General features: G+C 74.4%; 38 protein-coding genes, 5 tRNA genes and 1 pseudogene. 25 read left to right on the top strand and 19 right to left on the bottom strand.

The window, feature by feature from the left end; translation table 11 throughout:
• Both DLJ47_RS09295 and DLJ47_RS09290 read left to right on the top strand, forming a co-directional pair.
• Positions 1-567, top strand: a pseudogene (locus DLJ47_RS09295) (two-component sensor histidine kinase); the annotation flags it as partial.
• On the top strand, positions 564-1,247 hold the full coding sequence (locus tag DLJ47_RS09290) for a response regulator (RefSeq protein WP_274703360.1): 684 nt from the start codon (positions 564-566) through the stop codon (positions 1,245-1,247). The pseudogene DLJ47_RS09295 and the gene DLJ47_RS09290, both read left to right, overlap by 4 nt.
• A 19-nt stretch (positions 1,248-1,266) precedes the next feature.
• On the opposite strand, the gene DLJ47_RS09285 is transcribed toward DLJ47_RS09290, so the two are convergent.
• From DLJ47_RS09285 to DLJ47_RS09275, 3 genes are all read right to left on the bottom strand, one after another.
• The gene (locus tag DLJ47_RS09285) at positions 1,267-2,019 is read right to left on the bottom strand and encodes an ABC transporter permease subunit (protein ID WP_109899647.1); all 753 of its coding nucleotides are present in this window, start codon (positions 2,017-2,019) and stop codon (positions 1,267-1,269) included.
• Positions 2,016-2,948 (bottom strand): ABC transporter ATP-binding protein, encoded by a 933-nt coding sequence (locus DLJ47_RS09280; protein ID WP_109899646.1) that lies wholly within the window; start codon positions 2,946-2,948, stop codon positions 2,016-2,018. Before DLJ47_RS09280 ends, DLJ47_RS09285 begins: the two co-directional genes overlap by 4 nt.
• An 83-nt stretch (positions 2,949-3,031) precedes the next feature.
• Positions 3,032-4,267, bottom strand: a complete 1,236-nt coding sequence (locus tag DLJ47_RS09275) for an MFS transporter (RefSeq protein ID WP_109899645.1) — start codon at positions 4,265-4,267, stop codon at positions 3,032-3,034.
• A 72-nt stretch (positions 4,268-4,339) separates the two neighbouring features.
• Between DLJ47_RS09275 and DLJ47_RS09270 the strand changes: the two genes are divergently transcribed.
• The gene (locus tag DLJ47_RS09270) at positions 4,340-5,206 is read left to right on the top strand and encodes a LysR family transcriptional regulator (RefSeq protein WP_109899644.1); all 867 of its coding nucleotides are present in this window, start codon (positions 4,340-4,342) and stop codon (positions 5,204-5,206) included.
• A 180-nt stretch (positions 5,207-5,386) separates the two neighbouring features.
• On the opposite strand, the gene DLJ47_RS09265 is transcribed toward DLJ47_RS09270, so the two are convergent.
• Positions 5,387-6,550, bottom strand: a complete 1,164-nt coding sequence (locus DLJ47_RS09265; RefSeq protein ID WP_109899643.1) for a cytochrome P450 — start codon at positions 6,548-6,550, stop codon at positions 5,387-5,389.
• Between the two features lie 9 nt (positions 6,551-6,559).
• On the bottom strand, positions 6,560-7,228 hold the full coding sequence (locus DLJ47_RS09260; RefSeq protein WP_109899642.1) for a class I SAM-dependent methyltransferase: 669 nt from the start codon (positions 7,226-7,228) through the stop codon (positions 6,560-6,562).
• A 185-nt stretch (positions 7,229-7,413) separates the two neighbouring features.
• Here DLJ47_RS09260 and DLJ47_RS09255 point away from each other — a divergent pair, with 185 nt between their 5' ends.
• Entirely contained in the window at positions 7,414-8,220 is an 807-nt protein-coding gene (locus tag DLJ47_RS09255) for an SPOR domain-containing protein (protein WP_233257740.1), read from the top strand.
• Between the two features lie 169 nt (positions 8,221-8,389).
• Here the strand turns inward: DLJ47_RS09255 and DLJ47_RS09250 are convergent, their stop codons facing one another.
• A complete protein-coding gene (locus tag DLJ47_RS09250) occupies positions 8,390-11,320 on the bottom strand; it encodes a M36 family metallopeptidase (protein WP_109899640.1) in 2,931 nt (976 codons plus the stop codon).
• A gap of 211 nt (positions 11,321-11,531) precedes the next feature.
• Here DLJ47_RS09250 and DLJ47_RS09245 point away from each other — a divergent pair, with 211 nt between their 5' ends.
• Positions 11,532-12,719: an alkane 1-monooxygenase gene (locus tag DLJ47_RS09245; protein ID WP_109899639.1), complete on the top strand. Its 1,188-nt coding sequence runs from the start codon at positions 11,532-11,534 to the stop codon at positions 12,717-12,719.
• A gap of 193 nt (positions 12,720-12,912) precedes the next feature.
• On the opposite strand, the gene DLJ47_RS09240 is transcribed toward DLJ47_RS09245, so the two are convergent.
• A complete protein-coding gene (locus DLJ47_RS09240) occupies positions 12,913-13,515 on the bottom strand; it encodes a TetR/AcrR family transcriptional regulator (protein ID WP_109899638.1) in 603 nt (200 codons plus the stop codon).
• Between the two features lie 295 nt (positions 13,516-13,810).
• Between DLJ47_RS09240 and DLJ47_RS09235 the strand changes: the two genes are divergently transcribed.
• From DLJ47_RS09235 to DLJ47_RS09200, 8 genes are all read left to right on the top strand, one after another.
• Positions 13,811-13,883: transfer RNA gene (locus DLJ47_RS09235), tRNA-Gly, on the top strand.
• Positions 13,884-13,917: 34 nt separating this feature from the next.
• Positions 13,918-13,988 (top strand) — tRNA-Cys (locus tag DLJ47_RS09230).
• Positions 13,989-14,000: 12 nt separating this feature from the next.
• Positions 14,001-14,075: transfer RNA gene (locus DLJ47_RS09225), tRNA-Val, on the top strand.
• Between the two features lie 334 nt (positions 14,076-14,409).
• Complete coding sequence (locus tag DLJ47_RS09220) at positions 14,410-14,949, top strand: PadR family transcriptional regulator (protein ID WP_109899637.1); 540 nt, start codon at positions 14,410-14,412, stop codon at positions 14,947-14,949.
• A complete protein-coding gene (locus DLJ47_RS09215) occupies positions 14,946-15,662 on the top strand; it encodes an ABC transporter ATP-binding protein (protein ID WP_233257738.1) in 717 nt (238 codons plus the stop codon). Before DLJ47_RS09220 ends, DLJ47_RS09215 begins: the two co-directional genes overlap by 4 nt.
• A 1-nt stretch (position 15,663) precedes the next feature.
• Positions 15,664-17,427 carry an FtsX-like permease family protein gene (locus DLJ47_RS09210; RefSeq protein ID WP_109899635.1) on the top strand — a complete coding sequence of 588 codons (1,764 nt, stop codon included), beginning with the start codon at positions 15,664-15,666 and terminating at the stop codon, positions 17,425-17,427.
• A 323-nt stretch (positions 17,428-17,750) separates the two neighbouring features.
• Positions 17,751-18,206, top strand: coding sequence for a hypothetical protein (locus DLJ47_RS09205; RefSeq protein WP_199235762.1), 456 nt, complete (start codon positions 17,751-17,753; stop codon positions 18,204-18,206).
• A gap of 85 nt (positions 18,207-18,291) precedes the next feature.
• Entirely contained in the window at positions 18,292-20,094 is a 1,803-nt protein-coding gene (locus tag DLJ47_RS09200) for a glycoside hydrolase family 15 protein (protein ID WP_109899633.1), read from the top strand.
• On the opposite strand, the gene DLJ47_RS09195 is transcribed toward DLJ47_RS09200, so the two are convergent.
• From DLJ47_RS09195 to DLJ47_RS09180, 4 genes are all read right to left on the bottom strand, one after another.
• On the bottom strand, positions 20,091-20,606 hold the full coding sequence (locus DLJ47_RS09195; protein WP_109899632.1) for a GNAT family N-acetyltransferase: 516 nt from the start codon (positions 20,604-20,606) through the stop codon (positions 20,091-20,093). The genes DLJ47_RS09200 and DLJ47_RS09195 overlap by 4 nt on opposite strands.
• A 106-nt stretch (positions 20,607-20,712) precedes the next feature.
• Entirely contained in the window at positions 20,713-21,117 is a 405-nt protein-coding gene (locus DLJ47_RS09190) for a VOC family protein (protein ID WP_109899631.1), read from the bottom strand.
• Positions 21,114-21,899 carry an arsenate reductase/protein-tyrosine-phosphatase family protein gene (locus tag DLJ47_RS37620; protein WP_109899630.1) on the bottom strand — a complete coding sequence of 262 codons (786 nt, stop codon included), beginning with the start codon at positions 21,897-21,899 and terminating at the stop codon, positions 21,114-21,116. The genes DLJ47_RS09190 and DLJ47_RS37620 overlap by 4 nt, the downstream gene beginning before the upstream one ends.
• Positions 21,900-22,062: 163 nt before the next feature.
• Positions 22,063-23,040 carry an ArsR/SmtB family transcription factor gene (locus DLJ47_RS09180; RefSeq protein WP_109899629.1) on the bottom strand — a complete coding sequence of 326 codons (978 nt, stop codon included), beginning with the start codon at positions 23,038-23,040 and terminating at the stop codon, positions 22,063-22,065.
• 70 nt (positions 23,041-23,110) lie between these two features.
• Here DLJ47_RS09180 and DLJ47_RS09175 point away from each other — a divergent pair, with 70 nt between their 5' ends.
• Positions 23,111-23,926 carry an isocitrate lyase/PEP mutase family protein gene (locus DLJ47_RS09175; protein ID WP_109899628.1) on the top strand — a complete coding sequence of 272 codons (816 nt, stop codon included), beginning with the start codon at positions 23,111-23,113 and terminating at the stop codon, positions 23,924-23,926.
• Positions 23,927-24,014: 88 nt separating this feature from the next.
• Here the strand turns inward: DLJ47_RS09175 and DLJ47_RS09170 are convergent, their stop codons facing one another.
• Positions 24,015-24,263, bottom strand: a complete 249-nt coding sequence (locus DLJ47_RS09170; protein WP_088995234.1) for a DUF6458 family protein — start codon at positions 24,261-24,263, stop codon at positions 24,015-24,017.
• A gap of 163 nt (positions 24,264-24,426) precedes the next feature.
• On the opposite strand from DLJ47_RS09170, the gene DLJ47_RS09165 reads away from it, so the two are divergent.
• From DLJ47_RS09165 to DLJ47_RS09130, 8 genes are all read left to right on the top strand, one after another.
• A tRNA-Gly gene (locus DLJ47_RS09165) sits at positions 24,427-24,499 on the top strand.
• 37 nt (positions 24,500-24,536) lie between these two features.
• A tRNA-Val gene (locus DLJ47_RS09160) sits at positions 24,537-24,611 on the top strand.
• 521 nt (positions 24,612-25,132) lie between these two features.
• Complete coding sequence (locus DLJ47_RS09155) at positions 25,133-26,989, top strand: helix-turn-helix domain-containing protein (protein ID WP_109899627.1); 1,857 nt, start codon at positions 25,133-25,135, stop codon at positions 26,987-26,989.
• An 84-nt stretch (positions 26,990-27,073) separates the two neighbouring features.
• Positions 27,074-28,735, top strand: coding sequence for a class I adenylate-forming enzyme family protein (locus tag DLJ47_RS09150; RefSeq protein WP_109899626.1), 1,662 nt, complete (start codon positions 27,074-27,076; stop codon positions 28,733-28,735).
• Positions 28,732-29,916 carry a substrate-binding domain-containing protein gene (locus DLJ47_RS09145; RefSeq protein ID WP_109899625.1) on the top strand — a complete coding sequence of 395 codons (1,185 nt, stop codon included), beginning with the start codon at positions 28,732-28,734 and terminating at the stop codon, positions 29,914-29,916. Before DLJ47_RS09150 ends, DLJ47_RS09145 begins: the two co-directional genes overlap by 4 nt.
• A 12-nt stretch (positions 29,917-29,928) precedes the next feature.
• Positions 29,929-30,807: an alpha/beta hydrolase gene (locus DLJ47_RS09140; protein WP_109899624.1), complete on the top strand. Its 879-nt coding sequence runs from the start codon at positions 29,929-29,931 to the stop codon at positions 30,805-30,807.
• Positions 30,804-31,988, top strand: coding sequence for a lipid-transfer protein (locus DLJ47_RS09135; protein ID WP_109899623.1), 1,185 nt, complete (start codon positions 30,804-30,806; stop codon positions 31,986-31,988). Before DLJ47_RS09140 ends, DLJ47_RS09135 begins: the two co-directional genes overlap by 4 nt.
• Positions 31,985-32,803 carry an SDR family NAD(P)-dependent oxidoreductase gene (locus tag DLJ47_RS09130; RefSeq protein ID WP_109899622.1) on the top strand — a complete coding sequence of 273 codons (819 nt, stop codon included), beginning with the start codon at positions 31,985-31,987 and terminating at the stop codon, positions 32,801-32,803. The genes DLJ47_RS09135 and DLJ47_RS09130 overlap by 4 nt, the downstream gene beginning before the upstream one ends.
• Positions 32,804-32,873: 70 nt before the next feature.
• Here DLJ47_RS09130 and DLJ47_RS09125 read toward each other — a convergent pair whose 3' ends face one another.
• Positions 32,874-33,443, bottom strand: coding sequence for a TetR/AcrR family transcriptional regulator (locus DLJ47_RS09125; RefSeq protein WP_109899621.1), 570 nt, complete (start codon positions 33,441-33,443; stop codon positions 32,874-32,876).
• A gap of 185 nt (positions 33,444-33,628) precedes the next feature.
• Between DLJ47_RS09125 and DLJ47_RS09120 the strand changes: the two genes are divergently transcribed.
• Positions 33,629-34,309: an NADPH-dependent F420 reductase gene (locus DLJ47_RS09120; RefSeq protein ID WP_109899620.1), complete on the top strand. Its 681-nt coding sequence runs from the start codon at positions 33,629-33,631 to the stop codon at positions 34,307-34,309.
• A 30-nt stretch (positions 34,310-34,339) separates the two neighbouring features.
• Here DLJ47_RS09120 and DLJ47_RS09115 read toward each other — a convergent pair whose 3' ends face one another.
• The 3 genes from DLJ47_RS09115 to DLJ47_RS09105 are packed head-to-tail and all read right to left on the bottom strand — an operon-like array spanning position 34,340 to position 37,080.
• Positions 34,340-34,984, bottom strand: coding sequence for a response regulator (locus DLJ47_RS09115; protein WP_109899619.1), 645 nt, complete (start codon positions 34,982-34,984; stop codon positions 34,340-34,342).
• Entirely contained in the window at positions 34,981-36,120 is a 1,140-nt protein-coding gene (locus DLJ47_RS09110; protein WP_109899618.1) for a sensor histidine kinase, read from the bottom strand. The genes DLJ47_RS09115 and DLJ47_RS09110 overlap by 4 nt, the downstream gene beginning before the upstream one ends.
• A 9-nt stretch (positions 36,121-36,129) precedes the next feature.
• A complete protein-coding gene (locus tag DLJ47_RS09105) occupies positions 36,130-37,080 on the bottom strand; it encodes a hypothetical protein (protein ID WP_109899617.1) in 951 nt (316 codons plus the stop codon).
• A gap of 188 nt (positions 37,081-37,268) precedes the next feature.
• On the opposite strand from DLJ47_RS09105, the gene DLJ47_RS09100 reads away from it, so the two are divergent.
• Positions 37,269-38,273 carry an NAD-dependent epimerase/dehydratase family protein gene (locus DLJ47_RS09100; protein ID WP_109899616.1) on the top strand — a complete coding sequence of 335 codons (1,005 nt, stop codon included), beginning with the start codon at positions 37,269-37,271 and terminating at the stop codon, positions 38,271-38,273.
• Between the two features lie 84 nt (positions 38,274-38,357).
• Here DLJ47_RS09100 and DLJ47_RS09095 read toward each other — a convergent pair whose 3' ends face one another.
• Positions 38,358-39,329: an Acg family FMN-binding oxidoreductase gene (locus DLJ47_RS09095; protein WP_109899648.1), complete on the bottom strand. Its 972-nt coding sequence runs from the start codon at positions 39,327-39,329 to the stop codon at positions 38,358-38,360.
• Positions 39,330-39,639: 310 nt separating this feature from the next.
• Here DLJ47_RS09095 and DLJ47_RS09090 point away from each other — a divergent pair, with 310 nt between their 5' ends.
• Entirely contained in the window at positions 39,640-40,281 is a 642-nt protein-coding gene (locus DLJ47_RS09090) for a response regulator (protein WP_088995228.1), read from the top strand.
• Positions 40,282-40,399: 118 nt separating this feature from the next.
• Here the strand turns inward: DLJ47_RS09090 and DLJ47_RS09085 are convergent, their stop codons facing one another.
• Together DLJ47_RS09085 and DLJ47_RS09080 are read right to left on the bottom strand one after the other, a co-directional pair.
• Entirely contained in the window at positions 40,400-42,136 is a 1,737-nt protein-coding gene (locus tag DLJ47_RS09085; protein ID WP_109899615.1) for a sensor histidine kinase, read from the bottom strand.
• A 41-nt stretch (positions 42,137-42,177) separates the two neighbouring features.
• A complete protein-coding gene (locus DLJ47_RS09080; RefSeq protein WP_109899614.1) occupies positions 42,178-43,188 on the bottom strand; it encodes an Acg family FMN-binding oxidoreductase in 1,011 nt (336 codons plus the stop codon).
• Positions 43,189-43,342: the final 154 nt, after the last annotated feature.

Below are 43,342 nucleotides of genomic sequence, written 5' to 3'. Positions count from 1 at the left end.
CGCGCGCTCCCCGGGCGGGTACGCCTCGCCGGCGGGTCCCTCGACGCCGGCCCGCGGCCCGACGGCGGCTTCGCCGTACGCGCCGGGCTGCCGGTCACCGGCCCGATCGCGGTCGACTCGACCGGGCCGGCGGACGAGCCGGCCCGGGTGGACCCGGGCCGGGCGGCGGGTCCGGCCGCCGGCGGTGACCGGACCGGCCGGGCGGAGCCGCCGGAGCCGCCGGCCGAGGCGGAGCGGCGGCTGCGCGACGCCCGGCGACGGGTCCGGCGCAGCCTGCTGGCCGCGCTCGGGGCGCCGGCCGGCCTCGCCCTGGTGCTCTCCCTCGTCTACTACCCGGTGGCGACCGCCGGGACGGTGCTGGACCAGGCCACCTTCGACGCGATGCGGGTCGGCACCGTCCGGGCGGAGCTGACCGGGCTGCCCCGCCGCCAGCTCGACCGGCCGGCCGGCACCGGCCCGGCCGGCTGCGAGTACTACACCGACGGAAACTTCCCATTGGCCCAGCCGACCTGGCGACTCTGCTTCGCCGACGGCCGGCTGGTCAGCAAGGAGCGGATCAACCAGTGAGCACCGACAGGACTCCGAGCGGCCCGGTGCGGGTCGTCCTCGCCGACGACGAGGCGATGATCCGGGCGGGCGTCCGGGCCATCCTCGCCGCGGACCCGGAGATCGAGGTGGTCGCCGAGGCCGGCGACGGCCGGGCGGCGGTGGAACTGGTCCGGGCGCACCGGCCGAGGGTGGCCCTGCTGGACATCCGGATGCCGAAGCTGGACGGGCTCAGCGCCGCCGCTGAGATCCGCCGGCTGGTGCCGCAGACCGCCACGGTGATGTTGACCACCTTCGGCGAGGACGACCACGTCGCCCGGGCGCTCGGCCACGGGGCGAGCGGTTTCCTGCTCAAGGCCGGCGACCCGCGCGAGCTGATCGCCGGGGTACGGGCGGTCGCCGACGGCGGCGCGTACCTGTCGCCGCGGGTGGCCCGCCGGGTGATCGAGCTGGGCGGGGGACGGCTGGCCCGGCGCCCCGCCGCCCGGGACCGGCTGGCCGGGCTCACCGACCGGGAGCGGGAGGTGCTGGCGCTGGTCGGGGCGGGGCTGTCCAACGCCGAGATCGCCCGCCGCCTGCACCTGGTGGAAGGGACCGTGAAGAGCTACCTGACCAGCATCTTCACCCGGCTGGAGGTGCGTAACCGGGTGCAGGCGGCGATCCTCGCGTACGAGGCGGGGCTGGTCGAGCCGGCCGGCTGACCCGCCCCGCCCGCGCACGTCAGGCGTCCCGGCGGCGTAGCGCGAACCGGCCCAGGGCCAGCGCGGCGGCGGCCCACCCGGCGAGCAGCAGCAGCCCGACGGCCGCCGGGTAGGGGTCGGTGTCGCCGGCCAGGAAGTGCGCCCCGGCCACCCCGGGGAAGGCGTCGGCGATCCGGTTCAGCACCGCGATGTCCGGCTCCTGCAACGACAGCGGCACGATCATCAGGGTGGCCACCAGCACGGTCAGCGTGAGCACGGCGCTGCGCAGCGCCGTGGCCAGGCCCAGCGCGAGCACCCCGACCAGCGCCAGGTAGACCGCCACCGCCGCGATGTCGGCGAGCGTCTCGGCGGCCGGCGCGGTGCCCCAGCGGCCCAGCACCGGCCGGGCCACCGCCGCGCCGACCGCGCCGAGCAGCAGGCCGAGCGCGAAGGTCACCGCCCCGGTCACCGCGGCCTTCGCCAGCAGTACGCGGCCGCGCGACGGGGTGCACTGCAGGGTCGTGCGGATGGTGCCGCTGGTGAACTCGCTGGTGATCACGAGCAGGCCGAGCGCCAGCACGGCGTACTGGGTCAGCTCGACCGAGCCGATCACGACGCTGCCGACGGTGACGACGCCGGCGTCGTCGGCCGGGTCGTCGTTGGTGTTCGCGTTGGCGGCGTAGATGGCGAGCTGGCCGGCGGTCGCGGCGGTGACCAGCAGCCCGGCCAGCACCGTCCACCAGGTGGAGCGGACCGACCACACCTTGGTCCATTCGGCGGCGATCGTGTTCATCGGTCGGTCCCTCCGGTCAGGGTGCCGGCGTACTCGACGCTGCCGGCGGTCAACTCCATGAAGGCCTGCTCCAGCGAGGCACCGTGCGGGCTCAGCTCGTGCAGCCGCACCCCCAGCTCGTACGCCAGGTCGCCGATCCGGTCGGCGGTGGCGCCGGTGACGGTCAGCTCGTCCGGTCCGGCCGGGTCGACGGCGGCCCCGGTCGCGGCGAGTCGCTCGGCGAGCGCGGCCAGGCCGGCGGGGTGCGGGCTGCGCACCCGTACCGCCACCGGACTGCCCGCGATCACCTCGTCGATCGGCGCGTCGGCGAGCAGCCGGCCCCGGCCGATCACCACCAGCCGGTCGGCGGTGAGCTGCATCTCGCTCATCAGGTGGCTGGAGACGAAGACCGTCCGGCCCTCGCCGGCCAACGACCGCATCAGCTGCCGGACCCAGCGCACCCCGTCCGGGTCGAGGCCGTTGACCGGCTCGTCGAACATCAGCACCGGCGGGTCGCCGAGCAGCGCGCCGGCGATGCCCAGCCGCTGCGCCATGCCGAGCGAGAGGGTCCGGCCGGGCTTGGCCGCGGCGCGGGCGTCCAGCCCGACGGTGTCGAGCACCTCGGCCACCCGGCGCGCTGGCAGGCCGTTGCTGCGGGCCATCGCCAGCAGGTGGGCCCGGCCGGAGCGGGCCGGGTGGATGGCCCGGGCGTCCAGCAGCGCGCCGACCTCGCGCAGTGGTCGGCGCAGCTCCCGGTAGGCCCGGCCGTCGATCAGCGCCCGGCCGGCGGTGGGCCGGTCCAGCCCGAGGATCATGCGCATGGTGGTGGACTTGCCCGCGCCGTTGGGGCCGAGGAAGCCGGTGACCCGGCCGGGTGCGATGTCGACGGTCAGGCCGTCGACGGCCGTCGTCCGCCCGAACCGCTTGGTCAACCCACGTAATGTGATCATGCGTCGACGCTAGGTGGGCGGCCCGGGCCGGCGCCGCGCCCGAACGGCACCCCCCGCCCCCCACTTTCGTCAGGTCGCCCGGCTCACGCCGCCACGCGGTCCCGCTCGACCCGGGCCGGCGGCGCGGGTGGCCGGTGAGCGGGCAGCGGGACCAGCCACGGCCCGGCGAGGAGCGCGACGGCGATCTGGGCGGCGCCGGCGACGACCAGGGTCGGGCCCGCGCCGGCCAGGCCGATCACCGCCCCGCCGGCGAGCAGGCCGATCGACACCGCTCCGTCGTGCACCAGGCTCTCCGCGGCGAACGCGGCCCGCCGCTCCGGGCCGGCGGTGCGGGTGCTGATCAACCGGTTCACCGCGCCGATGCCGAGCGGCATGGCGAAACCGCCGGCGGCGGCCAGGGCACCGATCAGGACGAGCGACGAGGTGACGGCGGGCAGGGCGACGAAGGTCGCGCCGAGCACGACCCAGCCGGTGGCCATGGTGCCCAGTGCCGGCAGGCGCGGCACCAGCACCGGTGCGAGGAGCGCGCCGGTGAGCGAGCCCAGTCCGTAACCGGTCATGCCGGCCGAGACGAGCAGCCCGGGCCGGCCGGTCTCGGCGCCCAGGATGGCGAGCCCGAGGGTGAAGGCGAACCAGGCGAGGCCGCCGACGCCGCTCATGGTCACCGCGCGGCGGATCTCCGGGTGCCGGGCGAGCACGTGCCGGAGGGCCGGCGCGCCGGTGGTCCGGCCGGCGGTGCCGGCGGCGGCCGGGCCGCGTACGGTCAGCAGCGCGACCGCGCCGAAACCGACCCCCGCCGCCTCCGCCCAGAGCAGCGGGTACGGGCCGCCGGCGGTGATCGCCCAACCGGCCAGCGGCGGCGCCACGATCATCGTGGCGCGGTGCGCGAAGTCCTGCCAGGCGAGCATCCGGGCGGCGACGCCGGGGCCGGACCGGTCGCAGATGTCGGCGAGCAGCGCCCGTTGGCCCGGCCCGCCGAGCGCCGTGGCGCCACCGGTGACCAGCCCGGCGGCGGCCAGGTGGATCGGGCCGACCGTGCCGAGCGCGGCGCCGACCGGGACGACCAGCAGCCCGAGCACCCCGACGGCGAGCACCCCGGCGAGCGCCCGGCCGGTGGTCAGCCGCTGCCGCAGGCCCCGGGCCCACCAGGCCGAGGTGAGCATGGGCAGCCCGACCGCCCCGCCGACCAGGCCGGTGGTCCAGGCGGATCCGGTCTCGGCGAGCGCGACCAGGGGGAGCGCGACGGCGGTGGTGCGCTGCCCCAGCCAGGTGAGGAACGTCGCGGTCAGCATGGCGACGATGTCGCGTCGGAAGGTCACGGACAGATCCTCGGATCCGGCGGCGATGGCAGCTAGCTGGCACTTCGTCCCGGCCCCTCATAATCTGTGGCTATGACCTCGGTGCCCTCGGTTGAGGATCTGCGGCTGGTCGAGGCGCTCGTCCGGCACGGCTCGCTCGGGGCGGCCGGGCGGGAACTGCTGATCAGCCAACCGGCCGCGAGCAACCGGCTGGCGGCGTTGGAGCGGCGGGTCGGCGAACGGCTCTTCGACCGGGACACCACCGGGGCGCGGCCGACGCCGGCCGGCCGGGCGCTGGCCGCCGACGCGGCGCACGTCCTCGGGCACCTTGAGGCGATCTTCGAGCGGACCAGGGCGGCGGCGCGGGCGGGCGCCCTCACCGTCGGCACCTTCGGCAGTCTCGCCCCCTGGCTGTTCCCGCCGTTGCAGGAGCTGCTCGGCGACGCCACGGTGCACCAGGTCACCGACCACGGCGACCGGTTGGTGGAGTGGGTCGGTGAGGGTTCGCTCGACGCGGCCGTCGTGGCGATCGCCAACCAGATGCGGCTGCCCGGCACGGCGGCCGCGGTGCCCCTGGGGCACGACCGGCTGGCCGTCCTCACCCCGCCGGGCGTGGAGCTCGGCTCCGGCCGCCGGCCGTTCGCCGGCGCCGACGTGGTCGCCTTCACCTACGACATGGCGTCCGACGTGCTGCACCGCCGGCTCGCCGAACTGGGCGCCCGCCCGCGCCCGGCGGCCACCGCCGAGACGGCGGTACGGATGGGCCGGCTGCTGCGCGCGCCGGTGGTCCTGCCCCGCGCGCTGGGCGTCGCCTACGCCGAGCCGGCGGAACGGGTGCTGCCGGTGGCGGTGCCGGGCCGGCTCACGCTCTTCCTGGTGACCCGCCGGCCCACGCCGCCCGGGCTGGCGGCGGCGATGGCCGGCCTGCCCACCCGCCTCGGTCTCCAGCCGGCGCGGTGAGACCTCGGCGCGGCCCGGATGCCGTGCCGGCCGCCGGGCATGGATCCGGAAGCCGCCACTCGGGCCACCGCAGCCACCGACCCGGCGCCCCCCGGACCGTCGGGCGCGGACCTGGAAGCCGCCGTTCGGACCGCCGGAACCGCCGATTCGGCGCCGCGCCGGCGACCCGGGTCGGGAAGGTCAGCCCCGGCGGATCACGAAGGCGTCGGGCATCCGGAAGGTGAGGTTGTCCGGGCACCAGGGCGGGCGGACCACCGTCGCCCCGGTCAGCAGCGGGGCCGCCTCGGTGACCACCACCGCCGCCTCCATCCGGGCCAGCAGGTCGCCGACGCAGCGATGCGCGCCCGCCCCGAAGGCCAGGTGCCGGCGCGACCCGCGCTGACCGGGCCGGAACTCGTCGGGGGCGTCCACGGTGGCCGGGTCCCGGCCGGCGCGGGCCAGCCAGAGCACGATGCTGGTGCCCGCCGGCACCGCCGTCCCACCCAGCGTGGTGTCGGTCGCGGCCACCCGCCGCCAGGTGACGATCGGCGGCTCCAGCCGCAGCCCCTCCTCGACCACGTCGGCGACCCGCACCGAGCCGGCGCGCAGGCCGGCCAGCACGGCCGGCTCGCCGGCCAGCCGGTGCAGCAGCAGGGTGAGGAACTGCGAGGTGGTCTCCTGGCCGGCGACCAGCAGGAAGAACAGCGCGCCGACCACCGTGTCGGGCGGGTGGCCGGCGGCCCGCAGGTCGGCGGCGAGCCCGCCGCCGGTGGCCGCGAACTCGCGCAGCACCCGGTGGAACCGGCCCACCTCGGCGGCGAGGGCGAGCTGCCGGTCGGCGTCCAGCGGCGCCCAGAACAGCTCCAGCGCGGCCCGGGCGAACTCCTTCACCGCGCCGACCGGCGCGTCCGGCAGTTCCACCAGCCGGGCCAGCACCAGCAGCGGCAGGTCGGCGGCGAGCCGGGCGTAGAGGTCCACCGGTTCGCCGGCGTCCAGCTCGGCGGCGAGCGCCGCGACCCGGCCGCGGACCAGGTCGGTCAGCCAGGGCCGCTGGGCGGCGACCCGGGTCGGGTGCAGCGCGTCGGCGACGATCCCCCGGATCGCCGGATGGCTGGCGCCGGAGTTGTTGGCCAGCGTCGGCGGTAGCCGGAACCGGTGCCCGGCGAGCACCCGCAGCGCGGCCACCGGCATCGGCGTCACCGCGTCCAGCGCGTTGTCCGGCCGGTACGTCATGGGGTCGGTGAGCACCTGGCGGACCAGCGCGTGCCGGGTGACCACCAGGTGCTCGACGCCGGTGTGGTCGGCGACCCGGGCCACGTCGGGCCAGGACGCGTCGGCGGCCTGCGCCCAGCTGCGGAACAGCACGCCGACACGCTAGCCGGCGGCCCCCGGCCGGCCGGGTCGCAGCTGCCACACCGTGGTGCGCTTCACCCGGACGCTCTCCAGCGCCTCCGGCACCGGCACGTCGTAGCCGGCCAGCTCGTCGAAGCGGTCCCGGGGTAGGAACGCCCGGCCCGGGTCGCCGACCAGCACCCGCGCCCCCGACCGGGTGGCCCGCAGCAGGAAGCGCAGCATCCGGTTGGCCATCGCCTCGCTGTAGAAGACGTCCCCGGCCAGCACCACCTCGGCGTCCCCGGCGTCGCCGTCCAGGACGTCGGCGAGTTCGGCGTCGACGCGTACCCCGTTGGCCTCGGCGTTGAGCGCGACCGCCGCGACGGCCAGCTCGTCGACCTCGACGGCGCGGACCGCTGCGGCGCCGGCCCGGGCGGCGGCGATGGCCACCAGCCCGGAGCCGGCGGCCAGGTCGAGCACCCGGCGGCCGGCGACCAGCTCCGGGTGGTCGGTGACGTAGCGGGCCAGCCCCTGCCCGCCGGCCCAGGCGAAGGCCCAGAACGGCGGCGGCTGGGCGCTGCGGAACTCGCCCTCGGTCAGCTCCCAGAGCCCGATCGGCTCGTCCGCCTGGTGCAGCCGCACCTCGGGGACGAAGGCGACCGGCGCGAGGCGGGCGTGCAGCCGGACGAAGGCGGCGGAGAGCTCGGACACCCGGTGATTCTCGCCCGGCCCGCCGACCCGGCGTGTCGCGGGGGATCGGTGACCGGTTCACCACGCTCGGTGATAACCACCCTCGCGCTTGGCGATCGGTGCGAACACACCCGTCTGGCCGCCGGCCCGGCACGCTCCTAGCGTTGCCGGGGAGAAGGCCGACCGGGGAGGGCGGAGCGGTGACGATGCGGCGGTACGCGCTGCGGGCCGGGGTGGTGCTGGCCTGCCTGAGCGGGATGGCGCTCGGCCCGGCCGCGCCCGCGCGGGCGGCCTTCGCCACCGAACTGAGCGGCCTGCCCGACGAGTTCACCGCCGGGGACCGGGTGGCCACCGTCTCGGCGGTGGTCTCCCGCACCGACCCCGGCCGGTGCGTCAAGGTGCGCTGGTCGATGGTGCTCACCGTGCGCGGGATCCGGCTGGACCAGGTGAAGGTGGACCGGGTCGAGGAGACCGGCTCGTTCCCGCTGGAGATCCGGACCGACGGGGACGTGGCCCGGCTGACCGACCGGCAGTTGGACCCGGGCACGCTCTGCCCGAACCGGACGGTCACTGCCCGCTACCGGCTGGCCTTCGCCGAGGACGTCACGCGGGGGCGGGTCACCCTGGCGGCCGAGGCGTACGACGCGAACCTGCGCCTGCTGGCCCGGCAGACGGCGACCCGGTCGGTGGTGGGGCCGGACGCCCCGGCCACCCCGACCGAGCCGACGCCGGAGAGCACCCCACCGGCGCCGACCGAGCCGCCCGGGGAGACCGGAGAGGCCGAGCCGACCGAGGAGCCGGCGGCCGAGGTGCCCCCGGCCGCCGGCCGGCCGGTCGCGCAGTCCGGCGGGTTCGGCGTGGTGCAGGCCGCGTTCCTGCTCGGCGGGCTGCTGCTCTTCCTCGGTGTGGGGTTGCTGCTGCGGCTGCGCCACCTGACCCGGACTGCCGGCGGGGACGGCGACCCGGAGCCGCTGGACCGGTGGGAGCGGCCCACCGGTCCACGGCGGTGGTGACCCGGTGGGCCGTGACCCGCGGCTCCGTGATCGGCGGGTCGTGATGGGCGGCCGGTGACCGGCGGGCCGTGGCCTGCGGGTCGTGACGGGCGGCGGGTGACCGGCGGGCCGTGACCGGCGGCCGGTGTCCCGGGGCCGGCCGGCGTGCGCCGACCGGCCCCGGGTGGCGTCACTTCGAGAACGCCTGGAACTCGGCGATCCGCACCTGGTCGCGCGCCGGGCTGGCGGTCGCGCAGTCGGTGGTCGTGGCCGGATCGTCGTCCTGCTCACCGGCGTAGGCCGGACCGCCGGTGCACTGGCTGGCCAGCACCTCCAGCCGCAGGTGGGTGGCGAGCGTGGTGGGCACCCGGAACTCGCGCAGGTTGATGTCCCGCACGTAGGCCCGGTACGCGCCACCCGGGAAGGCGTCCGCCGCGCTGGTGTAGATCCGCCGCCAGTTCGCCGGATCCGCGCAGTCGGTGGTCTTCGCGTTGCACGCCGACACCGCGAACGACCGCAGCGCGCTGAGCGAGTTCTGGCTGCCCGGGTCGGCGTCGCCGGCGATCGTCGGGCGCAGCATGGCGCTGACGTTCACCCGCTTCACCACCTGCGGCGCGTCCCCGGGCAGCGCCACGGTGACCTGCCGGCCGGCCACCCCGTCCAGCGAGGCCCAGTTGGTCGCCTCGGTGTCGTCGGCGATCCGGTCCAGGTTGACCCCGTCCCCGGTGATCGTCGCGCCGGACGCGGTGGACGCCAGGTTGCGGCTCATCCGCAGGTCGACGTACCCCTCCTTGCCGGCCTTGGCGACCACGGTCAGCCGCTGGTGCCCGAAGCCGGGCGCGACGGCCAGCAGCTGGTAGGTGCCGGGCACCAGCTCGACGGTGTCCGGCAGCGGGGTGGCCGGGTCGGTGTCGGCCACCGGCACCGCCCGCGCCTCGTACGCCCCGACGTACACCCGGATCGGCGCGTCGGCGCTGTCGCCCTTCGGCCGGAGGGTGAGCAGCGCGTTGTCCGCGTTCGGGGCGGCGAAGCTCGGTGTCGGGTCGGTGTCGGAGGCGCCGTTGGTGGCGGCGTCCCGGCCCATCCCGGAGCGGGCGAACTCGGCCCAGATCAGGTCCTGGTTGGCGCCGCCGAAGCGGAGCAGGTCGGCGGTGAGCATGTTGTCCCGCATGTCGAGCATGCTCACCTGGCTGGCGGCCTGCAGCAGGAACGAGTCGAAGACCAGCTGCGCCCAGCGCCGGTTGCCCGGGCACTGCTCGACCGCCACCGTGCCCCGCGCGCAGTCGAGCTGGCGCTGCGGCGTGCCGACCCCGTACCGCTTCATCAGGGCGGCGCGGACCCGGAAATTGGTGGCGCTCCAGATCTCGCCGTCCGCGTGCACCGCCGGGCCGCCGGTGTTGTAGCCGACGTCGGAGTAGTTCAGCGGGCTGCGGCTGAAGTCGTGGTTGCGGATGCCGCTGACCAGGTTGCCGGTGACGTACCCGCCGGTGATGTACGGCGTCTCGCCCGGGGCGCGCAGCCCGTGCTGGAACAAGTACTCCGCGGCGAGCAGGTCGCTCCACGACTCACCCATCGAACCGCCCTGGTGCCCGCCGATGCCGCTGTTCGGGCCGGCGATCATGCGGTTGGTGATGGCGTGGGTGTACTCGTGCCCGATCACCGTCATGTCGTAGTCGCCGTCCACGCACGGCGGGTACGGGCCGCCGGCCTGCGGCTGCCACAGGTACATGTTGGTGGTCGGCGGCAGGCCGTCGCGCGGCGTGCCCTGGTTGGCGTTGTTCCGGTTGCCGCTCAGCGCGCCCTGCTGGGCCCGGCCCTGCTCGGCGTCCCCGCCCAGGCCGTCCGGGGTGAGGTTGACCGCCTGCAGGTTCCAGGTCGCCTCGGTGAAGCCGAGGTGCCAGGCCCAGTCGTGCATCCGGTTGTGCATGACGAAGAGGTTGGCGATCGCCGCGTCGTCGTCGTTGCGCTGGGCGGAGGTGAACACCTCGGGGTTGCACCGGGCCTGGTGCCACTGGTCGGTGAACGGGTACTCGTAGCGGCGTTCCGGGCTCTGGGTGGCCGGGACCACCGGGGTGCCGGCGCCCCAGGAGCGCACCGTGTTGGCCGAGTTGCCCCGCGAGGTGAGGGTCGGCGTGCCGGTGGCCGCGTCGACGTCCCACGGCTGCCCGGTGGCCGGGTCGCGGAACGCCGCCTGGCAGTCCGGGGCCGGGTCGCCGCACCAGCGCACCCGCGGGTCCACCCCGGGGCCGAGGTCGCGGGGCGGGGTGGCCGGGAAGACCGCCCAGCTGGGGTTGTCCGAGTCGTAGTCGACCAGGTCCTCGCGGACCAGCACCTGACCGGTGATCCCGTCGACGTAGGTGGTGTAGGCGGTGGGGTGGTCGGCGTCGGCCCCGATCAGGGTCACCTCGTACGCGTCCCGGGCCCCGTCGAGCGGGGTGGGCACGGCGACCCGGTGCACGGTGTGGCTGCGTACCGCGGCCCGGTCCAGGCCGGCGTCGGCCAGCGCGGCCGCGTACGCCTGCTCCTCGGTGAGCGTGGCCGGTGCCGGCGCCGCCGCGTCGCGGGCCAGCGAGGAGCTCACCGACAGCACTGTGCCGTCGGCGACCGCGAGGGTGACCAGGCCGTCGTGCCCGGCCGGCAGGTCACCGAAGCGCTGCCGCAGGGTGACCACCGCGCCGGTGCCGACCGGCCGGACCAGCAGCCGGTCCATCGCGGCCACCTCGGCCGCGTCGAGGCCGAAGAGGTCCTGGTTGCCGGTCAGGTAGGCGCGGGCCGCCGCCTCCGGGTCGGCCGGCAGGCCGGTGGCGAGCGGGGCGCGGCCGGGGCCGAGCGCGTGCGGGGTGCCCAGCCGGTTCCACCGCACGTCCGGGTCGGCCTTGCGGCCCAGCCCGCGCTGGCGGGCGTCCGGGGCCGCGCTGCCGGCGCGGTTGTCCACGTCGGCGTGCTGGTGGCCCTCGGCGAACGGGCCGGAGCGCCGTTCCTCGGTGGCGCCGCCGCCGGCGGGCGCGGCGGTGCCGGGGCCGGCGGGAAGCAGGGCGGCGACCACCGCGGTCGCCGCCAGAACGGGGATGAGCCGGCGTCGGCGCCGGCTCATCCAGGGTGTCCACTCCGGTTGTGCCACGGGTCCTCCTCGTGGGAGCGGGATGGCCGGCCCTTCGCCGGCCCGGTGCAGCGCGGTGACGCATGTGCATCTGTGGATACCAGCCGGTGACGGTGGCGACAAGGTCGACGACTGTCCGTTTTCGCGGTCAGGCTCTTTACAAAAGCGATAGCCTTGTAAAGAGCCGGCTCCGGTGTCAGGGTCGGGACAGTCCCCGGATCGGAGGTTGACGATGGCGACCGGTGTCCGCGCGACCGTCCCCGCTGACCGCTGGCGCGACCCGCGCCGGCCGTTCTGGCCGCTGGCGCTGCTCGTTCCGGCGCTGCCCTTCCTCGGCTACGCGACGTGGCGGGGCACCGACGGCGGCTGGGCCTGGTGGCTCACCCCGGCGATCGTCTTCGGCCTGATCCCGGTCGTCGACCTGCTGATCGGCGACGACCGGGGCAACCCGCCGGAGGCGGCCGTGCCCGAGCTGGCGGCCGACGGCTACTACCGCTGGCTCACCTACCTCTACCTGCCCGCCCAGTACGCCGCGCTGGTGCTCTGCTGCGCGGTCTGGGTCGACGGCGGGCTCTCCCCGTTCGGCGCCGCCGGCCTGGTGCTCACCGCGGGGGTGGTCGACGGCATCGCCATCAACACTGCGCACGAGCTGGGCCACAAGCGGGAGCGGCTGGAGCGCTGGCTGTCCAAGGTGGCCCTCGCGCCGACCGGGTACGGGCACTTCCACGTCGAGCACAACCGGGGCCACCACGTGCGGGTGGCCACCCCGGAGGACCCGGCCAGCGCGCGGCTGGGGGAGAGCTTCTGGCGGTTCTGGCCGCGTACCGTCGTCGGCAGCCTGCGCTCGGCCTGGCGGTTGGAGACCGGCCGGTTCCGGATCCGCGGCCGGTCGCCGTGGACCTGGCGCAACGAGGTGCTCAACGCCTGGGCGATGACCGTCGCGCTGTTCGCGGCGCTGGCCGTCGCGTTCGGCCCGGGGGTGCTGCCGTTCCTGCTGCTCCAGGCGTTGGCCGGGTTCTCCCTGCTGGAGGCGGTCAACTACCTGGAGCACTACGGGCTGGCCCGGTGGCGGACCGCGGCCGGCCGGTACGAGAAGGTCGACCCGCGGCACAGCTGGAACAGCGACCGGGTGGTCACCAACGTGTTCCTCTTCCAGCTCCAGCGGCACAGCGACCACCACGCCAACCCGCTGCGCCGCTACCAGACGCTGCGCAGCTTCGACAGCTCGCCGCAGCTGCCCGCCGGTTACGCGACCATGGTGGTCGCCGCGCTGGTGCCGCCGCTGTGGCGGCGGATGATGGACCACCGGGTGATCGAGCACTACGCCGGCGACATCGAGCGGGCCAACGTGCACCCGCCGGCCCTGCCCCGGCTGCGTGAGCGGCACCGCCGGCGCGCCGCCAGCCCCGCCGACCGCTAGCCCCGCCGACCGCTCCGGCGCCGTGAGCCGGTCCGCGGGCCGGCTCGGCGGAGACGCGGGCCGGCTCGGCGGAGACGCGGGCCGGCTCGGCGGAGACGCGGGCCGGCTCGGCGGAGACGCGGGCCGGCTCGGCGGAGACGCGGGCCGGCTCGGCGGAGACGCGGGCCGGCTCGGCGGGCCGGCTCGGCGGAGATCAGTCCAGCTCGGCGGGGTCGAGGCCGAGTTCCCGGGCGGTGACCAGGCGGACCCACTCGGTGAACTGCCGGCGGGAGATCACCCGGTCGTGCACGGCCAGTTGCACCGCCAGGCCGTCCATCACCGCGCTGATCCGCCAGGCCGCGCCGGCCGGGTCGGCGCACTCGAAGGTGCCGTCGCGGACCCCGTCGGCGATCACCGTGGCCAGGTCCTCCCGCCAGCGCAGGTCCAGCCGGCGGGAGACCTTCTCCAACTCGGGGGTACGCAGCGACTCGGCCCAGCCGTCGATCCACATGGCCCAGGAGATGGTCCGCCCGGCCGGGGTGTAGATCTTCAGGATCCGGCGCAGCTTGGTCAGTGGCGGGGCGCTGGACCGGACCACCGCGTCGAGCCGGGCCAGGTCCTGCTCGGCGGCGTACGCGAACGCCTGGGCGAGCAGCCGGTCCTTGGTGGCGAAGTGGTAGAAGACCAGTGCCTGGCTCACTCCGGCGGCCTGTGCGACGTCGGCCGTCCGGGTGTTGGCCAGACCACGTTCGGCGATCACGTCACAGGCGGTGCGCAGCAGGGCATCCAGGCGGATCTCGGCCGCACGTCTCGTCACGCCCGTTACCGTAGCCCATCCACCCGAACACAGCCCGTTACCGAATCGGCCTGCCGCGTGCCGAGAGTCAGAAATCAGACAGCGGTTGACCTGGGAAAACGTGAATCACGAATTGTCGTCGGTCATTGCCTTGCTAGGATCGGCGCTCGCGGCCGGCCGGGGCCCGGGGATCCTCCTAGGAAGCTTTGGGGGGTGTGCCGGCCGACACGGACGCGCCGAGTCGCACCCCGAGTTGGCAACCCTTCGCCGGCTCGGCTAAAGTTCTCATCCGTCACCGGGGAATGCCGGGGGCAACGCGGACGTAGCGCAGCTGGTAGCGCATCACCTTGCCAAGGTGAGGGTCGCGGGTTCGAATCCCGTCGTCCGCTCGGAGCTGCCGCCACGTATGACGGGGGCAACCTCGGTGGGGTGGCCGAGAGGCGAGGCAACGGCCTGCAAAGCCGTGTACGCGGGTTCAAATCCCGTCCCCACCTCGACACAGACGCGGGCGATTGGCGCAGTGGGAGCGCGCTTCCTTGACACGGAAGAGGTCACTGGTTCAAACCCAGTATCGCCCACCAGATGTACAGCGGGCCCGTCACCTACCGGTGACGGGCCCGCTGCCTGTCACGCCTCGGCGATGAGCGGCGGCTGACCGCTGCCGCCGCCGACCCGGGAATCGCTGTGCTGCGACCGGGCCCGCACGAACCTCGATCGGCGCCTCGACGACCTCCTGCCTCTCCGAGCATGACCAGCCGCTCGCGGTCGCGCGAAGTGCGCACGGAACGGCTGCGGGTCGGGGCACCCGGCACACCCTCACGTTGCTGGCCGACCGCGTCCGCACACCCCGCCGCCGGCTTGACAGCGCTATAGCTAACGGCTATCTATTACCGAACTACTCGAAGGGATGCCCGGGTGCAGGACGTGGTGCTGGCCATGCTGGCGAAGGAACCGGCGCACGGGTACGAGCTGCGCACCCGGATGCGGACCGCGCTCGGCCCGCTGGGCGAGGCGATGAACGCCGGGCAGATCTACGTGACGCTGGCCCGGCTGGCCAAGGCCGGGCTGGTGACCTCGCAGCGGGCCGAGGGCCTGCCGGACCGACCCGAACGCCGGGTGTACGCGCTGACCCCGGAGGGGCAGCAGCGGGTCGCCGCCTGGCTGACCGAGGTGAACTGGCCGAAGCCGGACCTCGCGGAGTTCCATCTCAAGCTGGTGGCCGCCGCGGCCGCCCGGCTGGCCGACCCGCTGGCTCTGGTCGACGCGCAGCGGCGTGAGGTGCTGCGCCGGCTGCGCGACGCCCAGCGGGCCGCGTTGGACCGGGCGGTGGATCCGGTCGCCGGGTTGCTGCTGGAGGGTGTCGTGCTGCGGCTACGGGCCGACCTGGACTGGCTGGAGGCGTGCGAACGCCTGTGGAGCGGGCGTGACCGGACCGGACGGAAGGCGGGGGCGTGACCGGATCGACGGTGTTGCGGGCGCGTGGGCTGAGCATGCGGTACGGCGACGAGCACGCGCTGGTCCGCGCGGTCGACGACATCGACCTGGACGTGCCGGCCGGGCAGGCGCTGGCCGTGATGGGACCCAGCGGCTGCGGCAAGTCCACCCTGCTGCATCTGCTCGGTGGCCTGCAACGCCCGACCGGCGGGCAGGTGTGGCTGGCCGGGAGCCGGATGGACACGATGAGCGAGCGAGCCCTGGCCCGGCTACGGCGCGACCGGATCGGGTTCGTCTTCCAGTCGTTCCATCTCATGGACGAGCTGACCGCGGTGGAGAACGTCGAGCTGGCCGCGCTGCTGGCCGGTCAGTCACCGGGACGAGCCCGAAGGCGGGCGATGTACCTGCTGGACCGGGTCGGGCTGGCCGACCGCGCCGCGCACCTTCCCTCGGCGCTGTCCGGCGGGCAGCGCCAGCGGGTCGCCATCGCCCGCGCGTTGAGCAACGAGCCGCTGGTGGTGCTGGCCGACGAACCGACCGGCAGCCTGGACAGCGCCGCCACCCTTGACGTGCTGCGGCTGTTCGAGGAGCTGCGCACGGCGGGGCAGACCCTGGTGGTGGTCACCCACGACGCGCGCATCGCGGCGGTCGCCGACCGGGTCATCGCCATGCGTGACGGCGCGTTCGTCGACGACAACCGGCTCGCCGGCACCGTATCCGGCGGGCGGCGCTGACGTGGCCGGCCGCCTGCTGCTCGTCTGCCGGCTGCTGGTGCGGGACCTGCGCCGCCGCCGGACCGAGACCGTCCTGCTGCTGGCCGCCATCACCGCCGCCACCGTCACGTTGACCGTCGGCCTCGCTCTCAACGACATCGCCGATCGCCCGTACCAGCAGACCCGGACCGCCACCGCCGGCCCGGACGTGGCCGTGACGCCCCTGGAAACCGGCCAGGCGGCGGTGGACGAGCTCGCGTCGCTGACCACTGCTGCCGGCGTCACCGACCACAGCGGCCCGTTCCCGATCGCCTACCTGACGATGACGGCCGGCGGCACGTCCGCGCACACCGTTGTCGAGGGCCGGGACGCCGCACCCGTGTCCGTCGACCGGCCCGCCGTGACCGACGGCACCTGGGTACGCCCCGGCGGGGTGGTCGTCGAGCGTGCCTTCGCCGACGCCCTCGGCATCCGCACCGGCGACACGGTCAGCATCGACGGTCATCCGCTGCGCGTGATCGGAACCGCGGTCACCGCCGCGAGAGCGACGTATCCCTACGCCGGATGGCACCACCCGGGGAGCATTCTGGTCGAGCGTGGTGGCCTGGTCTGGGTCGACCGCAGCGACATCGGCACGCTCGCGGGCGGCCGGCCGTTGTCGTACACCGCCAAACTCAAACTCGCCGACCCGGCGGCCAGCGCCGAGTACGACGTCGGCCCCCACCTCACCACCTGGCAGGAGATCGGCTACCTCAACGGCCGGCTGTACGGCGACGCGCGGATGGCGCTGCTCGTCGGCAGCTGGCTGCTCACCGGCCTTGCGCTGGCCGGCGTCGCCGGCATCGTCGCGGGCCGGATCATCGGTGAGCGCCGTCGGGTGGGGCTGCTCAAGGCCGTCGGCGCCGGACCGGCCATGATCGCCGCCGTCCACCTCGCCGAGTACCTCGTGATCGGGCTCGCCGCCGCCGCCGCGGGGCTGGCCGCGGGCTGGTTCGCCGCGCCCGTGCTGATCCGCCCCAGCGCCGGACTCATCGGCTCCGTCAACGCCCAGCCACCCGCGTTGCGCACGGTGGTCGCCGTCACCGCCCTCGCCGTCACGATCGCGGTGGCGGCCACACTGGTGCCGGTGGTGCGCGCCGCCGCCAGCAGCACCGTCCACGCGCTGGCCGACGCCGCGACGCCACCGCGACGCCGGCGGTGGCGGATCTGGCTGTCGCGGCGGCTGCCCACCGCTCTGCTGATCGGGGTGCGGATCAACGCGCGCCGACCGCGCCGCGCCCGGCTGGTCACGGTGAACACGCTGATCACCATGACCGCGCTCGTCGCCATGCTCATGGTCAACGCCCGGGTGGAGCACTTCGACCTCGGCTACACCGAACTCGCCAACCCCCGCAGCGAGCGAATGGACCAGGCCCTGCTCGTCGTCATCGTCGTGTTGTGCGTGCTTGCCCTCATCAACGCCGTCGTGAGCACCTGGACCGCCGTCCTCGACGCCCGGCAGCCGCTGGCCGTCGCGCGGACGCTCGGCGCCACGCCCGCGCAGGCCGGCATGGGCCTCGCCGTGGCGCAACTGCTTCCCGCCATACCCGGCGTCGTCGCGGGGATCCCGGCCGGCATCGGGCTCCTTGAGGTCGTCAGCACCGGCGAGGTCCGGTACCCGCCCGGTTCCTGGCTGCTCACCACCGCACTCGGGGTGCTGCTCGCGATCGCCGCGCTCACCGCCATCCCAGCGATGGTCGCCACCCGGCGGCCGGTGGTGGACACACTGCGGTCCGCACCGACGTGACGGCCGCCGGCGGCGGTGGCGCGGCCCTACCGCTTCGCCTCCGTCGGCCTTCGTCCGCGGGTGCGCATTCCGGGAAGCCGGCGGTGCCCGGGGCCTGGTGGTCCTAGGGTGGAGACCCGGGCGACCAGCGCCCTCGAGAGCGGTCGCGAGGCGAGCGCCCCGACCTCGTGTGTCCAGCCGGAAGGCATCGATGTCCGAGACAAGTGCGCGGGGCCGCGTACGGGACGCCGGGCGGCCTCCGCTCGACAGCTTCAGACCCGGTCAGCCACGCGCGTGGGCGTGCGTGACCGACGGCCGCTGAGATGGACTGGGCCGGATGGGCAGTGTTCGGGTTGGTCGCGACCGCCGCGCTCACCGCGGCGATGATCGCGGCGCAGCTGGCCGGGCTCACCCGCCTCGACCTGCCACTGGTGCTCGGGACCCTCGTCACCGAAGACCCCGATCGGGCCCGGGTCGTCGGCTTCTTCGTGCACCTCGTCGCCGGTCAGGGCTTCGCCCTGGGGTACGCGGCCGCGTTCGCCGTGTTGGACCGCGCCACCTGGTGGGTCGGCGCGCTGTTCGGTGGGCTCCACGTCGCGATCGCGCTGACGGTGCTGCTACCGCTGCTCCCCGGCGTCCATCCGCGGATGGCCTCGCCGCGGGCCGGACCGTCCAGCACGGCCGTGCTGGAGCCGCCCGGGCTGTTCGCCCTCAACTACGGCGTCCAGACTCCCGCCGTCGCGGTCGTCGTCCACGTCATCTACGGGGTCGTCCTCGGGCTGCTCCTCCGGGCCCAGTGAGCCGCACCGGCCCGGGTGACCGTCCCGTTCGCTGTGCTCCCGTGCGAACCGTCAGCACGGGACCGGGGCGACCGGTGAGTCCACCGTGACGGGAGCCCGGCCGCCGGCGCCGATCAGCGACTACGGGCTGCTGGGCGACACCCGCACCGCTGCCCTGGTCGCCAGTGACGGCGCCATCGACTGGCTCTGCGTACCCCGCTTCGACGGAGAACCCCTGTTCGGTCGGCTCGTCGGCGGTCCGTCGGCGGGCACGTTCCGGGTCGGCCCGGTCTCGGCCGCCCCGGTTGTCGAGCGGCGCTACCGGCAGCACACCGCCACGCTGGAGACGACCTGGGCGGTGGCCGGCGGTCGGCTCACCCTCACCGAGTCGATGGTGGCCGAGGTGTCGGGACGCCTGCTGCCGACGACGCTGCTCGTGCGGCGGCTGTCGGCCGAGGGGGGAGCGGTCGACGCCGCCGTCGAGTTCGACCCCCGCCTCGGCGTACCGCACCGCCGGCCCCGCACCCGCCACCGCGGCGGAATCCTGGTATGTGAGTGGGGGGCGCTGGCTCTGTCCCTGAGCTGTACGCCCGACCTCACGATCGAACCGGGGCGACCCACCCCGGTCAGGGTCGTGCCGGGCCGCCCGGTCACCCTTGTCCTCGCCGTGGCCTACCGCGAACCGCTGATCTACGTGGAGCCGGCGGCGGCGTGGGAACTCGTCGTCGCGGACGAGGCCCGCTGGCGGGCCTGGACGGCCGGGATCCAGGAGTCGCTTCCGTTCCGGGAGCCCGTCGTACGCAGCCTGATGACCATGCGCTTGTTGACCTATTCCCCCTCGCAGGCCCCGGTGGCCGCCCCGACGACGTCGTTGCCCGAGGATCCCGGCGGGGCGAGGAACTGGGACTACCGCTATGTCTGGCCCCGGGACGCCAGTATCGGCGTCAACGCGTTTCTCGGCGTCGGCAAACTCGACGAGGCCCACGGTTTCCTCGCGTGGCTGCTGCACGCCAGCCGGCTGGAGCGGCCACGCCTGCCGGCGCTGTTCACCGTGAACGGCCGCCACGTGCCCCGCGAACGGGAACTGCCCGGCTGGCCGGGCTACCACGACAGTGTTCCGGTGCGCATCGGCAACGGCGCCGCCGACCAGCACCAGCTCGACGGCTACGGCTGGGTGGTCGACGCCGCCTGGGTGTTCGTCCAGGCCGGCCACCGCCTCTACTCCGAGACGTGGCGGGCCGTGCGCGGGTTCGCCGACGTCGTCGCCCGCCGATGGCCGGAGCCCGATGCGGGCGTCTGGGAGGTCCGCGAGCCGGGCCAGCACGTGCATTCCAAGCTCATGGGCTGGCTCGCCCTCGACCGGGCGCTACGCATCGCCGACACCCACCGGCTCCCGGCGCGGCAACGCCGGCGCTGGGAGAGCGCCCGGGATGCCATCGCCGCCGACGTCCGCACCCACGGCTTCGACCCGACGCAGGGCAGCTACGTCCGCAGCTACGGTTCCATCGACCTGGACGCCGCTCTGCTCGTCCTGCCCCTGCTGGGCATGGACAGCATCGGGTCCGCCCGCGTGCACGGCACCATCGACGCCATCCGCGAGCAGTTGTCCGCCGGCGGTCCGCTGCTCTACCGCTACCCGCCTGGACGCGACGGCCTCCCCGGCACCGAAGGCGCGTTCCTACCCTGCTCGTTCTGGCTCGTCCAGGCCCTCGCCAGCACCGGACGACGCCGCGAAGCGATCGAGCTGTTCCAGACGCTGCTGGATTACGCCAGCCCGCTCGGCCTCTACGCCGAGGAGGTGGATCCCAGGACCGGGGCCCAGCTCGGCAACTACCCGCAGACGCTGACCCACGCCGCGCTCGTCCAGGCCGCGCTCGCGATCCGCGACAGCCCCCGGCTTGATCTTTAGGCCCCGCTCGCCGCATCGGGTGGTGCGGTCTTCGCGGGCCCGTCCAGGCGCAGGATCGTTTCTTCGATCTCCGTTTTCCGCGCGTTGGCGAACGCGATCTCCGTGCCGGTGATCTCGAAGCCTGCTTTCCGCAGCACCTGGAGCGATCCCGCGTTGTCACTCGCGACGCGGGCGAACAGGGGCCGGACGGGAACCGACTCGATCAGCAGGGCGAGCGCTCGGCTGGCGATTCCCTGCCCCCAGAAGGCCCGGTCGATCCAGTACGTGACCTCGGTGACTCCCTCGATGACGAAGGCGGCGATGCTGCCGACCAGCCGTCCATCGGCGGTGACGGCGCGATTGATGGCCGTGGGCGACGCCCTGACCTTCGCCATGTGGGCATCGAACGCGGTGCGGTCGTCGGGATCCTCGGCGGTGAAGGCGGCCATCCGGACCGATTCGGGATCCCGCATCTGTTCGAACAACGCGTCGAGATCGGAGTCGTCGATCGGCCGCAGCGCCACGTCAACCACAAGTGCCTCCTACTAGTCCAGCACCGGTCAGCGCGGGCGAACATACCAGCGGGGTGCCACAGAATCCGGTCGTGTCGACCGTGAGTGCGCCCCGGCCGGCCTCTGGTCAGGGCGTGACTGGTGCGGTGGGCGTGCTGGCGGGCTGGAACAGTTCGACGAGATTGCCGGCGGGGTCGGTGAGCAGGATCTGGCGTCCGCCCGGGCCGGCGATCACCTCGCTGCGGAAGGTCAATCCGCTGCCGCGCAGGCGGTCGATCTCGGCATCCAGGTCGTCGACGACGAGGTGGATGCGGTTGCGCCCGGCGGTGGCGGCGTCGGCGGGGGTGGCGCGGGCGCCAGAGCTGGTCGGTCCGGACAGCAGCAGCCGTAGCGGGCCGCGCACCACGTCCGCGAAGGCAGGAGCGGCACTGGTGTGGACGGTGAACCCGAGATGGGTCGTGTAGAAGTCGACGGCGGCCTGCACGTCGTCGACGAGGTAACGCACGCTCGCGTACTGGCTGGGTGTTGTCATGGCGCGGTCTCCTTCGCGGGTCGGGTGGCGGTGAGCAGGGGCAACAGATGCCTGACGCGGGTGTCGATGTCCGTCGCGGCGCGCTGGAAGGCGGAGTAGTCGGGTTCGCCGGTGTCGCCGGTCGTGGTGGGATCGGCGAGGCTCCAGTGCATCCGCGCAGGCTCGCCCGCGAAGTCGGGACAGACCTCGCGGGCCTTGTCGCACAAGGTGATCACGTAGTCGTACCGGCGGCCGGTCACCGTGTCGAGGTGGCGGGGCTGCTGTCCGGTGACGTCGATGCCGAAGCTGTCGCGCAGCACCCGTACGGCGTGGGGGTGGAGACGTGGCTTGGGCCGGGTGCCGGCGCTGAGGACCCTGACCTGGCCGCCGGCGCGATGGCCCAGCAGGGCCTCGGCGATCGGCGACCGTGCGCTGTTGCCGGTGCACACGAACAGCACATCGAGACGCGGTGAGCGCCGCGGGTCCACGGGAGGGAGCGCCGCTTCCCGGTGCAGCGCCGGGTGCAGGGCCGTTCCGATACCGGCCAGCGCTCGGGCGCAGTGGTCCAGATCGAGGTGGTAGTAGCTGTCACGGCCGTCGAAGCTGCTGCGCGAGGCGATGACGAGCCCGCTGTCACGCAACAGCCGAAGGTGGTAGGACACCAGGTTCTGTGGCTCGCCGACCAGGCTCACGAGCTCCCGGACGCGGTAGTCGCCCGCCGCGAGTGCGGTCAACAGCCGCCAGCGCAGCGGGTGGGCGGCCAGGTAGAGGAACGCCGGGGCGTCGGGGCTCGATGGCACCATGGACCGACTTTACATCAAAACCATTTGATGAGTTTCCGAACCGCGTCGGGCGTCAGCGGGCCGAGGCTGGCCGGGTTCTGCTGATCGCCACATCCGGACCGCGAGCGGCGCGGCGGCACCCGGCCCGATGAGCGGCGGCATCGAGCGCTCGCCGCCGGTCGGGTCAGCCGGCGGCGGCGAGCAGCGCCTCGGCGACTTCGGTGCGGACGCTGAGCAGCGTCCGGCCCTGCCGGTGGGTGGTCACCAGTCCGGCCGCGCGCAGCGCGGTGAGGTGCTGCGACACCCCGGCCGGGGACATCCCCGTGCGCCGGGCCAGCTCCCCGCCGGCGGTCGGCGCGGCCAGTTCGGCCAGCAGCCGGGCCCGCCCCGGCCCGAGCACCGCGGCCAGCGCCCCGGGGGCGCCGCCCGGGCTCTCCCAGAGCGTGCCGACCCCGCGCGCCGGGTAGCTGAGCTGCGGGGCGTCCCCGGCGGCAACGCTGAGCACCGACGGCCAGACGAAGACCGAGGGGACCAGCACGAGGGCGCCACCGGTGGGTACGTCGGGGGCGGCGCAGTGCCGCTGGGCGATGCGTAGCGTGTCGTCCTCCCAGCGGACCCACTCGTGCAGGTCGTTGAGGAGCGCGGCGACGCCGTCCTCGGCCAGCCGGCGGGCCCGGGCGAACACCTCGGCGTCGAGCAGCACCCGGATCCGGGGCCAGTCGGCGGCCACCGCGATCCGCCAGTACGCCTCGATCTCCCCGGCCAGCTGGCGCAGGCCCGCCTCCGGGTCGGCGTACAGGGCGGCCACCGCGGGCGGCCGGTCGCCGGGGCCGAGGTCGAGCTGCGCGCGTACGGTCGCGGCGGGGGTGGCCCGCAGCACCGCCAGTTCGGCGGCCAGGTCGGGGTTGAGCCCGGCCGGCGGCGGGGTGAGGAAGTCGGGGAAGTAGCCGGGGGCGGCCGGGATCAGCTGCCAGAGCAGCCCGTCCGGGCCGAGCAACCCGGCCTCGGCAAGGCGTGGCCGCACCCGGCGCACCCAGGGCAGGTGCACGGCGTGGCGGCCGGGCTCGCGGAGCACCCGGACGCCGGCGGCCACCTCCCAGAGGCAGGAGACGGCGAAGCGGATCCGGGCGACGCCGGCCGCGGACAGCCCGATCGAGACCACGGCACCCCCGGTGGATTCAGCTGGGACTGAAACGATACTGCTGGCGGCCGGACCCGCCCAGACTGGCCGGGTGAGCGATCAACACAGCCGAGCAGACCTCTTCCGTTCCCTGCACACCGCCGCGTCGCCGCTGGTCCTGGTCAACGCCTGGGACGTGGCCAGCGCCCGGATCGTGGCCGCCGCCGGCGCCCGGGCGGTGGCCACCACCAGCGCCGGCGTGGCCTGGAGCCTGGGCGCCCCGGACGGCGACGCCCTCGGCCGCGAGGCGGCCGTCGACCTGGTGCGCCGGGTCGCCGCCGCGGTGCCGGTGCCGGTGTCTGCGGACATCGAGTCCGGTTACGGGGCGAATCCGGCGGAGGTCGGCGAGACCGCGCGGGCGGTGATCGCGGCCGGCGCGGTCGGGGTGAACATCGAGGACGCCCGGTACGACGGCGGGCCGGTGCTGCGGGACGTGGACGACCAGTGCGCCCGGATCGCCGCCGTCCGGGCGGCCGCCGACGCCGCGGGCGTGCCGGTCTTCGTCAACGCCCGTACCGACACCGTCCTGCGGGGCGTGGACGGGGTCGCGGGGACCGTGGCCCGGGCCAGGGCGTACCTGGCCGCCGGCGCGGACGGGGTGTTCGTGCCCGGCGTGGTCGACCCGGAGACCATCCGGGCCCTGGTCACCGGCCTGTCGGCGCCGGTCAACGTGCTGGCCGGTCCGGGTGCCCCGGCGGTGCCCGAACTGGCCCGACTGGGGGTCGCCCGGGTCAGCCTGGGCTCGGCGGTGGCCGAGGCGGCGTACGCGGTGGCCCGGCGGGCCGCCGACGAGGCGTTCGGCCCGGGGACGTACCAGACGCTCGCCGGCGGGTTCGACTACGGCGCGCTGAACAGCCTGATGCGCTGACCCGCGCACGGCGAGGTGCCGACCACCACCCCGGTGGCCGGCACCTCGCCGTCGCAACCGTCCAGCTCCGTCGGCCGCGCCGGTGCGGTCAGAGCGGCGGGGCGATGTCCCGGCGCTCCTCGACCCGCCGGTACTCCACCGGCTCGACGGGCTCGGTGGTGCTGACCACCTGGCGGCGCCGGCCCCAGATGAGGGTGGTCATGATGAGCCCGAGCACGCCGGCCGCCATCAGGATCCAGCCGACCACGTCGAGGTCGATGCCGCCGATGCTCGCGTCCAGCGCGAAGGTGAGGATCGCGCCGACCGCGATCAGGAAGATGCTGGTGCCGATACCCACGACAGCCTCCTTGTCAGGGGATGTGGTGTGCTGTCGAGGGTCTTCAGTACCCCGGCGCTGACCAGCGCAACCATGCCGCGACCCGGCGCCGGGTGGGCCGACGGACCGGGGGATCTTGTCATCGGGTAGAGTTTGCCCCGTCGCCGGGGAACGCCGGTGGCACGCGGACGTAGCGCAGCTGGTAGCGCATCACCTTGCCAAGGTGAGGGTCGCGGGTTCGAATCCCGTCGTCCGCTCGCGAACCACCCCGGGTCTCCGCCGGGTGGTCACCAGGGGCGATTGGCGCAGTGGGAGCGCGCTTCCTTGACACGGAAGAGGTCACTGGTTCAAACCCAGTATCGCCCACCACGGGTAGCAGTGCGAACGCGTCAGCGGTTCGTATTCGATCAAGAGCTGGCCTTCCAGGTCCAGCGGCCGTGGCGGTTGCCGTCGCGGTGGTCTGACGCCATGACCTCCGCTGCCGCTGTGATCACGTGCCTCTCGCGATGTACCTACGCAGTGGCCGAACCCCATGGCGGTGCTGTCGTTTCCTCCACGCGCGGCAGCGGCGCGAGGACCATGCCCGGTGCCAGCGCTACACGCGCGAGCCGCCCGGCGACGTCGGACCGGGACACTCGACCGGACACGCGGGCCTGGTGAGCGACGCCAGCAGGGCGAGCGCGGTGGTCACCGGGCGCCGTCGCCGTCCGACCCGAGGCGGTAGCGGAGCATCGAATTCTCCGAGAGCGGACGGATCGGGCCGAGCGTAGGCACCGCCACCGATGGCCTGACCTGGAGAGCGGCTCCACAACGATGCGTTCTTCAGTGGTGACGTCCTCTGTTTCTGCCGTGTTACCGTCCGCGTCCACAGGCGGAGGAGGTGGACGACCATGGTCATTGCCGACACGGACGTCGCGCTGCGGGCGCTTCGGCTACTGGCCGGCGCCGACGCCGGAGCACCCGAGGCCCTGGCCGGGCTGGCCGCCCATGCCGCTGACGATCCGCGAGCGACAGAGTGCGTGGAGTTGGCGCGGGCGGTCGCCGAGCGGCTGGCCGAGCGGGACCGGCGCGAGCGGGAGCTGACCGCCTTGTACGAGACGGCCGGTGACCTGTCGTCGCGCCACGACCTGGAGGAGGTCCTGCAGGCCATCGTCACCCGCGCCCGGGGCTTGCTGGGCACGGAGGCGGCCTACCTGATGCTGATCGACGAGCAGCGCGGCGACACCTACGTGCGGGTCACCGACGGCATCCGAACGGATGCGTTCAAGGCTGCCCGGCTGGACATGGGCGCCGGGCTGGGTGGTCTGGTCGCCCAGGCCCGCCGCCCCTACGCCACCCCCGACTACCCCGCTGATCGCCGGTTCAAGCACACCGTCGACGCGATCGTCGATGCTGAAGGGCTGATAGCCGTGCTCGGCGTGCCGGTGTTGCTGCGTGAGGAGGTGATCGGCGTGCTGTTCGCGGCGAACCGGCGACAGCGGCCGTTCGCCGACTCCGAGGTGGCGTTGCTGATCTCCCTGGCCACGCATGCCGGTATCGCGATCGAGACCGCGTCGTTGTTCGCCGGTGTGCGCGCCCACAGCGATCTGCTGGAGCGTGCCGCGAGCGTGCACGAGCGGCTGACCGCTGTCGCGGCGGGTGGTGGCCGGCTACCCGACGTCGCGGCTGTCGTCGCCGAAGCCCTCGACAGCGCTGTCGTCGTTGCCGACCCCACACTGCGGCCCCTCGCCACCGCGGGCATGGCAGTCGACGAGCCCACGATGGTCATCGGCGGCCTGGCCAAGGCGTGCCGGACGGCGTTGGCCACCCAGGCCACCGTGATCACCGCGGCCGGGTGCGCCACCCCCGTCACCGCAGGAACCCGGCCACTGGCGGTGCTCGCGGCCCGACGCGGCGACCTCGACGACGCAGACCAGCGCACCTTCGAACGCGCTGCGCTCGTCGTGGCGATCCTGCTGCTCACGCAGCGGCAGTTGGCGGAAGCCGAACAGCGCGTCCGTGGCGATCTTCTCACCGATCTGCTCGCCGACACCCAGCCCGATCCCGACGGGCTGCGCCGCCGTGCCCGGCTGCTCGGCGTCGATCTCGACACGCCGCACGTGGTGGTGGTGGCCGAGCCGGTCAGCAGCGAGGATCGGCGGCTGGCGATGAGCGCACTGACCGGGTGGGCCGGCGAGCGCGGCGGCCTGGGCGGCGAGCACGGCCACACGGTGGTGCTGTTGGTCCCGGCCGCCGACCCGGAGTCCGCCGCCCGGCAAAGCGCCGACCGGGCGCGCCGTGCCGGGTGCGCGGTCACCGTCGCCGGCACCGGGCCGGCGGCCGGGCCGGCCCCGATTCGCGACGCCCACCGCGAGGCACGCCAGTGCCTGCAGGTGCTCATCGCGCTCGGCCGGACCGGCAGCGTGGCCACCCCGCAGGACCTGGGAGTGTTCGGGATCCTGTTCGGTCCGTCCGGCCGCGACCGCCTCCAGCGCTTCGTTCACGCGACGCTCGCCCCCGTGCTCGAGCATGACGCCAGACGCGGCACAGACCTGCTGGCAACCATGGAGGCGTACTTCGACGCGGACACGTCCCACGCCCGGGCGGCGGCGGCGCTGTTCATCCACCCCAACACGCTCTATCAGCGCATCGAACGTATCAACGGCCTGCTCGGCGACGGCTGGCGCAGCGGCGAGCAGGCCCTGCAGACCCAACTCGCGATCAAGCTCCGTCGTATCGACAGCCACCTGGACCGTCCCGGTGGGTAGTGGAGGAACTGCCCACAGGATTCGCGATACGACGGATGATCACCCCATCGCCTCGGGGCTGAACCGTTCCTAGGTTTCGAGGGCATGGACGTCCGCCCCACCACCCCGGTCGCCGACCGCCGGCCCGTCACCGATCCTCGGCTACCGGTCGACGATTTCCGTCCCCCGTTCGCCGGTTTCGCCGAGTTCCTGCGTCGTCGCGACGGCGATGCGGCTTACCTGACCGAGTTGCACCACGCCCGCGGCACCCGGCGCGAGTGGACCGTGGGGCGGTGGCGGGGCCGGGTCGAGGCGACCGCCGCCTGGCTGCGCGACCGCGGCGTCAGGCAGGGCGACGCGGTGGCCACCCTCGCCGGGAACACCGCCGACGCCCTCGCTGTGGCCTACGCCTGCTGGCTGGTCGGCGCCTGCTGCGTCCCGCTGAACGCGCAGGAGGCCGCCGACCGGCAGGCCTACGTGCTCCGCGATTCGCAGGCGAGACTGCTGGTGTACGCCCCGGAGCACGGCGAGCGTGCCGCCGCCATCGCGACGATGACCTCCACCCCGCGCGAGGCGACCGGTGACCTGCCCAGCGACGACGGACGGCCGATCGACGACCCGGCAACCGGCCTGGACGTGCCGGCGTTGCGGCTGTACACCAGCGGCACCACCGGCGACCCGAAAGGCATCATCACCACCGTCGGTAACCTGCTGACGGACCTGGACGCGCTCGCGGCCACCTTCGGCTGGGACGCGACGACACGGGTGTACACGGTCCTGCCCGTGCACCACGCCAACGCGCTGGTCATCTCCAGCCTGCTGCCCTGGTTCACGGGTTCCTCGACGGTGCTGGTCGACCGGTTCCGCACCGACACGTTCTGGCGCGACGTGGGCAACGAACGCGCCACCACCGCGAGCCTGGTGCCCACGCTGCTGGAGTTCCTCCTCGCCCAGGGCGGCCGGGCCCCCGATCACTTCCTCGAGGTGCTGTGCGGCGCGGGCCCGCTGCTGGTGGAGACTGCCCTCGGTTTCGAGAAGCGTTGCGGGGTCCGCATCCGGCACATCTATGGCCTGTCCGAGACCACCTGCGTGGCCTGCGCCATGCCCGCCTTGGACGGCGACGAGCGCCGCCACTGGCACGCCGACTTCGGGTTCCCCAGCATCGGCTGCCCGGTGCCGCACACCGAGATGGCCGTGCTGCACCCGGCCACCGGCGAACCCGCGCCGGCGGAGGTCCGCGGCGAGCTCGCCGTGCGCGGCGCCATCGTCATGACCGGGTACGCCGGCCGTCCCGACGCCACCGCCGACGCCTTCCGCGGCGGCTGGTTCCACACCGGTGACGAGGGCTTCTGGCGCCCCGGGCCCGGCGGCCGACCGGCCTTCTTCATCACCGGCCGGATGAAGGAACTCATCATCCGCGGCGGGCACAACATCTCACCTTTCGAGATCGACGAGGTGCTGCGCGCCCACCCGAAGATCACGTTCGCCCTCGCGGTGCCCTTCGAGCACCGGGTCTACGGCGAGGAGATCGCCGCCTACGTCGTCCCCGACGGCCCGCTCACCGAACAGGACGTCCTCGACCACTGCGCGGCGCGACTGGACTTCGCCCACCAGCCCAAGGTCGTCATCTTCGGCGACGACGTGCCCTACACCGTCACCGGCAAGGCCAAACGCATCGAACTCAAGAACCGCCTCGCCCCACGGCTACGCGGGTTCCGCGAGGCCGCCTTCCGCCGCCCCAAACCCCGTCCTGAGGAGCCCCGATGAGACCGCTACCTCGCGCCCTTCCGGCCGCCGCGGCCGCCGCCGCGCTGCTGGCCGGCGCTTGCTCCAGCCCCACCACCGCCACCAGCCGAGAGTCGGGGCCGGTGAAGGTCGGCCTGATCGTCACCACCAGCGGACCCCTGGCCGCGTACGGGCAGCAGTGGCTGGCCGGTTTCCACGCCGGCCTGTCCTACGCCACCGGCGACACCGGCGCCGTCGACGGCCACGAGATCGAGGTCACCGAGGTCGACGACGCCGCCGACCCGGCCAAGGCGGTCTCCGCCGCCAAGGACCTCATCGGCAAGGGCACCCGCATCATCGGTGGCGCGGTCGCCTCCGGCGTGGCCGTCCAGGTCGCCCCGATCGCCGCCCAGAACAAGGTGCTCAACATCTCCGGTTCGGCCGCCACCGACGCGGTGACCGGCGTCAACCGGTACACCTTCCGCTCCGGCCGACAGACCATGCAGGACATCGCCGCCACCCGGGCCATGATCGGTGACACCACCGGCAAGACGGTCCTCGTCTTCGCCCAGGACAACACCTTCGGTCAGGCCAACCTGGCGGCCACCAGGACCAACCTGCCCGGCGCCACCGTCACCTCGGTCCTCGTGCCACCCACGGCGACGGACTTCACCCCGTTCGCCGCGCAGGCCAAGGCGGCCCATCCCGACCTGCTGTCGGTCGCCTGGGCGGGCGCCACCGCGCCGGCCATGTGGCAGGCGCTCAAGCAGCAGGGCGCCCTCGAGGACACCACCGTGGTCACCGGCCTCGACCTGCGCGCCTCCTACCCGACCCTGGAAGTCGTCGCGGCCGATCTCACCCTCGCGGCGCACTACTTCGCCGAGGCCACCACCAATCCCGTCAATCAGGCCATGGCCGCCGCGGTCAAGGCCCGTGGCGGCCAGGTCGACCTGTTCACCGCCGACGGGTTCGTCGCCGCGCAGATGCTCGTGCGCGCGGTGCAGGCGAGCCCGGACGACGTGGAGAAGCAGATCTCGGCGCTCGAGGGGTGGAGCTTCGACGCCCCGAAGGGGCGCCAGAGCATCCGCGCCGCCGACCACGCCATGCTCCAGCCGATGTTCCACGCCCGGCTGGCCGGCGACGGCGGCGCCCTGACTCCGACGGTCGTGCGCATCCTGACCGCCGACCAGACCGCCCCGCCGGCCGTCGCCATGAAGCAGTAAGGAGCGCTCGCCATGTCGTACACGGAGTTCGACGTACCGGTCGCCGGCGGCCACCTGCGGGTCTGCCGGTGGCCGGCCGCCCACGACAACGCGCCCGCCGTCCTCGCGGCGCACGGGATCACCGCCAACGCGCTCTCCTGGGCGGCGGTCGCCGACGCGCTGGCCGGGCGGGCCACCCTGATCGCCGCCGACCTGCGCGGCCGCGCCGGCAGCGCCGGCCTGCCCGGTCCGTACGGGCTCGTCCAGCACGCCGACGACCTCGTCGCCATCGCCGATCACCTCAACCTCGACCGGGTATCGATCGCCGGGCACTCGATGGGCGGTTTCGTCGCCGCCGTCGCTGCCGTCCGCCACCCGGACCGGATCACGTCGCTGCTGCTCGTCGACGGCGGGGTCACCCTCCAGGTGCCGGAGGGCGCCGACATCGACGCCACCCTGGCGGCCGTGATCGGCCCGGCCATGCGCCGGCTGCAGATGACCTTCCCCGACCCGCAGGCCTACCTCGACTTCTGGCGCGCCCACCCCGCACTGTCGGCGGACTGGTCACCGGTCATCGAGGCGTACGCGCTGCGCGACCTGGTCGGCCACCCGCCCACGCTGGGCTCCTCATGCGACCTGGACGCGGTCCGCCGGGATGCCACCGACACGCTCCTCGACGAGCAGACCACCACGGCCATCCACCGCGTCGGCTGCCCGACCACGCTGCTGTGGTGCGAGCGCGGCATCCTCGACGAACCCCGGGGCCTGTACGACGACGCCCGGCTCGACGCCGCCGGCGTGGACCGCACCCGGGTCACGGTCGAGCGGGTCGCCGACGTCAACCACTACACCGTCCTGCTGTCGGCCAAGGGCGCCACCGTTGTCGCCGACCACATCGGACGGCTGTCGTGAGACGGGTGTACGTCGCCGGGGTGGGCATGATCCCGTTCCGGAGACCATCGCAGAGCCTGCCGTACCAGCTGATGGGCGCCCAGGCCGCCCGCGCCGCCCTCGCCGACGCGGGCATCGACTACCCGCTGGTGCAGCAGGCGTACGCCGGCTACGTGTACGGCGACTCCACCTGCGGGCAGGCCGCCCTGTACGGCCTCGGGACGACCGGCATTCCGATCGTCAACGTCAACAACAACTGCGCCACCGGTTCGTCCGCGCTGTGGCTGGCGAGACAGGCCGTCGCCAGTGGCGTGGCCGACTGCGTCCTCGTGGTCGGGTTCGAGGAGATGACGCCCGGGGCGCTCGGGATGGCCTTCCCCGACCGTGGCAGCCCGCTAGCTCGCGGCGACGCCGCCCGTGCGCTCCTCCAGGACGACAGCGGGGTGCCGTTCGCGCACGCGTACTTCGGCGGTGCGGGCGCCGAGTACGCCCGCCGGCACGGCACCCGCCCCGAGACGTTCGCGGCGATCGCGGTCAAGGCCCGCCGCCACGCCGCCGCGAATCCCAACTCGGTCTTCCGCGACCCGATCACCGTCGAGGAGGTCCTCGCCTCCCCGGCGGTTTACGGGCCGCTGACCCGGCTGCAGTGCTGCCCGCCGACCAGCGGCGCCGCCGCCGCGGTCCTGTGCAGTGGCGACTTCGCCACCGCACACGGCCTGCCCACGACCATCACCATTCGCGCCCAGTCGCTGGTCACCGACCTACCTGGCACGTTCGACGACGGCACCGACATGATGCGCCTGGTCGGCTACGACATGACCCGCCGGGCCGCCGCCGAGGTGTATCAGGCCTCCGGTGTCGACCCAGCCGACATCCCCGTCGTCGAACTGCACGACTGCTTCACCGCGAACGAACTCATCAGCTACGACGCCCTCGACCTCACACCCGAGGGGACCGCCGAGAAGCTCGTCGCCGACGCGGACAACACCTACGGCGGCCGGGTCGTCGTCAATCCCTCCGGGGGGCTGCTGGCCAAGGGCCACCCACTCGGCGCCACCGGTCTCGCCCAGATCGCCGAGCTGACCTGGCAGCTGCGTGGCACCGCCGGGCCCCGCCAGGTCGAGGGTGCCCGGCTGGGGCTGGCCCACAACATCGGCCTCGGCGGCGCCTGCGTCGTCACCCTCCTGGAGCGAGCGCAGTGAACCTGAAGGACCGCGTCGCCATCGTCACCGGTGCCGGCCGCGGGATCGGCCAAGCCATCGCCGTCAAACTCGCCAGCCACGGTGCCCGGATCGTCGTCAACGACCTCGATGCAGAACCCGCCGCCGAAACGGTCGCCCTCATCGAGAAGGCCGGCGGGCAGGTGGCCGCCGTGGTCGGCAGCGTCACCGCCTCCGAGCTTGCCGCGCAGCTCGTGGACACCGCGGTCGGCGACCTTGGTGGGCTGGACATCATCGTCAACAACGCTGGCTACACCTGGGACGCCGTCATCCAGAAGACCACCGACGAGCAGTGGGCGGCGATCCTCGACGTGCACCTGACCGCACCGTTCCGGCTGCTTCGCGCCGTGCAACCCGTGTGGAAGCGGCTCTCCGAAGCAGAGCGGGCCGCCGGAACGGTGCGTCACCGCAAGGTCGTCAACGTGTCGTCGATCTCCGGCCTGGCGGGCAACCCCGGCCAGGCCAACTACGCCGCCGCCAAGGCCGGCATCGTCGGCTTGACCAAGACCCTCGCCAAGGAGTGGGGCCGGTACGCCGTCAACGTCAACGCCGTCGCCTACGGCGTCATCAGTACCCGGCTGACCGATCCGACCGGCCCCGGCCACATCGCCATCAATGGCCGCCAGCTCACCGTCGGCATCAATCACGACATCGCCGCCGGCCTCGGTCGGGCGATCCCCCTCGGCCGGCCCGGCACGGTCGACGAAGCCGCCGGCGCCGCCTATCTGCTGTGCACGCCCGAAGCCGACTACATCACCGGCGAAGTCCTGGTCTGCGCTGGCGGCTACGCCTTCTGACGAGGGTTCCCGCCGGATGAGCGGCGCCCCGGGGCGCGGCAGGCGCTGGCGCCCAGCGTGAGCTGCAGGGTCAGCGGCAGGCGGCGTCGACCAGCACGCGGGCGGCGGCCTTCGCGGTGTCGGGGGTGGCCGGATCCGCGTCGAGCACGCCGGCGGACAGCCCGCCGTCGAGCAGCAGGGTCAGCTGGCGGGCCAGCCGTGCCGGGTCGGCGGCGCCGGCCCGGCGGGCCAGGTCGGTCACCCAGGCCAGCACCACCCGTTTGTGCTCGACGGTGCGGGCGTGCACGTCGCTGCCGGCCTCGCTCTCGGCGGCGGTGTTGATGAACGCGCAGCCGTGGTAGCCCTCGCGCCGGCACGCCGACGCGAGGGCGTCGTACATGCCGACCAGCTGGTCGCGTGGGTCGTCGCCAGCCGCGCGGGCCGCGGCGCGGAGCTGCCCGAACCAGGTCTGGTCGACCTTGTCCAGGTACGCCAGGACGAGGTCGTCCTTGCGGGCGAAGTGCTTGTACAGGGTCGCCTTGGCCACGCCGGACTCGGCGATGACGGTGTCGACGCCGACGCCGCGGGGCCCGTGGGCGTAGAACAGCCGGAACGCCGTGTCGAGGATCCGCTCGCGCGCGGGCTGTGCTGGCTTCGTCATCCGTACCCCTCCACTGGCCAGGCAGACCAATGGTACAGACAAGTCTGTCCAGACCTCGTCGGGGCTGTCCTCCACCAAACATGGGCCGCGCACTAGCAGCAGACAGACCTGTCTGTTAGCTTGGTGGCCCCGGGCGGGCATCTGCCGCGGGCGGCCACATCAGGAACTCACGAGGGAGCAGCACCATGAAGATCGCGGTTCTCGGCACCGGAATGGTCGGTCAGGCGCTGGCCGGCCGCCTCGCGGAACTGGGCCACGAGGTCACCGTCGGCACCCGCGACGTCGCCGCGACGATGGCCACGACCACCCCGGACGGGATGGGCAACCCGCCCTACGCCGCGTGGGCCGCCGACCACCCGCAGGTCCGGCTCGCCTCCTTCGCCGACGCGGCAGCCGGTGCCGAGCTGCTGGTCAACGCGACCTCCGGGGCGGTGTCGATCGCGGCGCTGCGGGCCGCCGGTGCCGACAACCTGGCTGACAAGATCCTCATCGACATCGCCAACCCGCTGGACTTCGGCAACGGGTTCCCGCCCACCCTGTTCGTCAAGGACACCGACAGCCTCGGCGAGCAGATCCAGGCCGCCTTCCCGCAGCTGCGCGTGGTCAAGGCCCTCAACACGCTCACCGCGGCGCTGATGGTCGAGCCGAAGGCCCTCGCCGACGGCGACCACTCGGTCTTCGTGTCCGGCAACGACGCCGACGCCAAGAAGACGGTCACCGGCATCCTGACGTCCTTCGGCCACACCGACGTCATCGACCTCGGTGACATCACCACCGCCCGCGGCACCGAGATGGTGCTGCCGCTCTGGCTGCGCCTGATGGGCGCGCTGGACACCCCGATGTTCAACCTCAAGGTCGTCCGCTGACCCACGCGCCGGCCGCCGGTCGCGGCCGGCTCACCGGCGGTCCGCGCCGGTCGCGGCGTAGACGGCCAGCTGCACCCGGTTGGCGCTGCCGGTCTTGGTCATCAGGTTCGCCACGTGGGTCTTCACGGTGGTGACGCCGAGGTGCAGCCGGGCGGCGATCTCCGGGTTGGACAACCCCTGTCCGACCAGGGCGAGCACGTCGCGCTCGCGCTCGGTGACCCCCGCCGGCGCCGCCACCGGGGCCCGGTTGGCCTGGGTGTGCACCGCCTGCTCGACCAGGCGGCGCAGCACGGCCTGGCTGAACGGGCTGTCCCCGGCGGCCGCCCGCCGCACCCCGTCCAGCAGCTCGGCCGGGCTGGTGTCCTTGACCAGGAAGCCGCAGGCGCCCGCGGCCAGCGCCGGGTACAGGTGGTCGTCGTCGTCGAAGGTGGTCAGCACCACCACCCGGGTGGCCGGCCGGCTCGCCAGGATCCGGGCGGTGGCCGTGGTGCCGTCGACGCCGGGCATCCGCAGGTCCATCAGCACCACGTCCGGGCGCAGCTGCTCGGCGAGCCGAACCGCGGCGGCCCCGTCGGCGGCCTCGCCGACCACCTCCATGTCCGGCACCGAGCCGCACAGCATCCGCAGGCCGGCGCGGACCAGTTGCTGGTCGTCGACGAGCAGCACCCGGATCACGCGGCCACCCCCGTGGGCACCCGTGCACTCAGCCGCCAGCCGGTGCCCGCCGGGCCGGCGTCGAGCCGGCCGCCGAGGACCTCGACCCGTTCCCGCAGGCCGACCAGCCCGTGCCCGGCCGGTCCGCCGGGCGCCGAGCCGGCCGGGCCGCCGCAGTCGCGCAGCTCGAACTCCACCCGGTCGTCGTCGACCTGGATCGACAGTCGGGCCCGGGCTGCCGGGCCGGCGTGCTTGGCCACGTTGGCCAGCCCTTCCTGGGTCAGCCGAAGCACGGCCAGCGCGGTGCGGGAATCCAGCCGGACCACGTCCGGGTCGATGTCCGCCTGCACCTGCAGGCCGATCCGGTGGCTGCGGTCCACCGCGGTACGCAGGGCCACCGGCAGGCCCTCCGGGTCGACGAAGGTGACCTCCCGGGCCGAGCCGGGATCGCGCAGCACGGCCACCAGCCGGCGCAGGTCGGTCAGCGCCCCGGAGCCGGTCGCGTGCACGTCGTCGAGGACCTGCCGGACCCGGGGATCGTCCAGCGGCAGCACGTTGCGGGCCACCGCGACCCGGAGCACGATCGAGGCCACGTGATGCGCCACCAGGTCGTGCAGCTCCCGGGCGATGGCGGTGCGTTCCTCGGCGCGGACCCGGGACACCTCCTGCCGGGCGCGGTCGGCGGCCTGCCGGTTCAGCTCGCCGAGCGCACGGACGTGCAGGCCGAGCAGCAGCGGCGCCACCACCGCGGCGGCGGCGGCGTAGAGGACGGTGAGCGCCACGTCGATCAGCTCGTCGTAGTCGGAGAGCATGCTGCCGGTGACGCCGACCACCAGGCCGGTCCACACCTGCCAGCCGGAGCGGCGGGCGCCCAGCTCGAACATCGCCCAGGCCAGCGCGACCGAGGGGACGGCGTCGTTGTCCGCGCCGAACAGGTAACCCACCGCGAACGCGACGGACACGCCACAGACGACAATGAACGGGGACCAGATCCCGAGGTAGCCGAAGAGCAGGACGCCGACCGCGAGCCCCCGGTCGAGCGGGCTCATGGTGCTGCCGGCCGGGGTCAGGAGGAGGTAGCCGACCCCGGTCAGGCTCACCAGGGTGAGCCGGATCGCGGTGTACCGCTCCTCGAACAGCCGCTCCACCCAGAGCATGCCGGCATCCTATGCGGCGGTCCGGGCGGGCAGTAGCGCCGCGGAACGCGTGGGTAGCAGCCAGGCCGCCGCCGTACCGGCGGCCGTGGCCAGCACCAGCACCGCGAACGCGGCGAGCGTGGCGGCGTCCGGGGCGGTGAGCGGCTGGCCGCGCAGCGCCTGCCAGGTCACCAGCACCAGCAGCCCGGTCCAGGCGAACGCGAAGACGACGACCAGGCGGGTCCGCCGGGCCACGTCGCCGACCAGCCCGGACAGCAGCATCGCGAACAGCAGCAACGCCTGCAGGCCGTGGATGCCGACGAAGTGCCCGATCCGCAGGTCGCCGCCGGTGGTGCTCCACCCGGTCAGCGGCATGCCCGGCCCGCCGTCGGGCACCCCCACCGCGTGCGCGCCCATCGTGGTGCCCAGTCCCCGCTCGTCGAGGGCGAGTTGGGCCTCGGTCGGCACCGTCATGGTGAGCCCCTGCAGCAGGCCGACCAGCAGCACCACCATGCCGAGCCGCACCGCCCAGGTGCCGGCCCGGTCCGGCATGCCGTCCCGCCAGAGCAGGACGGTCAGCACCGCGGTGCCCAGCCACAGCACGCTGATCAGGCCACCCATGGCCTGCCACAACGTCTGGTCCAGTGGGGTGGCCTCGTTGAAGTGGCTGGCCCGGCCGCGGGCGGCCTGGGCGACGATGATGCCGACCTCCAGGATGGCGGTGGCGACGACGGCGTACGAGGTCCAGCGGGCGATCCGCCGGCCGCGCCGCAGGTGCGCCATCAGCCAGGCCAGGGTCAGTCCGTAGAGGACGAAGGAGGCGGCGAACTTCGCCGGCTTCAGCCAGATCGGCTGCCCGCCGAGCGTACGGTCGTCGACGACCAGGCCGACGGCGCTGACCAGCAGCAGGCCACCCATCAGGGCGGCGAGGAGGGTGAGGGCGGGGCTGCCCCGCCAGGCGGTACGCAGTGAAGTGGTCATGCCTCGACGGTCGTCGTCGCGGGCGGTCGGCACCTCCTGCCGTCCGGCCGGACCGGGCTCCTGCCACCGGCCGCGCCTCCTGCCACGGGAGGAGGCCGGCGGCAGGAGGGGCCGCTTCTGCCATCAGCAGATCCGCTCACCGTGAACATCGGGCCGGGGCGCCACCGCGAGGCGGCACAGTGGGGTCCATGAGACTGCTGGTGCTGGGTGGTACGGGATTCGTGGGCGGCGCGACGGTGGCCGAGGCGGTCCGCCGGGGCTGGTCGGTGACGCTGTTCAACCGGGGCGTTTCCGGGAGCACGCCGGCCGGCGTACACCGGCTGCGGGGTGACCGGACCGCGCCCGGCGGGCTGGCCGCGCTGGCCGGCGGCGAGTGGGACGTGGTGGTGGACACCTGGGACGGCGCGCCGCGGGCGGCGGGGACGGCGGCGCGGGCGCTGCACGGCCGGGTCGGGCAGTACGTCTACGTCTCCAGCGGGTCGGTCTACGCCGAACCGGTGCAACCGGGCTCGGCCGAGGACGCGCCCGTGGTGGACGCCGAGCCGGACGCCACCGACGGCGACTACCCGCAGCTCAAGGCGGGCGCCGAGCGGGCCGTGCGGCAGGTGTACGGCGACACCGCGCTGATCGCCCGGGCCGGGCTGATCCTCGGCCCGGGGGAGGACATCGGCCGGCTGCCGTGGTGGCTGGAGCGGATCGCCCGGGGCGGGGAGGTGCTCGCACCCGGCCCGGCCGACCTGCCCCTGCAGTACGTCGACGCGCGGGACCTGGCCGGCTGGCTGCTCGACCGGGGCGCCGACCGGCTCGGCGGGACGTTCAACGTGGTCAGCCGCACCGGGCACGCCACCGTGGGTGAGCTGCTCGACGCCTGCGTCGCGGCCACCGGGGCGGACGCCCGGCTGCGCTGGGTCGACCCGGAACCGATCCTGGCCGCCGGGGTGGTGCCCTGGAACGACCTGCCGATCTGGATTCCGCTCGGGCACGAGTACCGCTGGTTGCAGGAGCGCGACGTCAGCCGGGCGTACGCGGCGGGGCTGACCTGCCGCCCGGTGGCCGAGACGGTCGCCGACACCTGGCGCTGGCTGCGCCAGGTCGGCACCGTGCCGCCGCGGGCCGGGCGGCCGCAGCGGGCGAAGGTGGGGCTCGACCCGGCCCGGGAGTCGGCGCTGCTGGCCGGCCTCGCCCCGGCCTGACCGGCGGGCCGGCTGGCCCGGCGCCCCGGCCCTGGCCAGGCCGGGGCGGGCCGGTCCCGTTCGGGGGCGGCCCGGCGGGCCGGGTCACTGGCCGACCGGCAGTTCCAGCACCTCGTCAACGTCGCGGCGGGGGGTCGGCGACCCCGGCTGGCCGTAGCCGATCCGCAGCACCATCTGCGGGGTGCCGAACCGGCCCAGCGAGAGCCGCAGCTGCTCCCGGGCCCCCGGCACCTCGATCGGCTGCGACAGCATCGACGCCGACAGCCCGGAGTCGGTCGCGGTGAGCAGCACCCGCTGCAACGCCTGCCCGGCGACCACCTGGTCCACCGCCGTGTTGCCGGCCGAGCCCAGCACGGCGACCAGCGGCTCCGGTTCGAAGTCGCGCCCCGGGGCCCGGTCCAGCCCGCCGAAGCCCCGGGACGGCAGCAGGTCCTGCGGCTCGCTCTGCGGGCCACCGGCGGCCGCCGGCACCCCGTCCGGTGCGGGCTCGGTGCGCACCCAGTCGGTGCGTTCCGCCCGGTAGGCGGGGTCCCGTTCGAGCACCCGGTGGGCGCTGCGGGCGATCTCGGCGAAGGCGTTCACCGCGCTGACCCCGATCAGCAGCTCCAGCCAGCACAGCTCGGCCCGGGCCGCCTCGGCGAGCCGCCACCGGGCGTCGGCCGGCACCGGGTCCGGCCAGAACGGCGCCCGGTTGCTGAACCGGCGGGGGATGGCGGCGTGCAGGCTCTGCTCCGTCGGGGTGGGTCGGCGGGGCAGGTCGGGCACCAGCCGGGCCACCACGTCCGGTTCGGCCGGGTAGGGGCGCAGCCGCACCCGTGCCGGGGTGCCCGCAACGGCCAGCGCGAGCCGCAGGTTGAACAGGGCCGCCCCGCAGGCGATCCGGACGCCCCAGCCGCTCGGGTCGGTGGCCGGCAGCCGCCGGGACGCGTCGACGAGCACCTCGATGCCGCCGTCGCGCAGGCGGAACCGCCACGGCTGGGTGTTGTGCAGCGACGGCGCCCGTACCGCGTCGGTCACGGCGTCGCGTAGCTGCTCGATGGTGTAGGCGGCGTCCATCTTCGGCTCCTTCGGCACTCGCCGGGTTCCTCTCCACCGTGCCCCGGCCGGCACCGGCCGGACAGGGCCGGACGTCCCGTCCGCCCGGGCCCGACCGCCCCCCGCCGCAGGTCAACGGCCTGGTGACCAGCGCACCGGGCCAGCTCCAGTCACCCGCCTCCGGCGGCACGCACCGCCCCCTCCGGTGCGGCCGTGCCCGTTCCTCCCGGGTCGGTCAGCCGTGGCGTCGGCTGTCCGTTCGGCCGCAGGTCACGGCGGTTCGGGACCTTCGGCCCGTGCCGATCCGCCCGGCAGCGGGTAGAAACGAGGAATGATCCGGGTGTTCCTCCTCGACGACCACGAGGTCGTCCGTCGTGGCCTTGCCGACCTGCTGACCAGCAGCGGTGACATCGAAGTGGTCGGCGAGTCCGGCTCCGCCCAGGAGGCGGCGCGGCGGATCCCGGCGCTGCGGCCGGACGTGGCCATCCTCGACGCCCGGCTGCCCGACGGCAACGGCATCGACGTGTGCCGCGACGTCCGGGCCGTGGACTCCTCGATCAAAGGTCTGATCCTCACCTCGTACGAGGATGACGAGGCGCTGTTCGCGGCGATCATGGCCGGCGCGGCCGGCTACGTGCTCAAGCAGATCCGCGGCACCGACCTGGTCGACGCGGTGCGCCGGGTGGCGGCCGGGCAGTCGCTGCTCGACCCGGCGATCACCACCCGGGTGCTGGAGCGGATCCGCAGCGGCGTCGAGCAGCCCCGGGAGCTGAAGGACCTCACCGACCAGGAGCGGCGGATCCTGGAGTACGTGGCCGAGGGGCTCACCAACCGGGAGATCGCCGGCAAGATGTTCCTGGCCGAGAAGACGGTCAAGAACTACGTCTCCAGCGTGCTGGCCAAGCTGGGCCTGGAGCGCCGTACGCAGGCCGCCGTCCTGGCCACCCGCCTGCTCGGCAAGACCACCCACTGACCCACCACCGCCCTCCCCGCCCGCCGACCCCGGCGCGCCCTTTCGGGGAACGAGTGGCCTCGTCGCGCCCGGAGGCCACCCGTTCTCCGTACGACCGCTGAGGAGGTGGGGTGGGAGGTCAGTCGCGCAGTGGGACTGACCAGTGCAGTTCGGTGCCGCGCGGGCTGGCCGGGCGCACCTCGAACACGCCGCCGTGCCGTTCCGCGCGTTCGCGCAGATTGACCAGCCCGCCCCGGGCGGCGGCCGGGTCGCAGCCCACCCCGTCGTCGGTGACGGTGACCGACACCTGCCCGGCGTCGACCCGGACGGCGACCGCCACCCGGTCGGCCTGGGCGTGGCGTACCGCGTTGGACAGCGCCTCCCGCAGCACGGCGGTGAGGTCGGGGCGGACCGCGTCCGGCACGGCGCTGTCGATCGGGCCGGCCAGCTCCAGGCTGGGCCGGTAACCGAGGGACTCGGCGGCCACCTCGACCGCCTCCCGGATCTCGGTGCGCAGCGCCGCGCTCATCGGCGTGCGCAGCTCGAAGATGGTGCGGCGGATGTCCTTGATGGTGGCGTCCAGGTCGTCGACCGCCGCGTTGATCCGCTTGGCGATCTCCGGCTTCGCCGCGATCGGGGCGGCGCTCTGCAGTTGCAGACCGGTGGCGAAGAGCCGCTGGATGACCACGTCGTGCAGGTCCCGGGCGATCCGCTCGCGGTCCTCCAGGACGACCAGCAGCTCCCGCTCCTCCTGGCCCCGGGCCCGCTCCATGGCCAGTGCCGCCTGCCCGGCGAAGCTGCCGAGCTGGGCGAGCGCCTGGTCGTCGATGCTGGACGGCAGGTGGTCGGGCCGGTGCGCGATCACCAGCACGCCGTGCAGGGTGTCCGCGGTGGCCAGCGGGGAGACCACCGCCGGCCCGGTGTGCAGCAGCGCCGGCCAGGGCGCGGCGTGCGCGAGGTTGTCGACCACGTCGTGCCGGCCCTCGGCGACGGCCGCGGCGAAGCTGGTCTCGGCGGCCGGCAGTGCGGCGCCGACCAGCGCCGCAGCCTGGTCACCGGCCCCGTCGACGACCTCGACGGTGAACTGGCCGGCCTCGGGGTCGTAGAGCAGCACCAGCGCCAGCTCGGCCTCGGCCACCTCGCGGGCCCGGCGGGCCACCAGCGCCAGCGCGTCGGTGCGGCGCACCTCGCCGAGCAGCACCGAGGTGATCTCGGCGGTCGCGGCGAGCCAGCGCTCCCGCTGGTGGGCCAGGGCGTACAGGCGGGCGTTCTCGATCGCCACGCCGGCCGCGGCGGCCAGCGCGACCACGATCTCCTCGTCGTCGTCGGTGAACTCGGCGGCGCCCTGTTTCTCGGCCAGGTAGAGGTTGCCGAAGACCTGGTCGCGGATGCGCACCGGCACGCCGAGGAAGCTGTGCATCGGCGGGTGGTGCGGCGGGAAGCCGTACGAGTTGGGGTGCTGGGTGATGTCCGGCATCCGCACCGGTCGGGGGTCGTCGATGAGCAGGCCGAGCACGCCCCGCCCGTGCGGCAGGTCACCGATCTTGGCGTGCAGCTCGGCGTCGATGCCGTAGGTGATGAAGTCGTGCAGCATCCGGTCGGCGCCGATCACGCCGAGCGCGCCGTAGCGGGCGCCGGCCAGCTCGCACGCCGCCTCGACGATCCGCTGCAGGGTGCTGCGCAGATCCAGGTCGGTGCCGATGCCGACCACCGCGTCCAGCAGCGCCCGCAGCCGCTCGCGGCTGGTGACCACCTCGCCGACCCGGTCGAGCATCTCCTGCAGCAGCTCGTCGAGGTGGACCCGGGACAGCGGGCTCAACCCGAGCGAGGGCGTCGCCGGGAGTTCCGGCCGGGGGTTCGGTGCGTTGGCGGCCATCGGCCGATCTTAACGGCCGGCCGGCCGCCGGCACGAGCGCGTCAGCCCTGCCCGCCGCGTACCGCCGAGGTGTCCACCACCTGCTCCACCGGCAGCCGCGGGGTGTGCGGCGGCCCGGCGTGCGCCGGGTCCGCGATCCCCAGGCGCAGCACGATGTACGGGTGGCCGAGCCCGGCCAGCAGCCGGCGCAGCGTCTGCCGGGTGCGCTCCACCTCCACCACCCCGCTCAGCGGCACCACCGACACGCCCTGCCGGGTGGCGGTCAGCCACGCCGCGGAGAGCGCCTCGCCGGCGCGCAGCCAGCTGTCCCGCTCGTCCTCGTCGCCGTAGAGCAGCGCGTACACCGCCGCCCGGTCGTGGCCCGGGCCGACCGGCAGGCTGCCGGGGCGGCCGAAGTCCCGGCCCGGCACGGTGGTCTGCGGCGGCTGCTCGGGCAGCACCTCCGGGGGCAGCCCGGTGCCGGTGCCGGCCCGGCTGGTCCAGTAGTCCAGCTCCTCGCGCAGCTGCGGGTCCTCAGCCTCGACCGTGGCGGCGTGCCCGGCCGCGGCGGCCAGCTCCATCACCTGGTCGGAGTCGAGGATCTGCAACCGGCAACCCTCGGCGGCGACCGCCGAGCTGATCTGCCCGAGCGCGGCCGTGGGCACCGGCTCGTCGCTGACCGGACGCCGGTCGGTGTGCCGCACCTGCATGCACTGCACCATGTGCATCGCGTCCGGGTCGGCGCCGGTGCGGGAGAAGCCGGTCAGCCGGGCCAGCAGCTGGGCGTCGTCCGGGTCGGGCAGCCGCTCCACCATCGCCATCCAGCCCTCGGCGGCCAGCGCCAGCCGGGCGTGGTGCAGCGCCGTGCCGCAGCTGATCGACAGCAGCCGCCCGTCCGGGTCGGTCGCGGTGAGCCGGCGGTCGGGGACCGCGTGCAGCTCCAGCGCGTCGGGCAGCACCCGCCACCGCCACGGTTGGGTGTTGTGCACCGACGGGGCGTGACCGGCCATGGCCGCCGCCTCCGCGAGCGCGGTGGTCAGCGGCCGGTCGCTCGCCGGCGTCTCGTGGCTCATCGTCACGACCTTTCGTCTCTGCCCATCGTGCCGCACCCGGGTGGCGTCGCGGGCGGGGTTGCCGCTCCCATCCTGCGACATCCGGCAGGCCATCGCACGGTACCCAGGTCCCGCCGCCGCCGGGTCCTTCGGCCCGCCCGCGACGCCACCCGGG

Source organism: Micromonospora sp. S4605, assembly GCF_003176715.1.
GTDB classification, from domain to species: Bacteria; Actinomycetota; Actinomycetes; order Mycobacteriales; family Micromonosporaceae; genus Micromonospora; species Micromonospora echinaurantiaca.
This window is presented reverse-complemented; position numbering and strand designations above follow the sequence as displayed.

Excerpts from the sequence above, each read along its gene's own strand:
- DLJ47_RS09285 (WP_109899647.1), bottom strand. The coding sequence starts at position 2,019 with ATGAACACGATCGCCGCCGAATGGACCAAGGTGTGGTCGGTCCGCTCC.
- DLJ47_RS09280 (WP_109899646.1), bottom strand. The coding sequence starts at position 2,948 with ATGATCACATTACGTGGGTTGACCAAGCGGTTCGGGCGGACGACGGCC.
- DLJ47_RS09270 (WP_109899644.1), top strand. The coding sequence starts at position 4,340 with ATGACCTCGGTGCCCTCGGTTGAGGATCTGCGGCTGGTCGAGGCGCTC.
- DLJ47_RS09255 (WP_233257740.1), top strand. The coding sequence starts at position 7,414 with ATGCGGCGGTACGCGCTGCGGGCCGGGGTGGTGCTGGCCTGCCTGAGC.
- DLJ47_RS09245 (WP_109899639.1), top strand. The coding sequence starts at position 11,532 with ATGGCGACCGGTGTCCGCGCGACCGTCCCCGCTGACCGCTGGCGCGAC.
- DLJ47_RS09190 (WP_109899631.1), bottom strand. The coding sequence starts at position 21,117 with ATGACAACACCCAGCCAGTACGCGAGCGTGCGTTACCTCGTCGACGAC.
- DLJ47_RS37620 (WP_109899630.1), bottom strand. The coding sequence starts at position 21,899 with ATGGTGCCATCGAGCCCCGACGCCCCGGCGTTCCTCTACCTGGCCGCC.
- DLJ47_RS09155 (WP_109899627.1), top strand. The coding sequence starts at position 25,133 with ATGGTCATTGCCGACACGGACGTCGCGCTGCGGGCGCTTCGGCTACTG.
- DLJ47_RS09150 (WP_109899626.1), top strand. The coding sequence starts at position 27,074 with ATGGACGTCCGCCCCACCACCCCGGTCGCCGACCGCCGGCCCGTCACC.
- DLJ47_RS09145 (WP_109899625.1), top strand. The coding sequence starts at position 28,732 with ATGAGACCGCTACCTCGCGCCCTTCCGGCCGCCGCGGCCGCCGCCGCG.
- DLJ47_RS09140 (WP_109899624.1), top strand. The coding sequence starts at position 29,929 with ATGTCGTACACGGAGTTCGACGTACCGGTCGCCGGCGGCCACCTGCGG.
- DLJ47_RS09125 (WP_109899621.1), bottom strand. The coding sequence starts at position 33,443 with ATGACGAAGCCAGCACAGCCCGCGCGCGAGCGGATCCTCGACACGGCG.
- DLJ47_RS09120 (WP_109899620.1), top strand. The coding sequence starts at position 33,629 with ATGAAGATCGCGGTTCTCGGCACCGGAATGGTCGGTCAGGCGCTGGCC.
- DLJ47_RS09110 (WP_109899618.1), bottom strand. The coding sequence starts at position 36,120 with ATGCTCTGGGTGGAGCGGCTGTTCGAGGAGCGGTACACCGCGATCCGG.
- DLJ47_RS09105 (WP_109899617.1), bottom strand. The coding sequence starts at position 37,080 with ATGACCACTTCACTGCGTACCGCCTGGCGGGGCAGCCCCGCCCTCACC.
- DLJ47_RS09100 (WP_109899616.1), top strand. The coding sequence starts at position 37,269 with ATGAGACTGCTGGTGCTGGGTGGTACGGGATTCGTGGGCGGCGCGACG.
- DLJ47_RS09095 (WP_109899648.1), bottom strand. The coding sequence starts at position 39,329 with ATGGACGCCGCCTACACCATCGAGCAGCTACGCGACGCCGTGACCGAC.
- DLJ47_RS09090 (WP_088995228.1), top strand. The coding sequence starts at position 39,640 with ATGATCCGGGTGTTCCTCCTCGACGACCACGAGGTCGTCCGTCGTGGC.
- DLJ47_RS09085 (WP_109899615.1), bottom strand. The coding sequence starts at position 42,136 with ATGGCCGCCAACGCACCGAACCCCCGGCCGGAACTCCCGGCGACGCCC.
- DLJ47_RS09080 (WP_109899614.1), bottom strand. The coding sequence starts at position 43,188 with ATGAGCCACGAGACGCCGGCGAGCGACCGGCCGCTGACCACCGCGCTC.